This is a genomic window from Lysinibacillus sp. NPDC096212 (genome assembly GCF_044763105.1).
Taxonomy (GTDB): domain Bacteria; phylum Bacillota; class Bacilli; order Bacillales_A; family Planococcaceae; genus Lysinibacillus.
Window position 1 is genome coordinate 1 of record NZ_JBIWFQ010000039.1, and the last position, 41609, is coordinate 41609.

Annotated in this window: 44 protein-coding genes; 33 read left to right on the plus strand and 11 right to left on the minus strand. The window is 36.0% G+C overall.

Going from position 1 to position 41609, the window contains the following annotated elements:
* The first annotated feature begins 303 nt into the window (after nt 1–303).
* Nucleotides 304–495: a hypothetical protein gene (locus tag ACIQ7T_RS25305; protein ID WP_323657106.1), complete on the plus strand. Its 192-nt coding sequence runs from the start codon at nt 304–306 to the stop codon at nt 493–495.
* Between the two features lie 171 nt (nt 496–666).
* On the opposite strand, the gene ACIQ7T_RS25310 is transcribed toward ACIQ7T_RS25305, so the two are convergent.
* A complete protein-coding gene (locus tag ACIQ7T_RS25310) occupies nt 667–990 on the minus strand; it encodes a tyrosine-type recombinase/integrase (RefSeq protein WP_402874609.1) in 324 nt (107 codons plus the stop codon).
* 407 nt (nt 991–1397) lie between these two features.
* On the opposite strand from ACIQ7T_RS25310, the gene ACIQ7T_RS25315 reads away from it, so the two are divergent.
* The 4 genes from ACIQ7T_RS25315 to ACIQ7T_RS25330 all read left to right on the plus strand — a co-directional run bounded on the left by ACIQ7T_RS25315 (nt 1398) and on the right by ACIQ7T_RS25330 (nt 5008).
* A complete protein-coding gene (locus ACIQ7T_RS25315) occupies nt 1398–2651 on the plus strand; it encodes a hypothetical protein (RefSeq protein ID WP_402874612.1) in 1254 nt (417 codons plus the stop codon).
* Nucleotides 2652–2896: 245 nt separating this feature from the next.
* Nucleotides 2897–3142 (plus strand): hypothetical protein, encoded by a 246-nt coding sequence (locus tag ACIQ7T_RS25320; RefSeq protein WP_402874615.1) that lies wholly within the window; start codon nt 2897–2899, stop codon nt 3140–3142.
* A 21-nt stretch (nt 3143–3163) separates the two neighbouring features.
* Nucleotides 3164–3586 (plus strand): hypothetical protein, encoded by a 423-nt coding sequence (locus ACIQ7T_RS25325; protein WP_402874618.1) that lies wholly within the window; start codon nt 3164–3166, stop codon nt 3584–3586.
* 177 nt (nt 3587–3763) lie between these two features.
* A complete protein-coding gene (locus ACIQ7T_RS25330) occupies nt 3764–5008 on the plus strand; it encodes a hypothetical protein (RefSeq protein WP_402874621.1) in 1245 nt (414 codons plus the stop codon).
* On the opposite strand, the gene ACIQ7T_RS25335 is transcribed toward ACIQ7T_RS25330, so the two are convergent.
* The 4 genes from ACIQ7T_RS25335 to ACIQ7T_RS25350 form a co-directional block, all read right to left on the minus strand.
* A complete protein-coding gene (locus tag ACIQ7T_RS25335) occupies nt 4945–5580 on the minus strand; it encodes a site-specific integrase (protein ID WP_402874624.1) in 636 nt (211 codons plus the stop codon). The genes ACIQ7T_RS25330 and ACIQ7T_RS25335 overlap by 64 nt on opposite strands.
* A gap of 419 nt (nt 5581–5999) precedes the next feature.
* A complete protein-coding gene (gene nspC, locus ACIQ7T_RS25340) occupies nt 6000–7139 on the minus strand; it encodes a carboxynorspermidine decarboxylase (RefSeq protein ID WP_402874627.1) in 1140 nt (379 codons plus the stop codon).
* The gene (locus ACIQ7T_RS25345; RefSeq protein WP_370081673.1) at nt 7136–8365 is read right to left on the minus strand and encodes a saccharopine dehydrogenase family protein; all 1230 of its coding nucleotides are present in this window, start codon (nt 8363–8365) and stop codon (nt 7136–7138) included. Before ACIQ7T_RS25345 ends, nspC begins: the two co-directional genes overlap by 4 nt.
* Before the next feature lie 280 nt (nt 8366–8645).
* A complete protein-coding gene (locus tag ACIQ7T_RS25350; RefSeq protein WP_370081675.1) occupies nt 8646–8852 on the minus strand; it encodes a hypothetical protein in 207 nt (68 codons plus the stop codon).
* Between the two features lie 957 nt (nt 8853–9809).
* Between ACIQ7T_RS25350 and ACIQ7T_RS25355 the strand changes: the two genes are divergently transcribed.
* The 19 genes from ACIQ7T_RS25355 to ACIQ7T_RS25445 all read left to right on the plus strand — a co-directional run bounded on the left by ACIQ7T_RS25355 (nt 9810) and on the right by ACIQ7T_RS25445 (nt 26866).
* Nucleotides 9810–10550: a tetratricopeptide repeat protein gene (locus tag ACIQ7T_RS25355; protein ID WP_370081677.1), complete on the plus strand. Its 741-nt coding sequence runs from the start codon at nt 9810–9812 to the stop codon at nt 10548–10550.
* Nucleotides 10551–11035: 485 nt separating this feature from the next.
* Nucleotides 11036–11506, plus strand: a complete 471-nt coding sequence (locus ACIQ7T_RS25360; protein ID WP_370081678.1) for a flavin reductase family protein — start codon at nt 11036–11038, stop codon at nt 11504–11506.
* A gap of 27 nt (nt 11507–11533) precedes the next feature.
* The gene (locus ACIQ7T_RS25365; RefSeq protein WP_370081680.1) at nt 11534–13012 is read left to right on the plus strand and encodes a 4-hydroxyphenylacetate 3-hydroxylase family protein; all 1479 of its coding nucleotides are present in this window, start codon (nt 11534–11536) and stop codon (nt 13010–13012) included.
* 22 nt (nt 13013–13034) lie between these two features.
* On the plus strand, nt 13035–13790 hold the full coding sequence (locus ACIQ7T_RS25370) for an IclR family transcriptional regulator (protein ID WP_370081682.1): 756 nt from the start codon (nt 13035–13037) through the stop codon (nt 13788–13790).
* A gap of 26 nt (nt 13791–13816) precedes the next feature.
* On the plus strand, nt 13817–14377 hold the full coding sequence (locus ACIQ7T_RS25375; protein ID WP_370081684.1) for a 3-hydroxyanthranilate 3,4-dioxygenase: 561 nt from the start codon (nt 13817–13819) through the stop codon (nt 14375–14377).
* Nucleotides 14362–15393 carry an amidohydrolase family protein gene (locus tag ACIQ7T_RS25380; protein WP_370081686.1) on the plus strand — a complete coding sequence of 344 codons (1032 nt, stop codon included), beginning with the start codon at nt 14362–14364 and terminating at the stop codon, nt 15391–15393. The genes ACIQ7T_RS25375 and ACIQ7T_RS25380 overlap by 16 nt, the downstream gene beginning before the upstream one ends.
* Nucleotides 15368–15829, plus strand: coding sequence for a RidA family protein (locus ACIQ7T_RS25385; RefSeq protein ID WP_370081688.1), 462 nt, complete (start codon nt 15368–15370; stop codon nt 15827–15829). Before ACIQ7T_RS25380 ends, ACIQ7T_RS25385 begins: the two co-directional genes overlap by 26 nt.
* A 79-nt stretch (nt 15830–15908) precedes the next feature.
* Nucleotides 15909–17375: an aldehyde dehydrogenase gene (locus tag ACIQ7T_RS25390; RefSeq protein ID WP_370081750.1), complete on the plus strand. Its 1467-nt coding sequence runs from the start codon at nt 15909–15911 to the stop codon at nt 17373–17375.
* 14 nt (nt 17376–17389) lie between these two features.
* Nucleotides 17390–18169: a 2-keto-4-pentenoate hydratase gene (locus ACIQ7T_RS25395; protein ID WP_370081690.1), complete on the plus strand. Its 780-nt coding sequence runs from the start codon at nt 17390–17392 to the stop codon at nt 18167–18169.
* 17 nt (nt 18170–18186) lie between these two features.
* Nucleotides 18187–19077: an acetaldehyde dehydrogenase (acetylating) gene (locus ACIQ7T_RS25400; protein ID WP_370081692.1), complete on the plus strand. Its 891-nt coding sequence runs from the start codon at nt 18187–18189 to the stop codon at nt 19075–19077.
* On the plus strand, nt 19070–20083 hold the full coding sequence (gene dmpG, locus ACIQ7T_RS25405; RefSeq protein ID WP_370081694.1) for a 4-hydroxy-2-oxovalerate aldolase: 1014 nt from the start codon (nt 19070–19072) through the stop codon (nt 20081–20083). Before ACIQ7T_RS25400 ends, dmpG begins: the two co-directional genes overlap by 8 nt.
* Nucleotides 20083–20853, plus strand: a complete 771-nt coding sequence (locus ACIQ7T_RS25410) for a 2-keto-4-pentenoate hydratase (protein ID WP_370081696.1) — start codon at nt 20083–20085, stop codon at nt 20851–20853. The genes dmpG and ACIQ7T_RS25410 overlap by 1 nt, the downstream gene beginning before the upstream one ends.
* A gap of 12 nt (nt 20854–20865) precedes the next feature.
* Complete coding sequence (locus ACIQ7T_RS25415; RefSeq protein ID WP_370081698.1) at nt 20866–21051, plus strand: 2-hydroxymuconate tautomerase; 186 nt, start codon at nt 20866–20868, stop codon at nt 21049–21051.
* 43 nt (nt 21052–21094) lie between these two features.
* Nucleotides 21095–22141 (plus strand): TRAP transporter substrate-binding protein, encoded by a 1047-nt coding sequence (locus ACIQ7T_RS25420; protein ID WP_370081700.1) that lies wholly within the window; start codon nt 21095–21097, stop codon nt 22139–22141.
* 18 nt (nt 22142–22159) lie between these two features.
* Nucleotides 22160–22645 (plus strand): TRAP transporter small permease, encoded by a 486-nt coding sequence (locus ACIQ7T_RS25425; protein WP_370081702.1) that lies wholly within the window; start codon nt 22160–22162, stop codon nt 22643–22645.
* A complete protein-coding gene (locus ACIQ7T_RS25430) occupies nt 22642–23922 on the plus strand; it encodes a TRAP transporter large permease (RefSeq protein ID WP_370081704.1) in 1281 nt (426 codons plus the stop codon). Before ACIQ7T_RS25425 ends, ACIQ7T_RS25430 begins: the two co-directional genes overlap by 4 nt.
* A gap of 169 nt (nt 23923–24091) precedes the next feature.
* Nucleotides 24092–25288, plus strand: a complete 1197-nt coding sequence (locus tag ACIQ7T_RS25435) for an MFS transporter (RefSeq protein ID WP_370081706.1) — start codon at nt 24092–24094, stop codon at nt 25286–25288.
* Between the two features lie 265 nt (nt 25289–25553).
* Entirely contained in the window at nt 25554–26186 is a 633-nt protein-coding gene (locus ACIQ7T_RS25440) for a LysE family transporter (RefSeq protein ID WP_370081708.1), read from the plus strand.
* 257 nt (nt 26187–26443) lie between these two features.
* Entirely contained in the window at nt 26444–26866 is a 423-nt protein-coding gene (locus tag ACIQ7T_RS25445) for a hypothetical protein (RefSeq protein ID WP_370081710.1), read from the plus strand.
* A gap of 160 nt (nt 26867–27026) precedes the next feature.
* On the opposite strand, the gene ACIQ7T_RS25450 is transcribed toward ACIQ7T_RS25445, so the two are convergent.
* Nucleotides 27027–28073 (minus strand): Cj0069 family protein, encoded by a 1047-nt coding sequence (locus ACIQ7T_RS25450; protein WP_402874639.1) that lies wholly within the window; start codon nt 28071–28073, stop codon nt 27027–27029.
* 152 nt (nt 28074–28225) lie between these two features.
* Nucleotides 28226–29152 (minus strand): EamA family transporter, encoded by a 927-nt coding sequence (locus tag ACIQ7T_RS25455; protein WP_370081714.1) that lies wholly within the window; start codon nt 29150–29152, stop codon nt 28226–28228.
* 110 nt (nt 29153–29262) lie between these two features.
* Between ACIQ7T_RS25455 and ACIQ7T_RS25460 the strand changes: the two genes are divergently transcribed.
* The 3 genes from ACIQ7T_RS25460 to ACIQ7T_RS25470 all read left to right on the plus strand — a co-directional run bounded on the left by ACIQ7T_RS25460 (nt 29263) and on the right by ACIQ7T_RS25470 (nt 31946).
* Complete coding sequence (locus ACIQ7T_RS25460) at nt 29263–30150, plus strand: AraC family transcriptional regulator (RefSeq protein WP_402874642.1); 888 nt, start codon at nt 29263–29265, stop codon at nt 30148–30150.
* Nucleotides 30151–30424: 274 nt separating this feature from the next.
* A complete protein-coding gene (locus ACIQ7T_RS25465) occupies nt 30425–30907 on the plus strand; it encodes a MarR family winged helix-turn-helix transcriptional regulator (RefSeq protein WP_370081718.1) in 483 nt (160 codons plus the stop codon).
* Nucleotide 30908: 1 nt separating this feature from the next.
* Complete coding sequence (locus ACIQ7T_RS25470) at nt 30909–31946, plus strand: beta-carotene 15,15'-monooxygenase (RefSeq protein WP_370081720.1); 1038 nt, start codon at nt 30909–30911, stop codon at nt 31944–31946.
* Nucleotides 31947–32067: 121 nt separating this feature from the next.
* Here ACIQ7T_RS25470 and ACIQ7T_RS25475 read toward each other — a convergent pair whose 3' ends face one another.
* The 4 genes from ACIQ7T_RS25475 to ACIQ7T_RS25490 form a co-directional block, all read right to left on the minus strand.
* A complete protein-coding gene (locus ACIQ7T_RS25475; protein ID WP_402874645.1) occupies nt 32068–33180 on the minus strand; it encodes an ABC transporter permease in 1113 nt (370 codons plus the stop codon).
* Nucleotides 33173–33871, minus strand: a complete 699-nt coding sequence (locus tag ACIQ7T_RS25480; RefSeq protein WP_370081724.1) for an ABC transporter ATP-binding protein — start codon at nt 33869–33871, stop codon at nt 33173–33175. The genes ACIQ7T_RS25475 and ACIQ7T_RS25480 overlap by 8 nt, the downstream gene beginning before the upstream one ends.
* Before the next feature lie 146 nt (nt 33872–34017).
* On the minus strand, nt 34018–34482 hold the full coding sequence (locus tag ACIQ7T_RS25485; protein ID WP_370081726.1) for a hypothetical protein: 465 nt from the start codon (nt 34480–34482) through the stop codon (nt 34018–34020).
* A 208-nt stretch (nt 34483–34690) separates the two neighbouring features.
* Nucleotides 34691–35323 (minus strand): CPBP family glutamic-type intramembrane protease, encoded by a 633-nt coding sequence (locus ACIQ7T_RS25490; RefSeq protein WP_402874648.1) that lies wholly within the window; start codon nt 35321–35323, stop codon nt 34691–34693.
* A gap of 536 nt (nt 35324–35859) precedes the next feature.
* Here ACIQ7T_RS25490 and bioD point away from each other — a divergent pair.
* The 6 genes from bioD (at nt 35860) to ACIQ7T_RS25520 (ending at nt 41391) form a co-directional block, all read left to right on the plus strand.
* Nucleotides 35860–36564 (plus strand): dethiobiotin synthase, encoded by a 705-nt coding sequence (gene bioD / locus ACIQ7T_RS25495; protein WP_402874650.1) that lies wholly within the window; start codon nt 35860–35862, stop codon nt 36562–36564.
* On the plus strand, nt 36545–37948 hold the full coding sequence (gene bioA, locus ACIQ7T_RS25500; RefSeq protein WP_402874652.1) for an adenosylmethionine--8-amino-7-oxononanoate transaminase: 1404 nt from the start codon (nt 36545–36547) through the stop codon (nt 37946–37948). The genes bioD and bioA overlap by 20 nt, the downstream gene beginning before the upstream one ends.
* Entirely contained in the window at nt 37915–38505 is a 591-nt protein-coding gene (locus tag ACIQ7T_RS25505) for a biotin transporter BioY (protein ID WP_402874655.1), read from the plus strand. Before bioA ends, ACIQ7T_RS25505 begins: the two co-directional genes overlap by 34 nt.
* A gap of 134 nt (nt 38506–38639) precedes the next feature.
* Nucleotides 38640–39635: a biotin synthase BioB gene (gene bioB, locus ACIQ7T_RS25510; protein WP_402874658.1), complete on the plus strand. Its 996-nt coding sequence runs from the start codon at nt 38640–38642 to the stop codon at nt 39633–39635.
* Nucleotides 39636–40336: 701 nt separating this feature from the next.
* Entirely contained in the window at nt 40337–40459 is a 123-nt protein-coding gene (locus tag ACIQ7T_RS25515) for a hypothetical protein (RefSeq protein WP_255350007.1), read from the plus strand.
* A 368-nt stretch (nt 40460–40827) separates the two neighbouring features.
* Nucleotides 40828–41391 (plus strand): uridine kinase family protein, encoded by a 564-nt coding sequence (locus ACIQ7T_RS25520; RefSeq protein WP_402874661.1) that lies wholly within the window; start codon nt 40828–40830, stop codon nt 41389–41391.
* The last annotated feature ends 218 nt before the right edge of the window (nt 41392–41609 follow it).

Genomic DNA, 41609 nt, shown 5'->3' on the forward strand with positions numbered 1-41609 from the left:
AATGTTTGTGTGGTAACTACATTCTACACGAGGTCGTTATGGGCTTCCTTTATATTGACTTCTAGGTGTTGCACTTAATATTACAATCCGTCATATAAAAAAGCGAACACTTACTTATTGTAATTGTTGCTGAGACAAACTCCACGAGATGAGGTTTCGTTTTTTACACCAAGCTTTATCAAATTGATTTTACCGTTGGCATTTTTTCTAATTTTTTATCAGCCGATGATGTACCGAATGTATTTCCTGTCGTGATGCGCTCAATACGTCGTTTACGCTAATTTATAGAGGGAGGTGGATAACATGCGTTATTTCCAAATTTTTTTCCTTACTTTATTTTTAAGTATCATCAGCTTTTTTGCTATAGCCTCAACAGGATTCTTTGTTAGTATAGATGGTATAGTAATGGCTGTTGGGCTAATAATAGTTACTTTACTTTCAATTATTATTAGCATATTAGTGAGTATTAATAAACAATTGAAAAAGAGAGTATAAAGTATTTTGTGTAATGAATAAAGAGACAATGAAGGTAGACCTTTTCTTTGTTATGCAAAAGCTTATAAGGAAGTACACAATGGTTATGGTCTAGAAAAGGTCCTTCTTATTTATTATATAATAAAGCCCAAATACTGTGTATTCAGTAATTTGGGCTTTTCTTCTGTTGTATCATCTTCTTTTATCCATCTCATTTAAAACCTTTTCTCCATCTTTAGAAGACATGTTGGTGTACAATGAAGTCGTTTTAATATCAGAATGTCCTAATTGATCCCTCAATAAAATAATATCACCACCGCTGCGGATAAAATCTACAGCAAATGAATGTCTAAGTTTATGAGGACTTTTACCATTTCTAAAGAAAGCAGAGGTGTATTTATTTACGATGTTTTGAATTGCTCTTCTAGATAAGGGCCTTACGACACCACCATAGACGCTAACAAAAAGGAAAGGGGATTTTTTAGCACCTGGATACTTAGATTCTCTAACATCCATGTACCTTTCTAAATCGACAATAGCACTTTCTAGAACGGAAACGGAGTCAGGCTTGCAAATGCAGGTATTGGGATAGAGGAGAACTTAGACGAAGAACTAGAAAAAGAAACTAATAATGATACAGAGCAGGAATATGACCCATTCGATGAGAGCATGTCTGAAACAGGACTTACTGAGGTTGAGGTTACATTTATCGATGGAAAAACTATGTTTTTTGTATTCCTATATATCAACAATAAATAAGATATTTCTTTCCCTTATGCTCCCCTACACCTCATAACTTACCACCAAAATTAGCCCTTGGATTTATAAGTTTAATTATTCAAATAAAAGATTGGTAAAAAATAGTCTCTAACTGTAAGATAACTACAAAAGGTTATTTTTATTATCAGTAAAGGAGAACGCCAATGGACGATCAAGATAATGTTGTATTAGACGACAAGGTGTTAGAAGAAGACAGAGAGAGCGCGCTAAGAAGGCTACTTGAATTAGAAAAAGCGATTGAAGAAGGTATAAGAAAAGTACATGAAGAAATACCTGAAGATAAACCAAAACCAATTGAATTAAATGATTTCTATCTTCCGATCACAATACAAAATGATTGTGAGTATGAAGCATATTTAGATAAAAAATTGGATGATTATTTAGAAGCAATTAGAGATAGAAAATTAGTAGATGAAGGAGTTTATAATCGTACTAAATTAAATGTTGAAAAAATTAAGCAAGCTCTAAGTTTTTATTATGATGCGGATATTTCGAAAGCTAAAAAAAAGATATCAAATATTCTAGAAAAATATTGTTGTAACAATTTTATTGTATCAAGTTTAGAAAGTTCTCCAGCGATACGAGGTATAACTAAAATTGTTGCTGAACCAAATCCTATTCAATCTGAATTAGCTAATGCAGATTTATCTTTTTTTAGAGCAAGAGTAGGCTCTATCGGATATGATAAAACCGATTTTTTACATATACCTTTTAATAAACGAGGCAACGTTTCAACACAGCGGTTTAGCATCGCCGGAGTTCCGTGTATGTATTTTGGACTTACATCTTATGTTTGTTGGTTAGAATTAGACAAACCCTTAGATAGAGATTTTAATGTTGCTTCGTATGAAATAAACAGTGACGTGAAGGTTTTGAATTTAGCTATATCACAAATGTTAATTAATGGATTATCTAACATTGGAATTAGTGGACAAAATATTGGTAGTTTAATTGAATTTTTCCCACTGGTTATAGCAACATCTTATAAAGTAAAAGAAAAGGGTAGAAGCTTTTGCAGTGAATATATAATTTCACAGTTAGTTATGCAATGTCTATCTGAATTTGGTATTGATGGAGTAGCTTATATTTCAAAACGTGTTGAAAAAGATTTAAATAGCTTTCCTTTCGGTGTTAATCTAGCTATTCCAATGAAAAATGACTCTGAATTATACAGCAAATTTGCAAAAAAAATACATTTAACAAAACCAGTTAATTATGCAGAATATAAAAAATTTGAAAAACGACCATACCCAAGAACGAATGCAGCTGCATATGCAAATTTATGGGATGACCAAAATATGTACTATATTGGAAAGAAAATAAAATATACTCAACTTACATTTAGTCAATTTGATGACTTTTTATTTAATGAAGAACATAAGCCAATAAGCTTTTAAATTCTTTTAATCAATTTTTTATATCAACTATAATTAGCTCAAACTAAAACCCACGCATTTTAATCACTTTAAATAAGTGGGCAATAAGCGGGAATCACAAATAGTAATGGATATACTAATTCTGCTGTTTATGCTAAATCAATATGTAGAGGTGATTTGAAACAACCTATTTTAGTTCATCGTTCAGATTTGAATTTGGGTCTCGACCTAGGGATTATGGCTATAACCCAACGAATGGATTTGAAGTGCATAAATGGTACAAATTGTTTATTTATTACTCTCTTAGAGTGGCAATATCGGAAAGCCCATTTGCTTTTAAAGTAAGAGAATTAATAGCCTCAAAGTTTAGAGGGCTTTGGGATGCAGGAATGTATGATGAACTTGAAAAAGTCTCAAAAATAATTTCTTTAAAAGAATCTTGGAGAGAAGGTTGGCTAGCTGTAAGAACAACAATTAGATTTGATGGCGAGGAATTGGATCCAGAGATATAGGGGAGGTTAAATGATTTAAAGTTGCTATTGGAGCCAAACTCTTTAATTGAACAAGCGAAATATTATTCTTTGTCAGGAAGAAGCATTTTAGATTTAGTTGACGCTCTTACTGTTATTGCATCTGCTATAAGACCTTATCAACAAGTTAATAAGGAGAATATCTTGGAGTGGACACCTTTAGCTTTGTGGATAATGGATAATTATTATGATCCAGAGTTAATCTTAGATATATTCAGAAAATCTTTTTACCCAAGGTTATGGATGGGTTCCCTAGCAGACAGTTTACAAAGGTGCCTGTGCTTAATTACAGCATTGAAAAAACACAGCAATTTGATAATAGTAGAATGGGCAACTGAAGAAGAAGAAAAATTTAAACAAACAATTTATTTGCAAAGAGAAAATGAGTTGAAAAGGGAAAGACAAAAAAATGAACGTTTTGAGTAAACAAGTTAATCCGGGTTGAAATGTTAAAGATAAAAACGTGCATTACTACAATTTAAGCTTGTTTTTTATCTGATTTATTAAGTTGTGTCTTTAGAATATTTAATAGACAGACTAGATAATAATTTTTATTGAATAAATTTAAAAATATAAAATATATAAATAGGTGATGTGATGAATATGTTTAATGAAATATTTAATTCTATTAGTTTAGATATCTTACCTGATAATATCAATAGAAGTAAATTTACTTCTATTGATTTAAGTAAGTTATCTGAATCAGAGAAATTAAATGATTTATTTGAGAGTTTAAACGATTTGTTAGAACAAGGAGAAATAAATATTGCGAAGGAATATGACAAATCCTTTAAAACTGATGATTACGAAAATAAGATAATTTATTTTACTAAAAGTCTAATGATATCAATAATCCCATATCATCAAAAGCTATTTGAGAAGCAATTTGAAATACCAAGTTACATGAAATTTATAAGGAAGCGGCATGTAGGATATGCTTACTATAGTATTTTGAATAGTTTAGATGAAAATATACAAAGTAATCCATTCCAAGTGAAAGATTTGTATTTAGGGTTAGCGAAATTTTACAAAAGTTATTTTGGTAGATTCAGTGATAATGAAGAGGCAATTGAATTAATATGTAAATACTATATATTTGATGATAAATTTTTCACTGAAAATGAAACAGAAATTATCATTAATGCTTTGTATAGGCATATCTCCAATGCTGGTACTCCTTTGTATTCAGGTTATGCATTTAAAGGAATAAGTTTAATACGTAAATATATTAAAAATTTGCCACAATATTATATAGAGCAGTTACTTAAAGAGTATGGACTATTTTCTATTATTAATAATAAGGTAATACGTAACCAAGTATTTGAAATAATAAACACATCATCTCTTAATGATGAAGATAAGAAAATGCTGAAATTCTTTTTCTTAGATAGCTTAATAATTGCAAATACATCGAACTCGTATATATATATAAAATATAAAAACGATACAGTTAATCCACTCTATAATCAATACAATATTAAATTATCTATAGATAAAATTGGTTTAATGGAGTTTTCAACGAATCAAAATTTATATGCATACTGGGATAATGACATTTCTAAAACTAGAAATTTTTACATTGATAGTAATTTACTATTAGCTTTAGAAATAAACTTTAAAGCTAATAGAATATATTTTATAGAAAATAAAGATACGAATTTTCAAAATAAAATGACAATTGAATTTATATATGACGATTGGATGCTTGAAAAATATAATTCTAAAGAATTTGAAACAAAAATATATAATTTTATATCTGAAAAAAATAGTACAAATCAATTAATTTATAAAGAATTCACCTTCTCATATCGGCTCCTGGCTTCTGCAGAAGTTAATGTCTCACTATAACCATTCTCTATAAATTTTAGATATGCTGAAATATCATCGTCATTTAATATTATTGCGTTGAGATCACGGGCTCTCCGGCTGGCCGTTTCTCCTTTTTTATGAGTTACAATCTTAGACATTACATTTCGATAGAAATAACATTCACCATTCTCATCCTCTGTTTCTTTAGTTAGATAATTGAAAAGGGATTTTAAAGCTTGGATCGATAATGCAACAACCGCTTCGCCGCGGTACTCAGGTAATTTTAAAGCTTTTGGTTTTCCTTCAGTATCATCTTCTTTTTTTGAAATGTCCTCATTACGCAAAAACTGAATATACATTTCTATTGTATCTTTCCGCATTCTATCTAACTCAGAGTATGGAATAGCAGCCACATCCTCAGCTTCTACAAGCCCCTCTGAGAGTAACCAATTAAAGAAGTGTTTATATCTATAGAGATACTGTAAAAGGGTGTCAGGAGACAGTCCAGCGGTTAATTTTGATTGTATATATTCCTTAACATAAAAGGGCATAGCATCACTATGATTTTCTATTAATTTACGGATATTTAATTTCTCAGGTGTTATAGCCATTTATAAAAACACTCCATCCCTCTCCAATTGTTCACAAAATATAAATTAACGCAAATAATCGACTTCTCTAAAACACCTGAAACCTTTGATATATATTGGTTTCGGGTGTTATTTATTTTCCTAGGAAGTTAATGAAATGTAGATTAACGCACTTTTATCAACCCTAATGAATGAGCAATACCTTGAGTTTAAAGATAATAGTCCTTCTTTTTCAAGTTGTTGCAGATATTTTAGAAATTCTGTATAAATAGCTTCGATATACCCTTCAACTTAAATTGATATTTAAATATAACTGGACCCAGATGTGGTACAAAAAGAGGATAGATAGAGCTAATTTCTTAAGCTCTTCTATCCTTTTAATTTCTATATATATTGTGGACCTTATATAAGGGTTCACTATTTAAAATAGTTTCAGCTTATTATGAAAGTCGGCCGCTATAGTCTTCAAATTTAAATTCACGAATGACTTTAATGCCTTCTTCATCGTTATAAGAAACGATTGATGGAAGATTTACACCATTAAACATATGATTTTTCACCATTGAGTAATGCGCCATATCTGTAAATACTAAACGATCGCCTGGTTGTAAAGGTTGTTCGAATGAATAATCACCAATTACATCACCAGCAAGACATGTAAGCCCGCCTAGGCGATATGTGTAAGCTAGTTCATTTGGTTGACCAGAACCGATGATCATTGGGCGGTACGGCATTTCTAGAACATCTGGCATATGGCAAGTTGCCGATGTATCTAAAATTGCTAGGTCCATAGCGTTTTTCTGTACATCAAGAACCGTTGCTACTAAATAGCCTGTATTAAGTGCAACAGCTTCACCTGGCTCTAAATAGACGAGAAGGTTATACTTGTCTTGAATGTAATTAATGATATTCACAAGCTTTTCAACATCATAATCATCACGTGTAATATGGTGACCTCCACCAAAGTTTAACCATCTCATTTGATGTAAGACATCACCAAATTTTTCTTCGACAACTTGTATAATACGCTCTAACGTATCTGAGTTTTGCTCACACATTGCATGGAAGTGTAAGCCGTCAATACCGTCAAGCTGTGACTTGTCGAAGTTGGCTAATGTTGTGCCAAGACGAGAATTCGTGTAGCAAGGGTCGTAAAGTGCTGTTTCAATTTCAGAGTACTCAGGATTGATACGAATACCGCATTCAATTGTTTTATCAGCAGATTTTACTTTGTCCTTATATTGATTCCATTGGTTAAATGAATTAAACACAATATGATCAACATAGCCAAGAAGCTCGTCCATTTCATGTTCCACGTAAGCTGGTGCATAGACATGAACTTCTTTGCCCATTTTTTCATAGCCGAGTTGAGCTTCAAATAATGAGCTAGACGTAATTCCTGCTAAATATTCACCCACTAATGGGAATGTGGAATGCATTGAAAACCCTTTTAAGGCAAGTAAAATACGGCAACCTGTGCGATCTTGAATCGATTTTAAAAGTTCTAGATTCTTTGTTAATAATCGTTCATCCACTACGTAAGAAGGGGATGGAACTTTTGAGAAATCAATTGGCTTCATCGACTTAATTCCTTTACATCTAACTCAAGGTCAAGTAATTCTGGATTATGGCTTTCTTGCCATGGTAGACCCCATTTATTTAGTGCATCCATGAATGGATCTGGATTGAAATCTTCGACATTCCAAACGCCAGGTTTACGCCATTGACCGTTCATCACTAGCATTGCACCAATCATTGCTGGGACACCAGTTGTGTAGGAAATTGCCTGTGAACCAACCTCGTTATAGCATTCCTCGTGGTCACATACATTGTAGACATAATAAGTTTTTTCCTTACCATCTTTTAGACCGCGAATAATACAACCGATGTTAGTTTTTCCTTTTGTACGTGGTCCAAGTGATGCTGGATCAGGCAGTACAGCTTTTAGGAAGTGAATTGGTTGAATCATTTGTCCTTCAAATTCAATAGGCTCGATAGAAGTCATACCAACATTCTCTAATACTTTTAAATGTGTTAAGTATTTTTCAGAGAATGTCATCCAGAAACGGATTTGCTTTAAGCCTTTAATGTTTTTAGCAAGTGATTCTAGTTCTTCATGGTATAAAAGGTAAATATCTTTTGGTCCGATTTCTGGTAAGTTATAAACCTCTTTTTTCTCAAGTGGTGCAGTTTCAATCCACTCGCCTGCTTTCCAGTAACGACCATTCGCTGTAATTTCACGAATGTTGATTTCTGGGTTGAAGTTTGTAGCGAAATGGTAACCGTGATCACCGGCATTTGCATCCACAATATCTATGTAGTGGATTTCATCAAATTCATGTTTTTGTGCATGAGCTGTGAAAACGCCCGTTACACCTGGATCAAAACCGCTACCAAGTAAAGCAGTTAGACCAGCTTTTTCGAACTTCTCTTTATAAGCCCATTGCCATTTATATTCAAATTTTGCCGTTTCAGGTGGCTCGTAGTTTGCAGTATCCACATAGTGTACACCTGTCGCTAAGCAAGCATCCATAATCGTTAAGTCTTGATAAGGTAGTGCTACATTAATAACAACTTCTGGTCCGAAGGCTTTAATAAGCTCAATAACCTCTTCCGTATTGTCTGCGTCTACCTGTGCGGTATGAATCTTTGTTTTTCCGCCATCTAGTTTTTCTTTTAGAGCGTCACATTTTGAAACAGTTCTACTTGCGATACAAATTTCCTCAAATACGTCCGAATTTTGAACACACTTGTGTACCACAACACTGGCTACTCCGCCAGCTCCTATAATCAATGCTTTACCCAATTGTCTACCCCCAAATTCAAATTAGTATTGTCAAACAAGCTGATTATACAGAAAATTGAATTACTACTCAATCATTCTTTTTAAATTTTCTACAAAATTTTTTATTTTTCAACAATAATTCGGCGTATACAGAGGGGAATGCCACGAAAAAAGAAGCATTTCGTGAAAAGAAATTCCCTCAACTACTGATGTAGAAAAGGGGGAAATCGCTTTTTTGTTCAATGGCAGTGTTCGAGAAAATCTGGGATGACTTCAAAACTATAGTTTGAAACCACCCAAGTTATTTAGAAAAACGATTCGATATTTGTTGTTTTTCATCCCCCCATAAATAAAAAAAGATCAGAAGTAATGTGCTTAAAAATCCCATCACAAGGGCATATGTGCTGAGGGCCACATCTACTTGACTTTGCATAGCGTAAATGAAAATCGCTCCTAGTGTTAACAAATTTCCAATAATAAGCGATACAAAATGAATTCGTCTATTCATAGCACAAGCCCTCCTATATCTAATTTACTTGTTCTCAAAAAGTGAAAATACACTTCAATTATCTCACAATTCAGAACTTTATCCAATGTTTTTTTATCTGGGGATTATCGTAACAGATGTATGTGTTAGCGGAGGAAGGCACGAGTTAGCGGCGAAAAGCCACGAGTTAGCGGCGGAAAGGCATGAGTTAGCGGCGAAAAGCCACGAGTTAGCGGCGGAAAGGCATGAGTTAGCGGCGGAAGGCACGAGTTAGCGGAGGAAGGCACGAGTTAGCGGCGGAAGGGCACATGTTAGCGGCGGAAAGGCACGAGTTAGCGGCGGAAAGACACGAGTTAGCGGCGGAAGGGCACATGTTAGCGGCGGAAAGGCATGAGTTAGCGGCGGAAGGGCACGAGTTAGCGGCGGAAAGGCACGAGTTAGCGGAGGAAGGCACGAGTTAGCGGCGGAAAGACACGAGTTAGCGGCGGAAGGGCACATGTTAGCGGCGGAAAGGCATGAGTTAGCGGCGGAAAAGCCTGAGTTAGCGGCGGAAGGCACATGTTAGCGGAGGAAAGCCATGAGTTAGCGGCGGAAAGCCCAGTTAGCTTCGAAAAGCCATGAGTTAGCGGCGGAAAAGCACGACCAAGCGGCAGAAACCTACGACCAAGCGGCAGAAACCTATGACCAAGCGGCGAAAAGTCTCCATCAAGCGGCAAAATGCACGATTAAGCGGCGAAACCCCGTGCCGAGCAACGCGAGTGAAGCGGCTCATCGGACGCCCTCGAGAAAACGCCCAATCGAAACGGAAATCAACACTCGCTATGTGATGAACCATATTGTTATCAGATTTTTAATGTGGTCATTCAGCTCTGAATTAAAAGAATTGTAGAAAAATTATTTCTATTTAGTTTGTTTTAGATTTAAAGATGGTAAAATACCTATAATACTTTTCTTTTGGTGAAGGTGAGGATTTTAATAGTGATTAAACAGTTTGATGAGCAAGTACAACAGATAAATGAATTATTTTTAAATGGTCATGTGAAAGAAAGCTATCAATTAGCCAAAGCACTGTTAGCTAATAGTGCGTTTACAGAACATGAATCTTTTCCAACAATTCAACAACACGTCGCATTGTTGGAAGCGAACGGTTATGCAAATATGCCTATTCCTTCTGCTGAAAAAGGGAAGCAAAGTGTTGAACGAACAGATGGCTCCTATCCAGAGCGTGATGTACTCGCTGCATATCTAGGAAGTGAGGATGATCAGCAATTCGGTAAAGTAGTAGATGAATTATTAGCTGGATCGGTCGAGGCGCAAGCGAATGCTTACTATACTATGGCTGAATATTTTGCTCTTGCTAAGGAGCATGATAAAGCACTTGTGCAATATGCGGAAGCGATAAAACTACAGCCAAATAAAGCTCTTTACTGGGGAGCATTCGCACAGTTTTTGAGTCGAAATGAAGGCAGTCCGTATTTGGCATTACGTCTTATTGAAGAGGCTATTCAGTTAGATGGCATGAACCCTCGCTGGTACTACATTCAAGGAAATATTTTTTTACAGCTAGTCGCAGCTACAAAAAATTTAAGCTATTTACCTGCTCTAGAAGAAGCATGGGAGGAGGCTAAAAAGCGTTGCTCTGCCAAGCAAGTAGCATTAAAAGTGGACATTGCGAAATCCAATGACGTGCTAGCGCAATGGAAAAAGCAAATGTTCTAAAAGAAAACATACTAACATTAGTAGTACAAACTAAGACAATGGTTTGTGCTACTTTTTTTATTGTAGAAAGTGAAGAAAGGTCGATCAGTTTTTGTGGACAAGTATGAGTCCATATTAAAAACCGACCAACTTCGCACCCTTATTTTAAATAATAAAAACTAAATGGATGAAGCCATCTCTATAGGAGTTCTTCCCTTTTTGCTCATAAACGTAGAAGTGAATAGACTGAATTTTCGCGAAAATAAAAATGATAATAAAGTTTCAGATAAATAGATTTAAAGCAGAAAAATATCATATAAATCAGCGGATTATCAAATCGTAGATGGTCATTATTTTATCTGAATAGAAAAATACTGATTTTTGCAGAAAAAATAAGTTTAAAGCAGAATATAATTTTGTTCGATTTCACTATTTGAAATATAATGCATTTCAAAGAGAAGAGAAGTTGTTATGATTCTAATAATAAATAAAAGGAGGTGCTGTAAATGGAAACAAAATTACTTAGACAAACATTTGGGAAATTTCCTACAGGTGTGACGGTGGTTACTTGGTTTGATAGCGCGGGTATTAATGGAATCACAGTGAACTCATTTACTTCCGTTTCGTTAGAGCCAGCTCTAGCACTAGTATCTATCGATAAAAAAGCAAATTCTTTATCTCAAATGAAAAACAAAGCTTTTACAATTAATATTTTAGCAGATCAACAGGAGTCCATTGCATGGCAATTTGCAGGACGGAAGCAAGAAGGACTTGAAATTACATGGATTAAAGACGGTATAGCTCCGAAAATTGAAGGTGTGTCTGCTTTTATCGAATGTAAACCATGGAAAGAAGTAGATGCAGGAGATCATGTGTTATTTATAGGAGAAATAATAAATTTTGGACGCACCGAAAGGGAAGCGCTTACATTCTTTGAAGGCAAGATGGGCTCGACAAAACAGCTAATACAACAATAAATATTTCGGAGAGGGGGATTTTCAGTTATGGGAATCAGAACAGGACAACAATATATAGATGCATTAAAGTCAAGAAAACCGGAAGTATGGCTAAATGGCAGTTTAATAGAGAGTGTTTACGATGAACCCTATTTTCATCAACCAATCCAAGAAATTGCAAAGTTATTTGATTTACAACATGATCCAAAATACCAAGAAGATTTAACGCATGTTTGTGAAGAAACAGGTGAACGTGTAGCAACTTCATTCCTATTTGCTAAATCTTATGAAGACATCATGAAACGTAGTAAAGCTTTTGAAGTTGTAGCTCGACAAACATATGGCTTGATGGGCAGAACACCAGATTTTTTAAATACAGTGGTGACTTCATTAGCACAAAATTCTTGGTTCTTAGCGAAATACAACCAAGATTGGGCTAAAAATATTGAAGCTTATTATCGCCATTTACGTGATAATGATGTGTTCTTAACTCATGCAATTGTGAACCCGCAAAATGATCGAAGTAAATCATCGCATCAGCAGTCAGATATGTTTACACATTTAGGTGCAGTAGAAGAACGTCCTGAGGGATTAGTCGTCCGCGGAGCAAAAATGCTAGCAACATTAGCAGCACTTACGGATGAAGTGATTGTCTATTCATTCCCTGGATTTGCACAAGGAGATGAGCGATATGCATTGGCTTTTGCCGTACCAATTGATGTGAAAGGATTAAAAATTATTTGTCGTGAACCAGTTCAAGATGGTACACGTTCAACATTCGATCATCCGCTGGCTTCTCGCTATGAGGAAATGGATGCTCTACTCATTTTTGAAGATGTATTAGTACCATGGGATCGTGTATTTTTATACAACAACGTTGAAGCTGCGAACTTGCTGTATCCAATGACAGGTATTGCAGAACAGCCAGCACATCAGTCAGGTGTTAGAGGATACATCAAACTTGCATTTGCTGTAGAGGTGGCTTGCAAGGTTGCTGATTCGATTGGTGTAGATCAATTTTTAAATGTGCAACGTGACCTCGGTGAATTAGTGCAATCTGTAGAAGTCATCCGTGCATTGCTTCGAACAGCAGAGCATGAATTTACAATTACAGAGCACGGTGAAGCTCGATTAAATCCAGATGCCTTAGAAACAATTCGCGGCATGATGCCTGAAATGTATCCGAGAGCAATTGAAGTAATGCAAACAATTGGTGCAGGCGGTTTACTTATGATGCCAACTGAAGCAGATTTCCTAAATCCAGAACTCCGTCCAAGCATCGATCGCCATTATGGTGGACGAGAAGGTGTAGATGCAGAACTAAGAATGAAAATCTTTAAGCTAGCTTGGGATCTATGTGGTGAAGGGTTTGGTATGAGAGCACTTCAATATGAACGCTATTATACAGGGGATCCTGTTAGGAAACGTGCTATTTACTACAATAAATTTAAGAAACAGTATTCTTTTGATTTAGTTGATTCAATTCTTGCTAAGAAAGAAGAAGTAAGAGAGAAACAAATAATTTAAATTGAACTTGGAGGTGAAGGATTTGATTTCATCAGTAAAAAAAATCACACGCATTATCGATTTATTTTCGGATGGCGAACCATCTTTGAGTAATAAAGAAATTGCAGATAAGTTAAATTTACCTCCGAGTTCAGTCCATCATTTCTTAAAAACAATGTGTAAAGAAAGTATCCTCTTGCAAGGCAGTGATAAGCGTTACCGATTGGGCTGGAAAATTCTTGAGTGGAGTAACAAAGTTATGTATTCCCAAGATATTAATTTTGAAGCAGGACCCATTATAAGTAATTTGATTGCGCGTTTTAAAGGTACTTCTCATATTGGGATGTTTGATAATGGGGAAGTTCGATTTGTCTACAAGGCCATGTCTCCACATGTGGATGTAGTACCAACGTTTGTCGGGATGACTCGTTATCCTGCTTATTCAACAAGCATCGGAAAAGTATTGTTAACGTATAATCCGGCATTTATGATACCGATGATGGAAAAAGGAATGTTTAAACAAACGACCAATACCATTACTTCTGTGGATGACTTGAAAAAGGAGCTTGAAGTGGTATATAAAAACGGCTATGCCATTAGCGATTTAGAAAATGAATCGAATACTTATGGAATTGCAGCACCTATTAAAACCTATAATGGACAGGTTGTGGCGGCTCTTAACTTAGTAGGTGAAAAAAGTTATATGAACGGTAAGGAGAAACATGCGATTGTTCGTGAAGTAATTCGTTCAGCAGAAATGATTTCGAGACAAATAGGCTATATGACAATTAATTATTAAATCTAAAAAACAGGAGGAATTCAAATATGTCAAATTCAACGCAAGTAAGCAAATTACAAGCTCGTTCTCAAAACCTTTTAAAAATCATTGAGGAGAACAAGAATTTACTAAAACCGCCAGTGAATAATAAAGTACTATGGGAAGACTCTGAGTTTTTAATTATGTTAATTGGTGGTCCAAATGCTCGTCGTGAATTCCATGTTGACCCATCAGATGAACTATTCTATCAAATTAAGGGTTCTTGTTTTGTAGAGGTTATTAATGATGAAGGTAAACGTGAAGTAATTGAAGTGAAGGAAGGCGAAATGTTCATGCTACCGGCAAACGTTCCTCATTCACCGCACCGTATAGCAGACACATATGGAATTGTCGTGGAGAGAAAGCGCAAAGAGGGCGAGTTAGAAGATTTAGTATGGCTATGCAGTGAATGTGACCATGAATTGCATCGTGTACGCATTCAAGTAACAAACATTGGTAAACAAATTGCAGAAGGTATTGATCACTTCAACTCTTCTAAAGAATTACGCCAATGTGATAATTGTGGACATGTAATGCCTGAGACGGTGAGTGAATGGCAATGCGAATAGATTTCCATACACATATTTATCCAAAAGATTTACCGAATTTTGCTATTAAGTATGAAAATGAAAAGTGGCCTGTCCTAGAGCAAAAATGTTCTTGTGGAGCGGATATTATGGTAAGTGGTAAAGTGTTTAGGGAAGTGACCGATCAAGTCTGGGATGCGAAAAAACGCATTGAGGATATGGATAATGAGGGTGTGGATATGCAGGTTATTTCACCTGTACCTGTAACATTTTCTTATTGGGCTCCTATTGAACAAGCAGTAGAGCTTGCACAATTCCAAAATGATTTTATTGCAGAGGTTGTTAAAGAACATCCAGATCGATTCATCGGCCTAGGAACTGTACCGTTGCAAGATGCAAAAGCGGCAATTGTTGAGTTAATACGGTGCAAGGAAATGGGGCTAGCTGGAATTGAGATCGGTACCAATATAAATAGAGAAAATTTAGACAGCGAGTATTTACTTCCATTTTTTGAAGCGGCAGAACAATATGAAATGCCACTATTTATTCACCCTTGGGAAACCTTAGCTCAAGATAGAACACCAAGACATAATTTTTTATATACAATCGGCATGCCAAGTGAGACAGCTTTAGCAGCAGCAAGCTTAGTGTGGAGTGGCGTAATGGAAAAGTGTCCGAATTTAAAGGTTTGTTTTGCACATGGTGGCGGATCATTCCCTTACATTCTTCCACGTCTAGATCAAGGTTGGGATGTTTGGCCAAATCTTAGACGTACAAAGTATCCTCCAAGCCACTATACGAAAAACTTTTACTTTGATTCATTAGTATATGAATCACAAAATCTACATTATTTAATTGAACGTTTTGGCCATGAGAAAATTATTATGGGATCAGACTATCCATTTTTACTGAGAGAAATTAACCCTGGGAAAATTATAGATGAGACCTTGGACTTGTCAGAAGAAGTACGTAAAGCAATTTTAGGCGAAAATGCTATGACATTTTTAAATGTAGAAAGGAGCAAGGTTTTAAATGGTAAATCAAGTGAAAACACCTGAAGAACGATTACAAGAACTTGGAATAGAGCTTGCTGAGCCTAGGGAAGCAGTTGGAAATTATGTTAGTTGCGTACGAACAGGTAATTTAATTTTTACATCGGGGCAAGGTGTCGATCAGTATCATGGCAAATTAGGTGAAGATTTAACAGTAGAGGATGGCTATGCAGCTTGTCGCCAATCAATGATTAACCTTTTATCTGTATTGAAATATGAATTAGGTGATTTATCGAAAGTGAAGCGTATTGTAAAAATTTTAGGGATGGTCAATTCTACACCTGATTTTATACAACAACCAAAAGTTATGAATGGTGCATCAGATTTACTAGTGGATGTTTTTGGAGAGCGAGGTAAGCATGCTCGTTCGGCAGTTGGAATGGCCCAACTCCCTAATAATACAGCAATTGAAATAGAAATGGTTGTTGAATTTTCAGAATAATCAAAAAGTGACTTCAGGAAATAAGGTAAGAGACTCTTTTCCTTAAAGTCGCTTCATAATTGAGGGAGTGAGAAAAGTGATGCAACATGCAACGATTAAAACGAAAAGTATCAATTGCCGTAATTTCATAAACGGCGAATTCATTGAGACTACAGATGGGAAAGTATTTGAAAATATAAATCCTGCGACAGAAGAAGTCATTGGATGGGTAGCAGAAGCGACTAGAGAAGAGGTTGACGTAGCGGTACAGTCTGCAAAAGCTGCTTTGAAAGGAACATGGGGAAGATTCACTGTCAAAGAGCGTTCTCAACTTTTACGACGTATTGGCGACCTCATATTAGAAAATGTTGAAGAACTCGCTGCTTTAGAGGCAACCGATACAGGCAAGCCGTATCATTTAGCTTTAGAAATGGATATTAAACGTGCGGCACATAATTTCCACTTCTTTGCGGATTATGTTACTTCACTTGGGAATGAATCTTACAACCAAGACAATATGGCACTACATTATTCAGTGACACGACCAGTAGGTGTTGTGGCCATGATTAATCCTTGGAATCTACCATTACTACTTTTAACTTGGAAATTAGCCCCTTGTCTAGCGGCAGGTAGTACTGCTGTCATGAAACCGGCGGAGCTTACACCAATGACAGCTACTCGCTTGGTTGAATTGTGTCAAGAAGCGGGGGTACCAGACGGTGTTGTAAATTTAGTTCACGGTTTTGGTGGAAATTCAGCAGGTGCATTTCTATCGGAACACCCTGATGTAGATGCTATTACATTTACGGGGGAAACCAAAACAGGTACCACTATTATGAAGGCTGCCGCTCCTACATTGAAAAAAGTCTCATTTGAATTAGGCGGCAAAAATCCTAATATTATTTTTAAAGATTCGGACCTAGATGAAGTTCTTACGACAACGCTAAAATCGAGCTTTATGAACCAAGGGCAAGTGTGTCTCTGTGGTTCTCGTATATATGTAGAACGTGATATTTATGAAGAATTTGTTGAGAAATTTGTAGCGCGCACAAAAGAATTAAAGATAGGGGATCCATTTGATGCAACGACAGATATCGGCTCTGTTGTTGGGAAAGACCATTACGAAAAAGTAATGGGTTACATTCAAACTGCGAGAGAAGAAGGTGGCAATATTCTTACAGGCGGTGGTCGCCCAGCTAATATAGATAAAGGCTATTATATTGAGCCGACAATTATTACAGGATTAACGGATCAAGATCGTTGTGTACGCGAAGAAATTTTTGGCCCGGTTGTTACAGTATTGCCTTTTGATACAGAAGACGAAGTGATTGCACGTGCAAATGATACAAATTACGGCTTAGGCGCAACTATTTGGACAAATGATTTAAGACGTGCACATCGTGTTGCAGGTCAAATTGAGTCAGGAATCGTTTGGGTAAATACATGGTATTTAAGAGATCTTCGGACACCATTTGGTGGTATGAAGCACAGCGGAATCGGGCGTGAAGGTGGCGCACATAGCTTTGAATTCTACTGCGAGGTCTCAAACGTAACAATTAAATTATAACATGGGGTGATAGCATGGTAGTGAATCTAATTGAATGGTCTAACAAATTACTAGAAGCGGAAAGAACACGCATTGGAATTGCGCCAATTACTCAATCAATTAAAGATATTTCATTGAAAGATGCTTACTCCATTCAACTTGAAATCATTAATGAGAAGTTACTGAACGGCCATAAAATTACAGGTAAAAAAATTGGTTTGACATCATTAGCAATGCAACATCTATTAAACGTAGATGAACCGGATTATGGGCATCTTTTATCGAATATGGAAATTACAGAAGGAAAAACCGAACGAACTGGTTATTTAAAGCCAAAAGTGGAAGGTGAAATTGCGTTTGTATTCAAGTCTCCATTAAAAGGACCTAATGTGACTGTTGAGGAGGTACTAGAAGCAACAGATTATATTGTAGCTAGTCTTGAAATCGTGGATAGTCGCATTGCCAATTGGCAAATAAAATTGCTAGATACAATCGCAGATAATGCTTCCTCTGCAAAATATGTACTAGGTCAAGTGAAACGCGAGGTCTTCAATGTTGACTTACCAGCAATCGAAATGCAGCTTTATAAAAATGGAGAGTTTATGAATGAAGGTAAGGGAGAAGATGTTTTAGGTAATCCGGCAAGCTGTGTTGCATGGCTTGTGAACCGTCTAGCAGATTTCAACATTGGTATTGAAGCAGGAGAAGTTATATTATCCGGCGCTTTATCGGCAGCATTGGATGCTGAACAGGGTGATAAGTTTACAGCAGACTTTGGTGAACTATTAGGTACAGTCGAGCTAGAGTTTGTGTAAAGGGAGGCAAAGCTACCATGACAAAAATTAAAGTGGGCATTATTGGATCAGGAAATATTGGTACGGATTTAATGGTGAAAATTCAACGATCTCCGTACATAGAAATGTCAGTACTTATTGGTATTGATCCTGAATCAGATGGTTTAAGACTTGCACAAGAGGCGGGTTTTCAGACGATTTCCAATGGTATTGAAGGATTTCTAGAACAACCACATTTGGCTGATATTTTATTTGATGCAACATCAGCAAAAGCACATATTGCACATGTGGAAGCTTTACAAGGTTTAAACAAAAGATTAATAGATTTAACCCCAGCGGCTGTAGGTCCATTTGTTGTACCGACAGTGAATTTGACAGAGCATATTGAAAAGCCTGTTGTAAACATGATTACGTGTGGGGGTCAGGCGACGATACCAATCGTCAATGCTATTAGCCGTGTACAAAGCGTTGCTTACGCTGAAATCGTTGCAACGATTGCTTCAAAAAGTGCAGGTCCAGGAACACGAGCTAATATCGATGAATTTACAGAAACAACATCAAATGCAATCGAGCTGATTGGCGGAGCAAAAAAAGGTAAGGCAATTATTATTTTAAACCCAGCAGAGCCACCTTTACTCATGCGTGATACGGTATTATGTCTACTTGAAGATGAAGCTAATGCTGAAGAAATTATAGAATCCGTAAAAAATATGGTCGCAAATGTAAATGAATATGTACCAGGCTATCGTTTGAAGCTAGATCCAATTGTAGATGGAAAGAAAGTTACGGTATTTATTGAAGTAGAAGGATTGGGAGATTATTTACCGATCTACGCTGGAAATTTAGATATTATGACGGCTGCTGGGTTGAAAGTGGCTGAAGAAATTGCAAAAACAATGCACTTAAGGGAGGTGGAAGTGTATGAGTAAGATCTATTTAACAGAAGTTGCACTTCGTGATGGTAGTCATGTAGTTGCCCATCAATTTTCTTCTGAGCAAGTTCGTTATGTAACGAAGCAATTAAGTGATGCAGGTGTACCGTATATCGAAGTCACGCATGGAGATGGTTTAGGAGGCTCGTCACTTCAATATGGGTTTTCTAAAGAGCACGATATTCAGTTAATAAGAGCGGCAGTAGAAGTTGCTGGAGATTCTAAAATAACAGTTTTACTTATCCCTGGAATTGGCACGATACATCAATTGAAAGAGGCTTATGAAGCTGGTGCTCGAGTTGTTCGTGTCGCAACACATGTAACTGAGGCGGATGTATCAAAGCAACATATTGAAACAGCGAAAGCACTAGGTATGGAGGCATTTGGTTTTTTAATGATGTCACATTCTGCATCACCTGAAAAAGTATTAGAGCAGGCATTGTTAATGGAATCATATGGAGCTGATGCTGTGTATGTCACGGACTCAGCGGGAGCTATGCTACCTTCAGATGTACAGGATCGTATTCGTCTATTGCGTACTAATTTAAACATTGAGATTGGTTTTCATGCGCATAATAATTTGTCTCTAGCTGTTGCCAATACACTTGTAGCGATTCAAGAAGGTGCTACGCGTATCGATGGTAGTATCTGTTGTTTAGGTGCAGGTGCAGGCAATACACAAACCGAGGTATTGGTCGCTGTATTAAATCGCATGGGTATTGAAATAGGCATAGATTTATACAAAATGCTCGATTTGGCTGAATATGTTCGTGCCAATATTTTGCCACATCCTCAAGATATTACGACAGGTAGTTTAGTAATGGGCTATGCTGGCGTATATTCGAGCTTTTTACTTCACGCAAATATAGCCGCTGAAAAAGTGGGCGTCGATGCTAGAGATATTTTAGTAGAGTTAGGCAAATTAAATGTTGTAGGTGGACAAGAAGATACAATCATTGAAGTAGCACAGAAAATCGCACAACAGAAAGTGGGGAGCGTATAGTGTCTTTATTTGAATATGCAGAGCGAGTAGCGGAAGCACAAGCAACAACAGAGGCAATTGAAAAGATTACCGAATCAAAACCAAATCTTACAGTAGAAGAAGCATATGAAATTCAGAAAATTAGTATGGAAAAAACGATGACAGCTGACAATCGGTTTATCGGTTGGAAAATGGGCCTAACGAGCATTGCTAAACAGCAACAAGTGGAGGTGAATTCTCCAATTTATGGGCGTTTAACTTCAAAAATGAATCTTAGGGCAAATGAGATTACAGCTTCTGAATATATCCATCCACGTGTTGAAGCAGAGGTGGCCTTTGTTTTTAAAAAAGAGCTACAAGGTGCGGATTTAACACCTTTAGAGGTTTGGGATGCGATTGAAAATGTATTTCTAGCACTTGAAGTAATTGATAGCCGCTATAAGAACTTTTCATTTACATTACCTGATGTAATAGCTGATAATGCTTCTTCATCAAAAATATGGTTGAGTGCGCAAGCGTTTTCACCATATGCATGTGATTGGGCTTCTACAGAAGTTATTTTGAAACAAAATGGAGAAGAAAAATTACATGGTACAGGAGCAGCGGTGCTAGGTCATCCAATTTATTCAGTCATCGAATTATTAACGATGTTAGCAAAAGAAGGTAGGGGGATTTTACCTGGTCAACTAGTTTTAACAGGTGGCATAACTGATGCAATTCCAGTAAAAGCCGGTGATGAAGTAGAAGCAGACTATGGGACACTCGGCAAACTAACATTAGTTGTGAAGTAGCGAGGACTAAGTATGCCAATTGTTCAAATTCAGTTGTTAGAAGGACGGTCTGTGGAGCAAAAGAAAGAAATTATTCAGGGAGTAACAGCTGCCATTGTTCAAACGGCACAAGTTCCAAAGGATAGTGTACGCGTTATTTTAATAGAAGTATCACCCATTCATTGGGGAACAGGTGGAAAGACGAAGGCGGAGCAATAACAAATGCAACATAATAAATCAAAAATAGAGGGGATATTTTATTATGAAAAAACCGCTAAAGTTTACGCTAGTTAGTTGTTTACTAGCACTTTTATTTGTATTGGCAGCTTGTAGTAACTCGAACGCAACAAAGGAAACAGACAACAAATCAGCTGAATCAACAAATAGTTCGGGTAGAGATATTCCGGAGATGAAATTTAAGCTTGCACATATTACATCAACAGATCATATGTGGCATAAAGCAGCTGAAAAATTTAATGAAGAATTAAAGGCACGTTCAGATGGCAAGATGGAACTTGAAATTTACCCTGCGAGTCAATTAGGTACTGAAGCAGATATGGTACAACAAGTAGAAGCAGGCTCAATAGACTTTGCTTTTATTACAGCCGCGTATTTAAGTGCACGTACACCTGAGATGTCCGCGTGGTTCGCACCGTACACTTTTAAAAATTTACAAGAAGCATCTGATGCAAGTCATACGGATATTGCCCGTGAAATTTTAGGGAAAATAGAAGGAACTGGCTTAAAAGGGTTAGATTACTTATTCGCTGGTCAACGTACGATGGTATTCAAATCAAAAGAAGTTAAAAAAGCTTCTGATTTAGAAGGTTTAAAAATGCGTGTAACACCAAGTCCGCCGCTTCAAATATTCTATAAAGAAGCGGGAGCTGCGCCAGAAGGTTTACCATTACCAGAAGTATATTCAGCTTTACAGACAGGCGTTATTGACGGAATGGATATGGACTTAGATGCGACAATCACAAATAAATACTCTGAAGTAGCCAAGTATGTAGCTGTTACAAACCACATGGTATGGCCATCAATTGTCGTCACAAATGAGAGGATGCTTGATGGATTATCTGAAGAGGCTCAAAAAATTATTAACGATTCCTTACAAGCAGCAATAGCTTATGCAGTAGAAACTCGCTCTGGACAAGAAGAAGAATTCAAAAAGGAACTTGCCAGTCAAGGAATGACTGTTTATGAGTTAGGTGCAGATGTATTTAAAGAGCAAATCGAAGCTTTCGATGCCGAGTACAGTGCGAAATCAGATTTGATTAAACAGTTTATCAAAGAATTCCGTAAGTAAATTAGGGGGAATGGCTAAATGGCGAAAATTAGTCAAGGCATTACTAAAATCGAAGAATTTCTGATGACCATTTTAATGGCTGCTCTAGCTGTCTTAATGATATTAGCTGTTATTTTTCGTTATTTTTTAAAAGATCCCATCCCTTGGGCTGGTGAAGTTTCGATTTTCTTATTAATATGGACTTCGTTTATCGGAGGAAGCTGGGGCCTGAAATATGGCACCCAGGCTTCTGTTACATTTTTATACGATGCTGTATCCGAGCGTAATAAGAGAATATTGAGGATTATTCAGGATTGCATCATGATTGCATTCTTATTTATATTAATCTATTACTCTTATAAATGGATGATGCACCCATCTATGTTGCTACAAAAATCTAGCTCATTGCAATTGCCAATGTGGATTCCATATAGTGCAGTATCTGTTGGATTAATTTTTGCAGCAATTCATCTTATTTCACATTTGATTGACACAATTATGAATAGAGAGGGAGAAAATACATGACATATATTGTACTCGTAATTTTCTTTCTTTTACTTATAATTGGTATTCCAATCTCGATGGTGCTTGGTATTACGACAGTTATTTATTTCATATTAAATGGTCAGATGACATTATTAAATTCTACACCATTACGTATGTATTCAGGTCTTGAAAATTTTGGACTATTAGCGATTCCGTTATTCATGTTAATGGGGGAAATTATGAATGAGGGAGGAATTACAACGAGGCTTGTTCAATTTGCTCGTGTACTTATCGGGCATTTTAGAGGAGGATTGGCCTATGTTACAGTTGTTGCTAATATGTTCTTAGCATCGATTTTAGGATCAGCTAATGCCCAAGCTGCGATGATGAGTAAAGTAATGGTACCGCAAATGGAAAAGGAGGGTTATAAACGTGAATTCGCAGCGTCTATAACGCTAGCATCTTCTATTATCGCACCTATTATTCCACCAAGTATGATTTTCATTATTTATGGTACGTTATCAAGTACATCGGTTGGTGCTTTATTTATGGCTGGAATTGTCCCAGGGATTATTTATGGACTTGTTTTTATTTTAGTTATTTCTTATATGGGCTATAAACAAAATTTCCCGAAAAGTGAACGTGCTTCGTGGACAGTTATTAGAAGCAATACATTACAAGTAGTTCCAGCACTATTAATACCAATTACAATTGTTGTAGGTATTTTAACGGGTGTATTTACAGCAACAGAATCTGCTGCTATTGCTTGTTTACTAGCAGTAATTGTAGGTTTATTTTTCTATAGAGAGTTAGATATTAAGAAGCTCCCTAAAATGCTGATCAATACGGTGACAAATACTGCAACGGTAACGTACTTAATTATTATGGCAAATATTTTTGGATGGATGATTGCATTTGAACGGATTCCACAATTGTTAGTAGAAAGTATGTTAAGTATTACAGAAAGTCCATGGGTATTCTTATTATTAGTGAATTTAGCATTGTTAATAGTCGGCATGCTACTAGATGGAATTGCAGCATTAATAATTCTAGTACCTGTAATGATGCCACTCGTAATAGCATTTAATATTGACCCGGTGCATTTTGGAGTCATCATTTGTATTAACTTAACGTTGGGCTTATTAACACCGCCAGTAGGTACAGGACTTTTCATAGTATCATCGATGGCGGATGTGAAATTCGAAACGCTAGTAAAGAATGTTTTTCCATTTATAGTTATTTCATTTGTCGTACTATTATTCCTGACATATATTCCGGACCTTGTATTATTCGTACCAAAATGGTTGGGGGTGTAGGGAGTATTTAGTTAAAAGTATTTAGGTATATTAATTTTTACAAGGTAATGGCAAAAGTGGTGGTTAAATTTAGCTAAAAAACAAATCTGAAAAGTTCTATTACTTTATTAGGTAGAAATAAATCTTTGCGAATGTGCTCATTAAGAGTAAAAGGTGGTTTTGATAAATTATGCAACAGATGAAATTTATCGCAATGTGGATCATCATTGCTCAATTTTTAACTGCCTTTGTTGGGAGAAGCATTAGCCCTTTAATGTTCTATATTAGTGCTGACTTATCACTGAATAAAGGGCAGTTAGGATTCCTTCCAACTGCCCTTTTTATTGGTCAATTTATAGCAACGTTGATAATTGGGTATTTAGCAGATCGATTAAGTACCCGTAAAATGATGGTTTGCTTGATGACTGTTGTTGGAACAGGCTTTTTAAGTTTTGCTTGGATAGACAATTATTCGTTGGCCTTACTATTTGTTGTACTAGCAGGGATGGGTTATGGAGGAATGCATCCTGTCACAAATCGTTTTCTTGTGAATACACTTCCGGTAAATAAAGTTTCATTACTAATGGGTGTAAAACAGATGTCTATCACACTAGGGTCAGCAGGCTCGAGTGTTGTGTTGATTCCGTTGGTAGCGTCCATCGGTTGGCGCTACACATTGTCGGTTGCAGCAGTATTATTATTATTGTTTAGCTTCATCATACCTTTTGTATTAAAGACAAAAGAAGATTCACAAAGTGAGATGGCTACTAAGATGCCTTTACGTCAGCAGTTACGCATTTTCTTTCACTCAAAATGGCTATTTTTTACGAATAGCTCTGCATTCATATTAATGGGTGTTCAAATTACATTTAACACGTACATTATATTATTTTTGTATGAAATAAAGGACTGGTCAATTTATAGTGCTGGAATATGCTTGGCTATCTCTGAAATAAGTGGGGCATGCGGGCGAGTGTTGTGGGGTATTATTAGTGATAAATTTTTTAATAGAAATCGATGGGGCGTATTGTTAATCATTACAATGCTGAGCACAATTGGGATAACCCTTATGTACTTTATACATTCCTCTAGTTTAATAGTTATATGTATAGCTATTGTAGGTTTTTCTCTTGCTGGCTTTAATGGTATATGGATGACGCTAGCTGTTGAAAGTGTGGAAAAATCTATGAGTGGTTTTGCAAGTGGATTTAGTATAATGGTTGCATCCATTGGTGTATTTTTAATTCCACCTATTTTCGGTTCACTTGTAGAATATTGGGGTTATTCGGGAGGTGGGATGTTTTTACTTAGTTTATTTGCTTGCTGTGCAATATTGATGGTAATTGCTCTGTTAACTGTAAAGAAAGTCAACATTCAAAACGGCTAACTGACCTGCATCGTCCTGTGACATTACCGAAATGACTGACAGCGTCCAGGGCGCAAATCAAACTCCGGATGTAATTATGCCAAAGCGAATTAAATGGCAATAAGAATAGATTTCCCAATAATATCATACAAATAGATTAACTAAGTATCAGTATATAAAAAATGAATATTTATTAGTGAAAATAACATTTTATGTATTTTTATGCTACAATACAATTATAAACGGACGTATGAAACTTATCTTATTGCATGAAAGAAGTGTTTAGTTGAGTCTATATGTAGCGTATGTATTGGTAGGACTTGCGATTGCCATGCCTGTTGGGGCTATTACAGTAGAAATGACAAAGCAAGGACTAAAAAATGGCTTTATGCATGGTTGGGCTGTCGGTCTTGGTGGTATGACAATTGATTTTGTATTAGTTTTTGCATTGTATATGGGATTAGCGTCCATTTTAGCAATGCCAATCATTCAAATTCCTATGTGGATTATAGGAGCGGGCTTTTTATTCCTTTTAGGGCTGGACTCTATAAAAAATGCTGATCATGATATTACGCTTGCAGGAGAGAAAGTGACAAAATCATTTTTTACTTCTTATCGTAATGGTTTACTAGTTGCAATCTCACCTGGAAATCTAGTATTCTGGGTAAATGTTTTCGGTGTTGTACTAGCTAAATCATATGGGCAAGGACAGTCAGCAAACTTTTTAGTGATTGCGGCAGGGGTTCTCAGTGGCATATTGCTGCATGATATTGGTTTGATGACCATTGTTTCAGTTACCCGTAAAGCAATGAGTCGTAAGTTCATTAAGTCGCTTACGATGGTTGCGGGCGTTTTATTAATAGGCTTTGCCGGATATTTTATTTATGAATTTATACAAGCCATTAAGATTTATATATAAAAAGTGCGATCCTTATATTATCTTAGGGTGACAACCTTCAAACGTATGTAAAGAAATGAGACTAGGACAGAACTCGTTTATTTTGAAAAATAACAAAAAGAGATAATAACTTTTCTGCTTCATCAAAGTGAATTTTCATCTAAAATCAAAGAAATGTTAGACCGATTATATCTAGGTCTAACATTTTTCTTTTTGTCTCAGCTCATTTTTTATGAGGAGTTAAATAAAAGTCACTCTAAAACAAGGAGTATGTGAAAATGAGTATAGCAACCTATATTGGTTTAAATTTTCCAGTAAAACTTAATGAGTATTATACGGAGGATGAAGTTGAAATTGATTATGTTTTCTCGGATGAAGAAGATCGTGATGTAGTTAAACAGAAGCATTTTACTACGCCTTATATTTATGAAGTTTATGAGAAAGGTAACCCTATTTGGCAAATGAATGAATATCAAAAGATTCATTCACCACATAACTATGAAAATTCCAAAAAGACTTTTCTCTATTTATGTCACTTACTAAAAGAGTTGCTCCCACAAGGTGATTATTGTGAAGTTTATATTTGTTGGTTGGGTGAAGAAGATGAAGAGCGTGAGGGTGAGTTGAAAATTGATTTAAATAATCCACAGATTGAAGCAATAGATATTTATGAAAAATACTTTATCCGAATAGAAAACTAAAAGTCCAACTCAAAATAAAAATAGTATGTATATAAAAAGAGGATAACCAGCCTCTATAATAGACTAATTATCCTCTATTCCTATACCCTTATATAATCAGAAGATCGCACTTTTTTATTTATCCCACATTAACGGGCAGTAATGAAGAAGACCGGTTTCACTATGCTGAAATCTCGGTATTTTCATGGATACAAGCTAAAATTTCTTCTGCTACTTGATGTGCTAAAGAAAGTTCAGAAGTGAAGCCTACACATGAACAATTCATTTCCCCTAAAATATAGCAATCTTCGCCAGCTTCGTTTGTATCAAGCATGAAATCGGCAGTCCATAGGAGCGGTAAATCATAATTGCCCAGTAAACTAGTTACGAGTGGTAGTTGTCTTAAAAAGTTTTGGACAAGCTCTTCCCAGTCTTCTGGTGCATCATAACGATAGTGCGCACCTGAAAATAGTGTTGCACTAAATGCGTCCTCGGAATCTGCCGGTTTTTTATGTACTACGTTAACTGGTTTATTTCGTAACATAAATAAGCGGATTTCGCCTTCAGTAATACGCGGAAGGAAGCGCATATCAACTAGCATGCCATTTGGACCAGTAATATATTGCTCACAGAACGTCATGAAATCGCTTAGTTTCCAATATTCCACATGATTATCCTTTGCTTCTGTACATTTAATCTCCGCATCAAGTGGTACTTCTGTAATTCCCTCAGCAAGGGGTTCAACCAGTTTTACTCGCCATATACCTTCTCCTGTCGATCCACGATTTTGCTTTAGGACGCGTTCAGTAATAGCAAGAGAAGTAGGGAACTGAGCTTTAAATGCTTCAATTGTATAATAAGCAAATGTATCATCAGGCACTAAATTCGTTGAGGACAGCTTTGATAATGCATCTTTAGAACCATAACCAATCATAGAATCAGGGTGTGGCATACCAATGACACCTGCATTACATAGTTCACGCAACATATCGAAGTACTCTTGTTCATGCTGTAAGTTTCCTGGATTAATACGTGATACATAGGCAATACCTTGCTCTTTGACGTAATTAAAAATTTCCTCTTTTTTTGTAACATCAAAGAAAATGACTTCTGCATCCTGTCCACGTTGTTTTAGCGCATTCACCATTGGCATTGTATCTTGTCGATAGCCGTCAGGGCCTTTATCTGTGCCACCACGAACCTCGAAAAAAATAACCTTTTTGTCCATAAAAATACCCCCTTGAATGATGATATTTTCAGTATAATAGACAGTTAAGGAAAAAAGATATATATAATATGTAAATTTTATGTGGAAATTCATAGTTTATAAATTTTACATAGGAATTTACGACTAATACTTTCGGAATTATCCTAGATTGGTTAAGCCTTCCTGACGATTCTTTTCTGAAAAACTGTAAGATATAATATCATGCAGAGAATTAGCATTGTCCCAATTAACTGAAAGCTCCCAAAGGCAATTTTAAGCCATAAAACACTTGTGATAACAGCTGTTAGAGGCTCTAGGCTACCAAGTAAACTAGTTTCTTTTGGCGATAAATAATGCAAACTTGCAATATAAAACCAAAATGCCAACATTGTCCCGAAAATTACGATAAACAGAAAGTAAGCGATTGTCGAAAATGCCCAGTTTGACAGATCAATTTGCCATGGCTGATGGAAAAGACTCATCACAATCCCGCCAATAAGCATTGACCAGCCTACAACTAACAATGAGTGAAACTGCTGTAAAAGTGAGAATGCATATAGCGTATAAAAAGCAGCCGAAAGACCAGATAATATCCCCCAAAATACGGCCATCGTTGGAACAGAAAGTGTAGACAACGAGCCATTTGTTAGTAATAAAAAAGTACCAATAAGTGTTAGCGTCACAGCTATTCCATCCTGCCTTGTCAATTGACTGTGCTTCGTGACTAAATAATAAGCCATAATAAAGAGTGGTGCTAAGTATTGCAATAATGTTGCTACAGCAGAGTTGCCTATAGCAATCGACATCATATACGTATATTGAACTGCCAGCATTCCAAGTAAACTAAATAAAATTTGTCTAAAAGCATTGTGCTTTGTTCGCCACATCACAAAAATAGACTCTTTACGATGTGTAATTTTATAAGCTGTGATGAGTAATAAGCCAGATAAAAGAAGACGACTGGAAACAAGCCAGCCAACTTCTATATTTTCCTGCTGAAATAGCTTTTGTGCGACGGTTCCACCAATACCCCAAAAACTTGCCCCTAGAATGACAAGAATAAAACCAAGCGTACGATTTTTCTGTGCAGATTGATTCATCTTAAAACATCTCCTAAACTATCAATATAAAGCAATTATAATGAATAGTAATCTAAAGAAATATCGATTTAATGGATTAAAAATATCAATATATTGAGGTGAACGAAGTAGTGACGTTAAAACATATTAAAATTGCGAAGGATTTACAAGAGCTAACGTTACATGGGACGAAGGAATTTCCAGTTGCCTTATATGAGACGGTTTTGCGATTAGATAATCTAGATTTTTTACCGTTACATTGGCATAAGGAAATTCAATTTGTTTATGTAAAAAGCGGTCTTGTGGAATACCGAGTAGGAGCAGATGTCTTTGTACTTGAGGAGGGGGAGGGACTATTTGTTAATGCATCAGGTTTACATGAAGCAAAGCCGTTTCAAGTAGAGATGGCTACAATTTTCTGTATTAACGTGGATCCCTTGCTATTAGGTGGACACAAGAACAGTATTTTTGCTACTAAATATGTACTGCCGTATATAACGAGTAATAGACTACCCTATGTAAAGCTATCAGGCCAATTGGCGCAAAAAGTAGAAATTGTGGCGAAATTACTGCAAGAGCAAGCCGTATTTTATGAGCTAAAGGTATGGAGAGAGTTATTAGCCATTTGGGAAACTATTTTGTCACAATCAATGCTAACAGAAGAAATACTTGATCCAGCAATTATTGTCCAGCATGAACGAGCAAAGGATATGCTTGATTATATACATGCTCATTATCAGGAGAAAATTTCTTTAGAAAATTTAGCTACACATGTTTTTTTAAGCCGTGCAGAATGTAGCCGTTTTTTCAAAAAAATGGTCGGCATGACACCATTCACATATTTACTACACTATCGTCTTCGTAAAAGTATGGAGCTATTACGTGATAGTGAGCAATCGATCACCACAATTGCTACAACAACAGGCTTTAGTACAGTAAGTTACTATATTGATAAATTTAAGAAATATACAGGATACTCCCCACATGTTTATCGTAAACAATTTTTTGATAAAGGTTAGCAGAATATAATCGCGCGAACAGGGAGATATCCGTGAAAGAGAAGTAAATACCCGCACTTGCAATGAATCGCTTAATCTTAATCATTAAATATGAAAAATTCCTGAAAGTTATTGGAGTAGACCACACCACACTGTTTATTTTTGAATCATCAGCACACGTTGTGGTAATGATCTTTATTATTGCTTATTTGACAATAATAACCACATACAATAAAGTAAAGTTAATAATAAAGATACCTTTACTATTAACTTTACTTAAAGGATGGATTTGGTGATGACAAAGGATGAAGAACTTATATATAAGCTTGTGGAGGAAATAAATGAAGCTATTTATTCGATGGATAGCCATTTCATAAAATTACATCATAATTTAATTAGTGATGAGTTATCCCCTAAGCAAATAATTCTTTTAGATTTTATTAAAAAAAATAGTCAAGTGACGATTGGACAGATTGCAAGTTATATGAATATAACGTCTAGTGCTGTCGGACAGCTAGTTAGTAAACTTGAAGAGCAGCAATACGTAACTCGGAGCATTAATCCAGAAAACCGACGTGAAATATTTGTAAATCTAGATACTTCAGGCATTACATATTTTGAAAGAGAAGAAGAAATAAAACGATTTATTATTTCAAGATATTATTCGAAGCTTGAGTTAAGTGAGGTCGTGCAATTAAAAGAGATTGTGCAAAAGCTCAATCAAATTGTATTAAAGGAAGGAATTATACATGAAATAAATGATAAGGGAGAGATTTAACATGGTTGCATTAAAGAAAAAGCAAAATATATGGCTAGCTTTTTTGTTACTCGTACTTGCTAGCAACTACACGCTTTATAACACAGGTTTTGGTATATCGATTTTACCAATTGAAACAAATGGAGTTGTTATTGGCTCATTAATTGATTTTGTTCTTGTAATGCCTGTTTTATTTCTATTGTATAAAGGAAAGTTTTCTTTAAAACAAGCGGTTATTTTAGCAGCAGCAGGTTGTATTGCAGCTCGTTTCATTATTCCAGTAGAACATTTGAAGCCGTTTGTTGCAGTAACTTGGGCTGGTTTTGCGATTGAAGGTACGCTTATCTTATTCGAAATTTTACTAGTTGCAACGCTTGTTCGTTACATGCCGAGAATTCTAGCGGATGTACGATCAACTACTTTACCAGATTTGTTCTCATTTCCAAAAGCAGTTGAAAAACATGCATCAAAGCATCCTATTATCCAAATGTTTTGCGCAGATTTTTTAGTATTTTACTATGCTTTTGCAAGCTGGAAGAGAAAAGAACGTTCTGGTTTAACTTTGCATAAAAACTCGAGCTATATTGCATTTATCATTATGCTAATCCATGGGATAGCCATTGAAACAATAGGGATTCATTGGTGGCTCCATGAAAAATCAATAGTTCTTTCTATTTTATTACTTATTTTAAATGTATACACTGTTCTATTTTTTATAGCGGATATGCAGGCCATTCGTTTAAACCCTGTCCATGTAACATCTGATAAATTGTATTTGTCTTTAGGATTGATGAAACGAGCAGAAGTTCGCTTTGAGCAGATTGAAGAACTTATTGAGGATAAGGAACAATTGGAAAGAAAATTATCCAAGGATACAATTGATTTTATAGCACGTGATTTTGAAGCGGCATATCCACAGTTTATTTTAAAAATGAAGGAGCCTGTGGAAGTGACTTTCATGTTTGGGCTGAAAAAACGTTATAACAATGTAGCCATTAAAGCCGACCAAGCTCAAGAATTTAGAAAAATGCTTATTCAAGGAATGGAAGATAATAAATAATAAACAACAGGTGCTAGCAAACAAAGCTGGCACCTGTTTAAATAGGGGATGATATTTGTTTAAACACATACCATTTATATAAAAGTCGGAACGGAAATCAACCTCACGTTATGGGCCTTATTTACAGGACTAAAATAATAATTAAAATAATAAGGACACACAATAGTGGGAGATCTACAAATCCCTTTAGCAATCGATTGCTAGCTGCCTGAATTTGTTCATTGGTTACTTGAAAGATTGACCAAATTTTATGCTCAAAAGTTTGCTGGATCACGGATTGCATCATTGAACGTAAAGTAAAATAAAGAATTCCAAGTACGATAATTTTCGCCCACGACGGAACAATAATAGTTAGACCGATACCCATTGATAAAAAACGCAGATAGCCGAAGAGATACTGTTTTTGGCGTAGCATCGTTTTACATACTAATTCCTCTATAAAATAATCAGAACGTCGAAACATACGCTTTGAATTTTTCCATAATAGGCGAGGCTTTTTTAATTTCGGTACTAACTGACTTCGAAGTTCAGGAGCAATCTCGAATAAAAGACTTTGCCATTTATAAAAAGCTGCTTGATCGAACTCCACTTGCTGATCAAAATGTTTAGTGCTATAAACAAAATGTCTATTATAATAGCTTGTGCAACAAACAAGAAGAATTACATAAATAAGTGCAGACAAAAGAGCTGGGACATATAAAAAGAAAACTGTACCGAGAATGCACATGAAAATTTTACTTACTAGCTGCTGCCATTTACGAAGCTTTAATTGTAAAAGTATGTTTGTAAAATTAGTTGTAAAAAGTAGTAGAAGTAAAATAAGTAATTCTAATATCGTTACATGATGAACGATTATAAAAATGGGCGCTAATAGAGCAAGGGCAGATCCAAGTAAAATTAGGTGCTTACTTAACGACCAATAAAGACCAGCTTGTTTTAACCGTACCATTTGTTTTCGGTTTTGGATTAAAAAAAGACGATCGGCTCGTTGTAAATAAGTACGAATCGTTTCAATTCGTGTAATAAGAAATAACAGTACAATTAAGAACACTAGCGGAATATGTATGACCCATGATGTACTTATATTTAAGATAAAGTCTTTATAAAGGAAAAAGCCTATGACTAGGGCTGGCACAACAACATATAAGGCGACTGTCCAATCAATGATGCTTGCCAGTAGTTTATAATTGTTGGAGCGCTCTAATTTTCTTCGTTGCTGCAATAAACTAGTCATGGTGATTTTCCTCAAGCAAGGTGTCGAAAATATCAAGAAGAGATGCTTTGTCATGGTTCACCGCTAAGCGTAACGATTCGAGTGTACCTTGCTGTAAAATTCGGCCATCATCAATCAAGATGAAACGATCACATATTTTTTCTGCTGTATCAAGTGCATGTGTACTCATTAAAATGGCGGCACCTTGCGCTTTTAATTCTTCTAATATCGTTAAGAGCTTACGCATTGCCTGTGGATCTAGCCCCATAAATGGTTCATCTAAAATATAAGTAGAATGCTTGTCGAGAAATGCTAAAATAAGCATCACTTTTTGCTGCATACCTTTGGAAAATGTTGTTGGATAATCGTGTAGTTTATGGTCCAAATGAAAAATTTTCAGTAATTCATTCGCACGATTTGTTAAAGAATTTTCTTTACCAGCTACACGCATGTAAAAATCGATATGCTCCCACAATGTGAAATACTCATACAAAATTGGTCTTTCGGGTACATAGCCATAAGTTCCTATTGTCACTTGACCATCGACTATTGGTAATACACCCATCATTGCTTGTAAAGTTGTACTTTTGCCTGCCCCATTAGAACCGATTAATCCAACGAGCTCACCACTATTTACTTGAAATTGAATGTTTGAAATAATAGCTTCATTTTCTATATAGCCACCTTTATGTATGTTAATATCTATTGTCATTCACTTCCTCTCTTTATTAATTTACGAATTAAAGTGGGAAATGTTTCAAGTTTTGAGGCTTTTATCGTTTAGAAGATGAGTTTACTGATAGAGGAATGAGGGAATTTAATAATGTTCAAAGGATCGTCTTTGCAATTGCCACCTACTTAATCTAGGTGGGCAATTGCATTTAATATATCTTCACACACCGCATCCCAAAATTGTTCCTGTACAGCATCACAATACACATATAGCTCTTTATTTTGGACATGCTCATATAGCTCAGAAATCATTTCTTTCTGAAAATGGAGTCGATGATTTAATGCTTCACGTTCTTCCTCAATACAAAACGATTTATAAATATCTGCGAGACGTTCAAGTTTTGCTAATTTTTGTTTCGTTTCCTCGTATTGTGTTTTGTGAAATCGCCCTACTGCGGTAGTCATAGAGATCTTTGCCCGATGCTCGGTATTTAACGTTCGCAATTCTTCCTGACGAATAGCCACACGATACCAAAATTCATATCGAATAGGTAAGTCTTTTAGCTCGTAGGTGAGCAAGGATTTTAAAATAAAACTAACATGCTCATAAGAATCTGTAGTCTTTTCTGATTCTTTAAAAATACCAAACATACAGCCACCCCCGTTAAGTTTAATACTACGAATGAAGAGTAAAACCCTTTAATTTACCTAAATATTCAGAGAAGTAATGAAACAATAAAATTCTCTGGATATTAATAGAAATCTAGCTGAAATACAAGTTTAAAAGGATTAGTGAGTTTATAAAAAAATCTTGTTACATTTACTTATGTAACAAGACTTTAAAAGTTGCATTATAAAATTAAATTGAGTTTATGTTTTGAGGTTTAGTTTTTTTTATTATTCCTATTAATAACAAAATCCATAGTAAACTATTTCCAACAGAATGGGTTACAAAAGAGGCCCATGTTGAATTAGTAAACTGGGCGATCCACGGAGCAATAAGCATACTAGGAAGCATATTGATAAAATGCCACTTCAAACAAGCATGAATAACCCATGCCCAAAGTAATCCATTTACTACCCAAGCCCAATTCCCGAAAATCTCTTGCTGAATAGGAAGGAAAAAACCTCTCCACATTAGTTCCTCACATAGCATAGCCAAAAGGTGTAATGGAATAAATATGGCTATCATTTTCCAATTTCTATAAAGCGTAACACCGAAAAATTCTGATGGAGGTAATTCCATTTTTTTTAACGGATTAAATGGGGCAGGAAGATAACTTGGTGGGGCAAATATTGGAAATCTCGCAAAAAACTTTCCTAAAGGTTCGAGAAGTTGGTCAAAGACTATTGTAAAAATAATTGCTCCCACAACCCAGTACCAATCGTTTTCTGTTAAAGGATTGAAACGAAACCTTTCCAAAATATTTTGCCATGTCCATGTATTTCCCTCTAAATGATAAAGTAGTAGCGATACTGGAAATAAACTCATTACAGGAAACCAAAGGAAGAACCAAAAAGCATAAATTAATGGTACACCCTTTTTAACTAAAAGAGGTGTCCCATAGTAAACACCATAGTATACTAACGAACCTGTTATGCCGAAAATGAGTAACTGCACCAGATAGGACATTAGAAGACCCCTTCCGCATAATGGATATATTTACAAATATATAAACATAAATTATTATATTTTTCTATATATTTTTTGTCATAGTTACATCTAGTCTGCACTAAAGTTTCATAGGGCTCTACGTTAGAATAGCCTTCTAATTAATATAAATGGACAAAGATGATTATTAGCATACCTATGAAAATATACATTAACCAGCACTAGATTTTGCCACATGGTAAGAATCTAGTGTTTTTTATTGATGAAAAAATTCTTGAGTTATCACAAAATACCCTATTTTTTGCAAAGAAAAGGGCCGTTTTTGAAGAAATATGGAAATAGCATTTACAAAATAAAATTAAATGTGTTAACTTAAAAACTGTGATAAGTTAACTTAAAAGAGGGGGAGGTTAACGATGCAACATTTTTGGGTTGTTGGGACGGATACAGATGTCGGTAAAACGGTTATCACTACATTACTGATGCGTCAATTACAAAAGCATGATTTACAAGTCACGCCTTATAAGCCCGTGCAAACTGGCGAAATTAATGACAATGGGCATTGCTATTACTACGATACAGCAATGTATGAAAAGTATTCATTACAAAGTCTAAAGCAAGAAAATTTAAATGGCTATTCGTTTAAGGAAGCCGCATCACCACATTTTGCTGCACAACTGGAGGGTCAGCAAATAAATGTGGAGTATTTATTACGGCAAATGCAGTTGTTACAGCAAACATACGATGTCGTGATTTGTGAAGGAGCAGGAGGGCTGTTTGTCCCGTTAGATACAAATGGAGAAAATACGCTTCTTGATGTCATCGTTCAAAGTAAGCTTCCAGTTGTTCTTGTCACACGAACAACACTAGGAACGATTAACCATACATTGCTTACACTTGAGGCATTACATGCTCGTAATGTTGAGGTTCTTGGCATTGTATTTAATGGAGACACAGGTAGTCAGATGGAACAAGATAATGTGAATACGATTCTACAACATCATGATTTGCCATATGCGACGATCCCAAAGCTTGGGGATATTTCACAGATTGTTGACTACTCCATTTCACAAACTTCTTTGTTTGAAAGGTTGATCAATTATGAAACAAGCATTAACTGAATTGCAGACGAGAGATTTACAGCATGTTTGGCATCCATGCTCACAAATGAAGGACTATGAGCAATTTCCGCCAATTGTTATTAAAAAAGGACAAGGGGTATGGCTTTACGATGAAAATAATAATCGCTATTTAGACGCCGTATCTTCCTGGTGGGTTAATTTATTTGGACATGCGAATCCGCGTATAAGTCAAGCATTAAGCGATCAAGCGTTTACATTAGAGCATACAATCTTTGCGAATTTTTCACATGAACCTGCCATTAAGGTGGCAGAAAAATTAGTTGCCTTAACGCCAGATGGTTTAAACAAAGTATTTTTTGCAGATAACGGTTCTTCAGCAATAGAAGTCGCATTAAAAATGAGTTTTCAATATCATATGCAGACGGGAAAAACGACGAAAAAGCGATTTTTAGCTTTAACGGATGCTTATCACGGTGAAACACTTGGTGCCTTATCTGTTGGCGGAGTAGGGCTGTATAACGAAGTGTATCAGCCACTTTTATTGGATACAGTTCGTGCACAAGGACCGGATTGCTTCAGATGTCCTTTCCAAGAGAATCCTGGAAGCTGTCAAGCCCAATGTATACAGTTTGTTGAAGAGGAGCTTAGTCAGCACCATGAAGAAATTACAGCTATTATTATTGAGCCACTCATTCAAGCAGCTGCAGGCATGAAAATGTATCCTCCACTATATTTGAAGCGATTACGAGAGCTTTGTACAAAATACGATGTTCATTTTATTGCAGATGAAATTGCAGTTGGGTTTGGACGAACAGGTACATTATTTGCCTGCGAGCAAGCGGGTATTGCTCCAGATTTTATGTGCTTATCAAAAGGTTTAACGGGTGGTTACTTGCCACTATCCGCAGTTTTAACGACTGATGATGTATACAACGCTTTTTATGATGATTACGGTACAATGAAAGCGTTTTTACACTCCCATAGCTATTCCGGTAATACACTTGCTTGTCGCGTAGCCCTAGAAGTTTTAACAATATTTGAAGAGGACCGTGTGATCGATATGATACAAAACAAGGGTGAACGTATGCGAAAACTAGCTATGAATGCATTTGGAGAGTTGCCGTTTGTTGGTGAATATCGACAAGTAGGACTAGTCGGTGCAATAGAATTAGTCGCCAATCCTGAAACAAAGGAGCCGCTACCGAATGAGGAACGAATCGGATATCAAATCTATAAACGTGCCTTAGCAAAGGGCTTACTGATTCGTCCTCTTGGCAATATATTATATTTCATGCCTCCATACATCATATCTGATGATGAAATGAGTTTTATGATTGATACAACGAAAGAGACGGTCATGCAATTTTTTGAGGAGCGGGAGGGAGTAAGTTGTTCAAACGACAATCAACACTGTCACTTGTGATGATTGCGATGTTTGCCGCTTTAACCGCAATCGGTGCATTTATTAAAATACCGCTACCAGTAGTGCCTTTTACATTACAAATAGTTTTTGTATTTTTAGCAGGCAGTTTGCTTGGCAGTCGCAATGGATTGCAAAGCCAGCTCGTCTACATAGGGGTTGGTTTAGTTGGTTTGCCAGTATTTACGCAAGGTGGAGGCATCACCTATGTATTGCAACCAACATTTGGCTTCCTAATCGGTTTTGCACTGGCCGCCTTGGTAATTGGTTTCATGATTGAAAGAGTGGATATGCCAACGAAAAAACATTTTATCGGTGCAAATATTGTCGGGCTTTTTATTATTTATGCAGTGGCAGTCCCATATTTATATGTGTCTTTGAATTTTTGGTTACATATGAAAACGAGCTGGTCACATATTTTCGTAGTTGGTTTTTTAAACAGTATTGTTGCAGATTTTTGCTTAGCGATCGCTTCTGCATTTTTGGCCGAGCGACTTTACAAAGTATTTAATTCAGCAAGGACAATAACTTCTTTCAGCGGCAATCTCCCACCTCTATAGATGTGAGAGGAATGCAGATTTAAGTTATTTTCAGCAGATATCAAACATCAGCTGATATAGCCTAAGGAAGATTTTACGCAATTATGCCGAGGCATAATTGATAAATTATACAAGTAGAGAGGGAGAATGTGTAAATGAATTGGTTACAGTTAGCAGATGAAGTTATTGCAGGGAAAATCATTAGCAATGAGGAGGCTCTTGCCATTTTAAATAGTGATGATGATGAGCTTTTAAAGGTAATGGACGGTGCCTTTGTTATTCGTAAGCATTACTATGGGAAAAAAGTAAAATTAAATATGATTATGAATGCTAAAAGCGGTTATTGTCCAGAGGATTGTGGCTATTGTTCACAGTCATCTAAATCAACAGCACCGATTGAAAAATATCCATTCATTACGAAAGAGGAAATTTTAGCAGGGGCAAAACGAGCATTTGACAATAAAATTGGCACTTATTGCATCGTGGCAAGTGGTCGTGGGCCAACTCGAAAGGATGTCAATGTTGTAAGTGAAGCTGTTACAGAAATTAAAGAGAAGTATGGCTTAAAAGTATGTGCCTGTCTTGGCTTATTAAAAGAAGAACAGGCACAGCAATTAAAAGAGGCAGGGGTGGATCGTTACAATCATAACTTAAATACATCTGAACGACATCACTCCTATATTACTACGTCCCATACGTATGAAGATCGTGTTAATACGGTTGAAATTGCGAAAAAGCATGGAATATCACCTTGCTCGGGTGCCATTATTGGTATGAAAGAAACAAAAGAGGATGTCGTGAATATTGCGCGTGCACTTCATCAATTAGACGCGGATTCCATTCCGGTAAACTTCTTAAATGCGATTGATGGTACGAAACTAGAAGGGACGAAGGAATTAAATCCACGCTATTGTTTAAAGGTTTTAGCGTTGTTCCGTTATATTAATCCAACAAAGGAAATTCGTATTTCTGGTGGCCGTGAAGTCAATCTTGGGTCACTTCAACCACTAGGTTTATATGCAGCAAATAGTATCTTTGTAGGGGATTACTTAACAACTGAAGGACAAGAAGCAAACAATGATTATCGTATGCTTGAGGATTTAGGCTTTGACATTGAATTATCGGAAAAGCAAGAAGCCGCATTCTGCTAAATAAAAACTTATCCCGCATTAACGGGCAGTAATGAACTGCCCGTAAATGCCCGATTGGTGAAGACTAATAATCAGTGCGGGATAAGAAACCCCACTGATTAAAGTTTCACTTTATGAAATAAAATCTACTACTACTACTTAATTATCATCGAATTTGAAAGTCGTATGTGCGCCGTGGAAAAGGCGTACATACGGCTTTTTCTGTCGGACGGATAAAATCGTAGAAACGCTCAGGTAGGGTAAAGTGCTCGGGTTCAACGGGAAAACGCTCAGGTAGGCAAGAAAAGTGCTCAGGTTCGACGGTGAAACGCTCAGGTAGGCAAGAAAAGTGCTCGGGTTCAATGGGGAAATGCTCAGGTAGGAAGGTAAAGTGCTCGGGTTACCAAGAAAACTGCTCGCATGACCAACTGCTCAGGTCCGTCGAAAAACCCGCGATTCGCATATTAGAGATAAAAAGTGACGGATGCTAAAACGAAAAGAACTGTTTTTATGCCTTAAAAAATCCGGTTTTCACAAATTGTTCAATGAAAGCGTTTTGAAATTGAACAGTTTGTGAAGGGCTTCACATAATGCTTTATTTTTTTAAAAAATGGCGTAAAATAAGAATCAAGTAAGGAATTGTTATAAAACAGTTTGAAAAAAGTATCACGGTTTTAAGTGGTTGTTATATTACAAATACAAATTGGAAGGGAGAGTTTTATATGTGGGTTATTACAGTATTTGATAAAAAGGACGTTCGAATTTTTGAGTATACAAACAAAGATGAGGCGACACAGGCTTTAGCAAAATTTAAGAAAAATGCAGTTTTAACGTATACAAAATAATTTCAGAATTGAGCGAAGCAGCCCTTTTCGACGCTATAGCGTACGAAGAGGGCTGCTTTTTACGTTATGGGAATTATCAAGTTAATGACAAGGGATTGATTATATAAACATATTATTTGACTCATATTCTGCAAAATAGATGCCGATTCTATTCTAGGAAGTTAAAGCATTAAGAAAAGAAAAAGAGCACCATTCATCAGATGCTTTTTATACGGATTAAGTAGTTTACTGTTATTCAACTACAGACCAGGTTATTTTAAGAAGCAGGATTAATGAAATGTTTGAAGAACTAATTATGTAAACAATTAAAAAGTGGTGATATAGTGGGTTTCAAAACGAAAAATGGTGAATTTAATAATTCTGAGCATTTGATTAGGTCAATAAATTCAATTCAAAAAAAACAGTCAACCTTGTTAATTGGAATAGATGGTTGTGGGGGGGCAGGAAAAAGTACACTTGCAAATAAATTAAAGGATGAATTTTCTAATGTAACTGTTGTACATATGGATGATTTTTACTTACCATCCTCACAACTTATTAAAACTTCTACAGAGAAAAAGCCTGTTGGTGCTGATTTTGATTGGAAGCGCGTATTAAATCAAGTTCTTGAACCAATCAATCAAAATATAGAAACACGATATCAGCGATATGATTGGGATGCGGATGATATGGCAGAATGGCATAGTGTTCCTGTTGGTGGAACTGTCATAGTAGAAGGTGTCTATTCTATTCGCAAGGAATTATCAAATAAATACGATTTTACAATATGGGTTGACTGTCCAAGAGAAACTAGGCTTTCAAGAGGTCTTGAAAGAGACGGGGAAGACGCTCGTGATATGTGGGAAAATAATTGGATGATTTCAGAAGATATATATGTTGAAAAACATAAACCATTTGAAAGAGCAGATATCATAGTATTTGGAACCAATTAAATCTTTTTCAATAAGGAGTATTACCTTTTTGCTATTCAATGAAAGAGGTCCTTTAGTTAAATTTTCGATTCACTAAGTATCAAAACAATCTTTGAAAAAACAGCCTTCTTTTATTAATAAGAAAAGAGGCTGGGACATAACTAGCTTCAATTAGTGAGAAATCCGAATTTGAATGAATTCAAATTCGGATTTCTCTATTTTTTATGTTGTCTCCATAT

Coding starts and splice junctions, on each gene's coding strand:
- ACIQ7T_RS25305 (WP_323657106.1), top strand. CDS start 304: ATGCGTTATTTCCAAATTTTTTTCCTTACTTTATTTTTAAGTATCATC.
- ACIQ7T_RS25310 (WP_402874609.1), bottom strand. CDS start 990: ATGGATGTTAGAGAATCTAAGTATCCAGGTGCTAAAAAATCCCCTTTC.
- ACIQ7T_RS25315 (WP_402874612.1), top strand. CDS start 1,398: ATGGACGATCAAGATAATGTTGTATTAGACGACAAGGTGTTAGAAGAA.
- ACIQ7T_RS25330 (WP_402874621.1), top strand. CDS start 3,764: ATGTTTAATGAAATATTTAATTCTATTAGTTTAGATATCTTACCTGAT.
- ACIQ7T_RS25335 (WP_402874624.1), bottom strand. CDS start 5,580: ATGGCTATAACACCTGAGAAATTAAATATCCGTAAATTAATAGAAAAT.
- nspC (WP_402874627.1), bottom strand. CDS start 7,139: ATGAAGCCAATTGATTTCTCAAAAGTTCCATCCCCTTCTTACGTAGTG.
- ACIQ7T_RS25350 (WP_370081675.1), bottom strand. CDS start 8,852: ATGAATAGACGAATTCATTTTGTATCGCTTATTATTGGAAATTTGTTA.
- ACIQ7T_RS25360 (WP_370081678.1), top strand. CDS start 11,036: ATGGAAACAAAATTACTTAGACAAACATTTGGGAAATTTCCTACAGGT.
- ACIQ7T_RS25365 (WP_370081680.1), top strand. CDS start 11,534: ATGGGAATCAGAACAGGACAACAATATATAGATGCATTAAAGTCAAGA.
- ACIQ7T_RS25375 (WP_370081684.1), top strand. CDS start 13,817: ATGTCAAATTCAACGCAAGTAAGCAAATTACAAGCTCGTTCTCAAAAC.
- ACIQ7T_RS25380 (WP_370081686.1), top strand. CDS start 14,362: ATGGCAATGCGAATAGATTTCCATACACATATTTATCCAAAAGATTTA.
- ACIQ7T_RS25385 (WP_370081688.1), top strand. CDS start 15,368: ATGGTAAATCAAGTGAAAACACCTGAAGAACGATTACAAGAACTTGGA.
- ACIQ7T_RS25390 (WP_370081750.1), top strand. CDS start 15,909: ATGCAACATGCAACGATTAAAACGAAAAGTATCAATTGCCGTAATTTC.
- ACIQ7T_RS25395 (WP_370081690.1), top strand. CDS start 17,390: ATGGTAGTGAATCTAATTGAATGGTCTAACAAATTACTAGAAGCGGAA.
- ACIQ7T_RS25400 (WP_370081692.1), top strand. CDS start 18,187: ATGACAAAAATTAAAGTGGGCATTATTGGATCAGGAAATATTGGTACG.
- dmpG (WP_370081694.1), top strand. CDS start 19,070: ATGAGTAAGATCTATTTAACAGAAGTTGCACTTCGTGATGGTAGTCAT.
- ACIQ7T_RS25415 (WP_370081698.1), top strand. CDS start 20,866: ATGCCAATTGTTCAAATTCAGTTGTTAGAAGGACGGTCTGTGGAGCAA.
- ACIQ7T_RS25420 (WP_370081700.1), top strand. CDS start 21,095: ATGAAAAAACCGCTAAAGTTTACGCTAGTTAGTTGTTTACTAGCACTT.
- ACIQ7T_RS25425 (WP_370081702.1), top strand. CDS start 22,160: ATGGCGAAAATTAGTCAAGGCATTACTAAAATCGAAGAATTTCTGATG.
- ACIQ7T_RS25430 (WP_370081704.1), top strand. CDS start 22,642: ATGACATATATTGTACTCGTAATTTTCTTTCTTTTACTTATAATTGGT.
- ACIQ7T_RS25435 (WP_370081706.1), top strand. CDS start 24,092: ATGCAACAGATGAAATTTATCGCAATGTGGATCATCATTGCTCAATTT.
- ACIQ7T_RS25445 (WP_370081710.1), top strand. CDS start 26,444: ATGAGTATAGCAACCTATATTGGTTTAAATTTTCCAGTAAAACTTAAT.
- ACIQ7T_RS25450 (WP_402874639.1), bottom strand. CDS start 28,073: ATGGACAAAAAGGTTATTTTTTTCGAGGTTCGTGGTGGCACAGATAAA.
- ACIQ7T_RS25455 (WP_370081714.1), bottom strand. CDS start 29,152: ATGAATCAATCTGCACAGAAAAATCGTACGCTTGGTTTTATTCTTGTC.
- ACIQ7T_RS25465 (WP_370081718.1), top strand. CDS start 30,425: ATGACAAAGGATGAAGAACTTATATATAAGCTTGTGGAGGAAATAAAT.
- ACIQ7T_RS25470 (WP_370081720.1), top strand. CDS start 30,909: ATGGTTGCATTAAAGAAAAAGCAAAATATATGGCTAGCTTTTTTGTTA.
- ACIQ7T_RS25475 (WP_402874645.1), bottom strand. CDS start 33,180: ATGACTAGTTTATTGCAGCAACGAAGAAAATTAGAGCGCTCCAACAAT.
- ACIQ7T_RS25480 (WP_370081724.1), bottom strand. CDS start 33,871: ATGACAATAGATATTAACATACATAAAGGTGGCTATATAGAAAATGAA.
- ACIQ7T_RS25485 (WP_370081726.1), bottom strand. CDS start 34,482: ATGTTTGGTATTTTTAAAGAATCAGAAAAGACTACAGATTCTTATGAG.
- ACIQ7T_RS25490 (WP_402874648.1), bottom strand. CDS start 35,323: ATGAGTTTATTTCCAGTATCGCTACTACTTTATCATTTAGAGGGAAAT.
- bioD (WP_402874650.1), top strand. CDS start 35,860: ATGCAACATTTTTGGGTTGTTGGGACGGATACAGATGTCGGTAAAACG.
- bioA (WP_402874652.1), top strand. CDS start 36,545: ATGAAACAAGCATTAACTGAATTGCAGACGAGAGATTTACAGCATGTT.
- bioB (WP_402874658.1), top strand. CDS start 38,640: ATGAATTGGTTACAGTTAGCAGATGAAGTTATTGCAGGGAAAATCATT.
- ACIQ7T_RS25515 (WP_255350007.1), top strand. CDS start 40,337: ATGTGGGTTATTACAGTATTTGATAAAAAGGACGTTCGAATTTTTGAG.